At 63.4% G+C, this 56,914-nt stretch carries 51 protein-coding genes and 1 riboswitch (2 of these 52 cut by a window edge); of the genes, 15 read left to right on the forward strand and 36 right to left on the reverse strand.

All coding sequences use genetic code 11. The annotated features are described in order from the left end of the window. The 3 genes in view from dtd to tyrS are tightly spaced (at most 14 nt apart) and all read right to left on the reverse strand, a layout consistent with a single transcriptional unit that may run on beyond the window. Positions 1-252, reverse strand: the 5' portion of a protein-coding gene (dtd, locus tag B7X65_RS11120) for a D-aminoacyl-tRNA deacylase (RefSeq protein ID WP_293594360.1). 201 nt of this gene lie to the left of the window's left edge; only the first 252 of its 453 coding nucleotides appear in the window; the start codon lies at positions 250-252; its stop codon lies off the left edge, out of view. Then, positions 249-1,163 carry a cation diffusion facilitator family transporter gene (locus B7X65_RS11125; RefSeq protein ID WP_293594361.1) on the reverse strand — a complete coding sequence of 305 codons (915 nt, stop codon included), beginning with the start codon at positions 1,161-1,163 and terminating at the stop codon, positions 249-251. Before B7X65_RS11125 ends, dtd begins: the two co-directional genes overlap by 4 nt. 14 nt (positions 1,164-1,177) lie before the next feature. Further along, positions 1,178-2,410 (reverse strand): tyrosine--tRNA ligase, encoded by a 1,233-nt coding sequence (gene tyrS, locus B7X65_RS11130; protein WP_293594362.1) that lies wholly within the window; start codon positions 2,408-2,410, stop codon positions 1,178-1,180. A 209-nt stretch (positions 2,411-2,619) separates the two neighbouring features. On the opposite strand from tyrS, the gene B7X65_RS11135 reads away from it, so the two are divergent. Together B7X65_RS11135 and B7X65_RS11140 are read left to right on the forward strand one after the other, a co-directional pair. Continuing rightward, positions 2,620-3,981: a M23 family metallopeptidase gene (locus tag B7X65_RS11135; RefSeq protein ID WP_293594363.1), complete on the forward strand. Its 1,362-nt coding sequence runs from the start codon at positions 2,620-2,622 to the stop codon at positions 3,979-3,981. Positions 3,982-4,231: 250 nt separating this feature from the next. Continuing rightward, entirely contained in the window at positions 4,232-5,413 is a 1,182-nt protein-coding gene (locus B7X65_RS11140; RefSeq protein ID WP_293594364.1) for an anhydro-N-acetylmuramic acid kinase, read from the forward strand. Between the two features lie 41 nt (positions 5,414-5,454). Here the strand turns inward: B7X65_RS11140 and erpA are convergent, their stop codons facing one another. From erpA to B7X65_RS11170, 6 genes are all read right to left on the reverse strand, one after another. Next, positions 5,455-5,820 (reverse strand): iron-sulfur cluster insertion protein ErpA, encoded by a 366-nt coding sequence (gene erpA, locus B7X65_RS11145; RefSeq protein ID WP_096698577.1) that lies wholly within the window; start codon positions 5,818-5,820, stop codon positions 5,455-5,457. Positions 5,821-5,893: 73 nt separating this feature from the next. Next, a complete protein-coding gene (locus B7X65_RS11150) occupies positions 5,894-6,337 on the reverse strand; it encodes a polymer-forming cytoskeletal protein (RefSeq protein WP_293594365.1) in 444 nt (147 codons plus the stop codon). Between the two features lie 39 nt (positions 6,338-6,376). Continuing rightward, on the reverse strand, positions 6,377-7,084 hold the full coding sequence (locus B7X65_RS11155; protein ID WP_293594366.1) for a DUF6776 family protein: 708 nt from the start codon (positions 7,082-7,084) through the stop codon (positions 6,377-6,379). Positions 7,085-7,264: 180 nt separating this feature from the next. Then, complete coding sequence (gene rpsI, locus B7X65_RS11160; protein ID WP_096667344.1) at positions 7,265-7,657, reverse strand: 30S ribosomal protein S9; 393 nt, start codon at positions 7,655-7,657, stop codon at positions 7,265-7,267. A gap of 11 nt (positions 7,658-7,668) precedes the next feature. Beyond that, positions 7,669-8,049: a 50S ribosomal protein L13 gene (gene rplM / locus B7X65_RS11165; RefSeq protein ID WP_293594367.1), complete on the reverse strand. Its 381-nt coding sequence runs from the start codon at positions 8,047-8,049 to the stop codon at positions 7,669-7,671. Between the two features lie 176 nt (positions 8,050-8,225). After that, complete coding sequence (locus B7X65_RS11170) at positions 8,226-9,944, reverse strand: serine/threonine-protein kinase (protein WP_293594368.1); 1,719 nt, start codon at positions 9,942-9,944, stop codon at positions 8,226-8,228. Positions 9,945-10,145: 201 nt separating this feature from the next. On the opposite strand from B7X65_RS11170, the gene rlmJ reads away from it, so the two are divergent. The 7 genes from rlmJ to B7X65_RS11205 all read left to right on the forward strand — a co-directional run bounded on the left by rlmJ (position 10,146) and on the right by B7X65_RS11205 (position 17,122). Beyond that, complete coding sequence (gene rlmJ / locus B7X65_RS11175) at positions 10,146-11,144, forward strand: 23S rRNA (adenine(2030)-N(6))-methyltransferase RlmJ (RefSeq protein ID WP_293594369.1); 999 nt, start codon at positions 10,146-10,148, stop codon at positions 11,142-11,144. Between the two features lie 31 nt (positions 11,145-11,175). Further along, the gene (locus B7X65_RS11180; protein WP_293594370.1) at positions 11,176-13,227 is read left to right on the forward strand and encodes a protein kinase; all 2,052 of its coding nucleotides are present in this window, start codon (positions 11,176-11,178) and stop codon (positions 13,225-13,227) included. 104 nt (positions 13,228-13,331) lie between these two features. Next, positions 13,332-14,339, forward strand: coding sequence for a 1,2-phenylacetyl-CoA epoxidase subunit PaaA (paaA, locus tag B7X65_RS11185; protein WP_293594371.1), 1,008 nt, complete (start codon positions 13,332-13,334; stop codon positions 14,337-14,339). Further along, positions 14,336-14,629, forward strand: a complete 294-nt coding sequence (gene paaB / locus B7X65_RS11190; protein WP_293594372.1) for a 1,2-phenylacetyl-CoA epoxidase subunit PaaB — start codon at positions 14,336-14,338, stop codon at positions 14,627-14,629. The genes paaA and paaB overlap by 4 nt, the downstream gene beginning before the upstream one ends. Beyond that, complete coding sequence (paaC, locus tag B7X65_RS11195) at positions 14,626-15,417, forward strand: 1,2-phenylacetyl-CoA epoxidase subunit PaaC (protein WP_293594373.1); 792 nt, start codon at positions 14,626-14,628, stop codon at positions 15,415-15,417. Before paaB ends, paaC begins: the two co-directional genes overlap by 4 nt. A 68-nt stretch (positions 15,418-15,485) precedes the next feature. Next, complete coding sequence (gene paaD / locus B7X65_RS11200; protein WP_293594374.1) at positions 15,486-15,986, forward strand: 1,2-phenylacetyl-CoA epoxidase subunit PaaD; 501 nt, start codon at positions 15,486-15,488, stop codon at positions 15,984-15,986. An 11-nt stretch (positions 15,987-15,997) separates the two neighbouring features. After that, positions 15,998-17,122, forward strand: coding sequence for a 2Fe-2S iron-sulfur cluster-binding protein (locus B7X65_RS11205; protein WP_293594375.1), 1,125 nt, complete (start codon positions 15,998-16,000; stop codon positions 17,120-17,122). A 228-nt stretch (positions 17,123-17,350) separates the two neighbouring features. On the opposite strand, the gene B7X65_RS11210 is transcribed toward B7X65_RS11205, so the two are convergent. The 5 genes from B7X65_RS11210 to B7X65_RS11230 all read right to left on the reverse strand — a co-directional run bounded on the left by B7X65_RS11210 (position 17,351) and on the right by B7X65_RS11230 (position 21,578). Continuing rightward, a complete protein-coding gene (locus B7X65_RS11210) occupies positions 17,351-17,686 on the reverse strand; it encodes a hypothetical protein (protein ID WP_293594376.1) in 336 nt (111 codons plus the stop codon). Positions 17,687-17,761: 75 nt separating this feature from the next. Then, on the reverse strand, positions 17,762-18,793 hold the full coding sequence (locus B7X65_RS11215) for a cytochrome d ubiquinol oxidase subunit II (RefSeq protein WP_293594377.1): 1,032 nt from the start codon (positions 18,791-18,793) through the stop codon (positions 17,762-17,764). After that, positions 18,786-20,186, reverse strand: a complete 1,401-nt coding sequence (locus B7X65_RS11220) for a cytochrome ubiquinol oxidase subunit I (RefSeq protein ID WP_293594378.1) — start codon at positions 20,184-20,186, stop codon at positions 18,786-18,788. The genes B7X65_RS11215 and B7X65_RS11220 overlap by 8 nt, the downstream gene beginning before the upstream one ends. 2 nt (positions 20,187-20,188) lie before the next feature. After that, positions 20,189-20,818 carry a GbsR/MarR family transcriptional regulator gene (locus B7X65_RS11225; protein WP_293594379.1) on the reverse strand — a complete coding sequence of 210 codons (630 nt, stop codon included), beginning with the start codon at positions 20,816-20,818 and terminating at the stop codon, positions 20,189-20,191. Positions 20,819-21,071: 253 nt separating this feature from the next. After that, positions 21,072-21,578, reverse strand: coding sequence for a BON domain-containing protein (locus B7X65_RS11230; RefSeq protein ID WP_293594380.1), 507 nt, complete (start codon positions 21,576-21,578; stop codon positions 21,072-21,074). A 190-nt stretch (positions 21,579-21,768) separates the two neighbouring features. On the opposite strand from B7X65_RS11230, the gene B7X65_RS11235 reads away from it, so the two are divergent. Then, entirely contained in the window at positions 21,769-22,218 is a 450-nt protein-coding gene (locus B7X65_RS11235) for a GNAT family N-acetyltransferase (protein WP_293594381.1), read from the forward strand. Positions 22,219-22,301: 83 nt separating this feature from the next. Here the strand turns inward: B7X65_RS11235 and B7X65_RS11240 are convergent, their stop codons facing one another. From B7X65_RS11240 to ahcY, 4 genes are all read right to left on the reverse strand, one after another. Next, a complete protein-coding gene (locus B7X65_RS11240) occupies positions 22,302-22,925 on the reverse strand; it encodes a septal ring lytic transglycosylase RlpA family protein (RefSeq protein ID WP_293594382.1) in 624 nt (207 codons plus the stop codon). 22 nt (positions 22,926-22,947) lie between these two features. Further along, positions 22,948-23,778: a methylenetetrahydrofolate reductase [NAD(P)H] gene (metF, locus tag B7X65_RS11245; protein ID WP_293594383.1), complete on the reverse strand. Its 831-nt coding sequence runs from the start codon at positions 23,776-23,778 to the stop codon at positions 22,948-22,950. 39 nt (positions 23,779-23,817) lie between these two features. Beyond that, positions 23,818-24,816, reverse strand: coding sequence for a TlyA family RNA methyltransferase (locus B7X65_RS11250; protein WP_293594384.1), 999 nt, complete (start codon positions 24,814-24,816; stop codon positions 23,818-23,820). A gap of 149 nt (positions 24,817-24,965) precedes the next feature. After that, entirely contained in the window at positions 24,966-26,405 is a 1,440-nt protein-coding gene (ahcY, locus tag B7X65_RS11255; protein WP_293594385.1) for an adenosylhomocysteinase, read from the reverse strand. Positions 26,406-26,509: 104 nt separating this feature from the next. Beyond that, positions 26,510-26,584, reverse strand: a riboswitch (S-adenosyl-L-homocysteine riboswitch). Between the two features lie 32 nt (positions 26,585-26,616). Between ahcY and B7X65_RS11260 the strand changes: the two genes are divergently transcribed. Continuing rightward, positions 26,617-27,441: an HAD-IIB family hydrolase gene (locus B7X65_RS11260; protein ID WP_293594386.1), complete on the forward strand. Its 825-nt coding sequence runs from the start codon at positions 26,617-26,619 to the stop codon at positions 27,439-27,441. A 188-nt stretch (positions 27,442-27,629) separates the two neighbouring features. On the opposite strand, the gene uvrA is transcribed toward B7X65_RS11260, so the two are convergent. Then, positions 27,630-33,563 (reverse strand): excinuclease ABC subunit UvrA, encoded by a 5,934-nt coding sequence (gene uvrA / locus B7X65_RS11265; RefSeq protein ID WP_293594387.1) that lies wholly within the window; start codon positions 33,561-33,563, stop codon positions 27,630-27,632. Between the two features lie 180 nt (positions 33,564-33,743). On the opposite strand from uvrA, the gene B7X65_RS11270 reads away from it, so the two are divergent. Next, entirely contained in the window at positions 33,744-34,856 is a 1,113-nt protein-coding gene (locus B7X65_RS11270) for an ABC transporter substrate-binding protein (RefSeq protein WP_293594388.1), read from the forward strand. 15 nt (positions 34,857-34,871) lie between these two features. On the opposite strand, the gene B7X65_RS11275 is transcribed toward B7X65_RS11270, so the two are convergent. From B7X65_RS11275 to B7X65_RS11330, 12 genes are all read right to left on the reverse strand, one after another. Beyond that, positions 34,872-35,333, reverse strand: coding sequence for a hypothetical protein (locus B7X65_RS11275; protein ID WP_293594389.1), 462 nt, complete (start codon positions 35,331-35,333; stop codon positions 34,872-34,874). 26 nt (positions 35,334-35,359) lie between these two features. Further along, on the reverse strand, positions 35,360-35,539 hold the full coding sequence (locus tag B7X65_RS11280; protein ID WP_293594390.1) for a hypothetical protein: 180 nt from the start codon (positions 35,537-35,539) through the stop codon (positions 35,360-35,362). A 108-nt stretch (positions 35,540-35,647) separates the two neighbouring features. Further along, positions 35,648-37,306, reverse strand: a complete 1,659-nt coding sequence (locus B7X65_RS11285) for an MFS transporter (protein ID WP_293594391.1) — start codon at positions 37,304-37,306, stop codon at positions 35,648-35,650. 180 nt (positions 37,307-37,486) lie between these two features. Further along, positions 37,487-38,128, reverse strand: a complete 642-nt coding sequence (locus B7X65_RS11290) for a 2-hydroxychromene-2-carboxylate isomerase (RefSeq protein ID WP_293594392.1) — start codon at positions 38,126-38,128, stop codon at positions 37,487-37,489. Positions 38,129-38,168: 40 nt separating this feature from the next. Beyond that, on the reverse strand, positions 38,169-38,906 hold the full coding sequence (locus B7X65_RS11295) for a YbaK/EbsC family protein (RefSeq protein ID WP_293594393.1): 738 nt from the start codon (positions 38,904-38,906) through the stop codon (positions 38,169-38,171). A gap of 17 nt (positions 38,907-38,923) precedes the next feature. Further along, complete coding sequence (locus B7X65_RS11300; RefSeq protein WP_293594394.1) at positions 38,924-39,832, reverse strand: hydroxymethylglutaryl-CoA lyase; 909 nt, start codon at positions 39,830-39,832, stop codon at positions 38,924-38,926. 124 nt (positions 39,833-39,956) lie between these two features. After that, positions 39,957-40,886, reverse strand: coding sequence for a glyoxylate/hydroxypyruvate reductase A (locus tag B7X65_RS11305; protein WP_293594395.1), 930 nt, complete (start codon positions 40,884-40,886; stop codon positions 39,957-39,959). Between the two features lie 277 nt (positions 40,887-41,163). Beyond that, positions 41,164-43,155: an acetyl/propionyl/methylcrotonyl-CoA carboxylase subunit alpha gene (locus B7X65_RS11310; protein ID WP_293594396.1), complete on the reverse strand. Its 1,992-nt coding sequence runs from the start codon at positions 43,153-43,155 to the stop codon at positions 41,164-41,166. A 119-nt stretch (positions 43,156-43,274) separates the two neighbouring features. Further along, positions 43,275-43,934, reverse strand: a complete 660-nt coding sequence (locus B7X65_RS11315; protein ID WP_293594397.1) for a DUF4126 domain-containing protein — start codon at positions 43,932-43,934, stop codon at positions 43,275-43,277. Positions 43,935-44,030: 96 nt separating this feature from the next. Beyond that, positions 44,031-44,819: an enoyl-CoA hydratase/isomerase family protein gene (locus B7X65_RS11320; protein WP_293594398.1), complete on the reverse strand. Its 789-nt coding sequence runs from the start codon at positions 44,817-44,819 to the stop codon at positions 44,031-44,033. Between the two features lie 10 nt (positions 44,820-44,829). Next, positions 44,830-45,969: an acyl-CoA dehydrogenase family protein gene (locus tag B7X65_RS11325; RefSeq protein WP_293594399.1), complete on the reverse strand. Its 1,140-nt coding sequence runs from the start codon at positions 45,967-45,969 to the stop codon at positions 44,830-44,832. Between the two features lie 17 nt (positions 45,970-45,986). Next, the gene (locus tag B7X65_RS11330) at positions 45,987-47,621 is read right to left on the reverse strand and encodes a carboxyl transferase domain-containing protein (protein ID WP_293594400.1); all 1,635 of its coding nucleotides are present in this window, start codon (positions 47,619-47,621) and stop codon (positions 45,987-45,989) included. A 133-nt stretch (positions 47,622-47,754) separates the two neighbouring features. Between B7X65_RS11330 and B7X65_RS11335 the strand changes: the two genes are divergently transcribed. Beyond that, on the forward strand, positions 47,755-48,804 hold the full coding sequence (locus tag B7X65_RS11335) for an AraC family transcriptional regulator (protein ID WP_293594401.1): 1,050 nt from the start codon (positions 47,755-47,757) through the stop codon (positions 48,802-48,804). Positions 48,805-49,235: 431 nt separating this feature from the next. Further along, the gene (locus B7X65_RS11340) at positions 49,236-49,613 is read left to right on the forward strand and encodes an RNA-binding protein (protein ID WP_293594402.1); all 378 of its coding nucleotides are present in this window, start codon (positions 49,236-49,238) and stop codon (positions 49,611-49,613) included. A gap of 210 nt (positions 49,614-49,823) precedes the next feature. Here B7X65_RS11340 and B7X65_RS11345 read toward each other — a convergent pair whose 3' ends face one another. Continuing rightward, entirely contained in the window at positions 49,824-51,005 is a 1,182-nt protein-coding gene (locus B7X65_RS11345; RefSeq protein WP_293594403.1) for a zinc-binding dehydrogenase, read from the reverse strand. A 43-nt stretch (positions 51,006-51,048) separates the two neighbouring features. Continuing rightward, a complete protein-coding gene (locus B7X65_RS11350) occupies positions 51,049-52,614 on the reverse strand; it encodes an acyl-CoA synthetase (RefSeq protein ID WP_293594404.1) in 1,566 nt (521 codons plus the stop codon). A gap of 145 nt (positions 52,615-52,759) precedes the next feature. On the opposite strand from B7X65_RS11350, the gene B7X65_RS11355 reads away from it, so the two are divergent. Beyond that, the gene (locus B7X65_RS11355; RefSeq protein WP_293594405.1) at positions 52,760-53,590 is read left to right on the forward strand and encodes a hypothetical protein; all 831 of its coding nucleotides are present in this window, start codon (positions 52,760-52,762) and stop codon (positions 53,588-53,590) included. 147 nt (positions 53,591-53,737) lie between these two features. Here the strand turns inward: B7X65_RS11355 and B7X65_RS11360 are convergent, their stop codons facing one another. The 3 genes from B7X65_RS11360 to B7X65_RS11370 form a co-directional block, all read right to left on the reverse strand. Beyond that, positions 53,738-55,867, reverse strand: a complete 2,130-nt coding sequence (locus B7X65_RS11360; protein WP_293594406.1) for an SIR2 family protein — start codon at positions 55,865-55,867, stop codon at positions 53,738-53,740. 515 nt (positions 55,868-56,382) lie between these two features. Beyond that, positions 56,383-56,667, reverse strand: coding sequence for a YciI family protein (locus B7X65_RS11365; protein ID WP_293594407.1), 285 nt, complete (start codon positions 56,665-56,667; stop codon positions 56,383-56,385). 107 nt (positions 56,668-56,774) lie between these two features. After that, positions 56,775-56,914: the 3' end of a YciI family protein gene (locus B7X65_RS11370; RefSeq protein ID WP_293594408.1), read on the reverse strand. The gene runs 241 nt beyond the window's last position; the window shows 140 of its 381 coding nt (coding positions 242-381); its start codon lies off the right edge, out of view — the gene reads right to left on this strand; the stop codon is at positions 56,775-56,777.

The following is a 56,914-nucleotide window of genomic DNA, read 5'->3' on the forward strand; positions in this document are numbered from 1 at the left end:
ATCGGCGGCCAGTGTGAACTGGCTGACGACAAGCAGGCCGCCGGCCACGTCCTGCACGCTGCGGTTCATCTTGCCGGCCTCGTCTGAAAAAATACGCAGCTTGAGGATTTTTGCCAGCAGCTTGTCGGCCTGGGCATCGCTGTCGCCGCGCTCGGCGCACAGCAGCACCAGCAAGCCGGCGCTGATCTGGCCAACCACTTCACCGTCCACCACCACACGCGCCTGGCTGACGCGCTGTATCACGCTGATCAAATCAGGTCCTTTTCATAGTCAAAGTGCGTCTCCACATCGGAAGGCAGCAACTGAATGGTGGCGCGCAGGCCCGGCACGGCGCTCATCAGCGCCTGCTCGACGCTGGTGCGAACCGCAGCGGCGCGCCCGAGTGACCAGCTGGCCGGCATGTGCATGTGCATGTCCACAAAACGGCGCTGGCCCGAGCGGCGTGTGCTGATGTGATCGAAGCGGATGGTGTGGTGCTGGAACTCTTCCAGGGTCTTGTGAATGTCGGCCAGCACCTCGGGCTCCACCGCCTCGTCCATCAGCCCCTGCGACGAGCGCCACATCAGGTGAACACCTTCCCAGAGAATGTTCAGCGCCACCCCGATCGCCACCAGCGCATCGAGCCACAGCCAGCCCGTCAGCGTGACGGCAACAATGCCCACCACCACGCCCGCCGAGGTCCAGACGTCGGTGACCAGGTGCCTGGCATCGGCTTCGAGTGCAATCGAGCGGTGCGCCCTGGCGGAGCGGAACATGATCCAGGCCAGCAAACCGTTGAGACCCGAGCTGGCCACGGACAGTGCCAGACCCCAACCCACCTGTTGCAGGGGCCGCGGGTCAAACATCCGGTGGCCCGCCGCCCAGATGATGGCCAGTGCCGCGGCGATGATCAGCACCCCCTCAAACCCGGAAGAGAAATATTCGGCCTTGTGGTGGCCATAGGGGTGGTCCTCGTCAGCAGGCCGCTGCGCAATCGTGACCATGGTCAGCCCGAAGATCGCGCTGGCCAGATTGACGAAGGACTCCATGGCGTCGGCCAGCAAACCCACCGAGTCGGTGATGTACCACGCCCCGGTTTTCAGCACGATGGTGACAAGCGCCACCACCACCGAAGCCATCAGCAGGCGCTGCGGCGTCAGGGATTGCAGTGTCGGCAGCTTCATGGCCAGCCAACGATTCAGGAAAGCGTCACACGCGCGAACTTGCGTTTGCCCACCTGCACGACATAGATGCCGGCATTCAGCTTGAGCGCCTTGTCGCTGACCACGCTGGAGTCCACACGCACACCGCCACCGTCGATCAGGCGGTTGCCTTCACCGGTGGAGGCGGCCAGCCCCGCCATCTTGAGCAGTGCAGCCATGCCCAGCGGCGCGCCGCTCAACGCGATTTCGGGGATCTCGTCGGGCACGCCCCCCTTGCTGCGGTTGATGAAGTCCTGCTCGGCGGCGTCTGCCGCGGCGGCGGAATGGAAACGGGCCGTGATCTCCTTCGCAAGCATCACCTTGGCGTCTTTCGGGTTGCGCCCGCCTTCGATTTCTATCTTCAGCGCGGCGATCTCGGCCTCGGTCTTGAAGCTCAGCAGGGTGAACCACTTCCACATCAGCACGTCAGAGATCGACAGCACCTTGGCAAACATGGTGTTGGCGTCTTCGGAAATGCCGATGTAGTTGTTCTTGCTCTTGGACATCTTCTCCACGCCGTCCAGCCCTTCGAGCAGCGGCATGGTCAAAATGCATTGCGGCTCCTGACCGTATTCGACCTGCAGGTGGCGGCCCATCAGCAGGTTGAACTTCTGGTCGGTGCCGCCGAGCTCCAGGTCGGACTTGAGCGCCACCGAGTCGTACCCCTGCATCAGCGGGTAGAGGAACTCATGCACGCTGATCGGCGTGCCGGCCTTGAAACGGTCATGGAAATCGTTGCGCTCCATCATGCGCGCCACCGTGTATTTGGCAGCCAGCTCGATCATGCCGCGCGCGCCCAGCGGGTCGCTCCACTCGCTGTTGTAGCGGATCTCGGTCCGGGCCGGGTCCAGCACCAGGGAAGCCTGGCGGTAGTAGGTGTCGGCGTTGGCCTTGATCTGCTCCGGGGTCAGCGGAGGACGCGTGTTGTTGCGGCCCGACGGATCGCCGATCAGGCTGGTGAAGTCGCCGATGAGAAAGATGACTGTATGGCCCAGATCCTGGAGCTGACGCATTTTGTTCAGCACCACGGTATGTCCGACATGAATGTCAGGCGCCGTCGGGTCCAGCCCCAATTTGATGCGCAGCGGAACGCCGGTAGCCTCTGAACGCGCGAGTTTTTTCAGCCATTCGTCCTGGGGAATCAGTTCTTCACAGCCCCGCAGGGATACGGCCAAGGCCTCCCTGGCACGGTCCGTCACGGGAAAGTTTGTAACAAGCTCTTGATTCATAAGGGTTTTTCACAGGTCGGGCAGTTGTCTGACAGATATAATCGCGTTTCTGCCGTTGCGGGGCCCCAAAGCAGCTTGGCCCGCAAATTGCAAACCGATTCTAAGTTGTTGCACCGTCCGCCTTTTGCAGGGGAGTGCGCAACACCATCATCAGTCGCTATCAGGCTGCTTCTGCAGCCTGAGGCCTACAAAGGTTGGGAACACCAGTTTTGATCAAAACCGATCTCGCGTACGCGCTGCAAGCAGTCACCAACCTGCTTCGCCGCCATCCTAAAAGAATCACAGGCTCGCTGGCCGCCTTGCTGCTGGGAACCGGGGTCACCGCTTTCGGCGTTGCACCGCTCGCACCCGATGCCGCCGACCTGCCGGTCCGCCAGGTTCTGGAAGCCGTCCAGAGCCTGCCCACCGAGGCACAGACCGAAGCCCTGGACAATTTCCAGTTCAAGCTGTTTCGCAGCGAAACCACGCGCAGCACCGACACGGCCGACGCCCTGCTCAAGCGCCTGAACATTGACGACGCTGCAGCCGCTGCCTTTTTGCGCAGCGACGCCAACGGTCGCCTGACCCTGATGGGCCGCCCCGGCAAGAATGTCACGGTTGAAGCGACAGACAACAATCAGTTGCTCAAGCTGACCGTGCGCTGGGCCACCGACGACGAAGAAAAATTCACCCGGCTGGTGGTCGAACGTGCGGCAGACAACCGTTTTACGTCCCGCGTGGAAACTGCGGCCTACACCAGCTCGACCCAGTTGGCCAGCGGCACCATCCAGACCTCGCTGTTTGCCGCCACCGACAATGCGGGCATCCCTGACGCCGTGGCGATCCAGGTCGCCGAAATTTTCTCGGGCGATATCGACTTCCACCGCGCCCTGCGCAAAGGCGACCGTTTCAGCGTGGTTTACGAAACGCTGGAAGCCGACGGGGAAGCGCTGCGCACCGGCCGGGTGGTCAGCACCGAATTTGTCAACAACGGCAAGACACTGCAGGCCATGTGGTTCCGCGACCAGGCGGGCGGCGCCAGCGCAGCCAAAGGTGGCTACTACACGCTCGACGGCCAGAGCCTGCGCCGCGCCTACCTGGCCTCGCCCATGGAGTTCTCGCGTGTCAGCAGCGGCTTCAAGATGCGTTTTCATCCCATCCTGCAGACATGGCGCGCCCACCTCGGTGTCGATTACGCCGCACCAACAGGCACGGCCGTGCGCAGCATCGGCGACGGCGTGGTCGAGTTTGCCGGCGTGCAAAACGGGTTTGGTAACGTCGTGTTCATCAAACACCGCAACAACCACACCACCGTTTACGCCCATCTGAGCCGTATCAACGTACAAAGAGGCCAGAGCGTGAGCCAGGGACAGAACGTCGGCGCCGTCGGCGCGACCGGCTGGGCCACCGGGCCGCACCTGCACTTCGAGTTCCGTGTCAACGGCGCCCACCAGGACCCGATGACCCTTGCCCAGCAGAACGAAACCGTTCCCCTGTCGGCGGCAGCGCAACCCCTGTTCCGCAAACTCGCGGGAAATGTGAAGCAACAGCTGCAGGCCGCAGCGGACATCACGCAGACTCGGGCTGAATAGGCCAAGCCCCCACGCTTTTCACTTCGTGTAATGCGCTGCCCCCCGAGGGGGTGCATTTTTCCTCGGGGCGGCCCTACGGAAAAACATGGCCCCCACGTTCGCTCACTACGTGTCGCTTCCTGCCCCCCGAGGGGGCCGCTGCGCCTGCGGGCCGGCAAAGCCGGACCCGCGGCCCTGGCTGGTCTGAAGAGCTCCCACGGTCGCCCATCCACAAATCGCGCCTCCAGTCACCCTTGCGGCAAAATGACGCATGGCTGATTACTACATGGGGTTGATGTCGGGCACCTCGCTCGATGGTGCGGACGGCGTTCTGGTGGATTTCGAGCCGGCGGTGCCACGTGTCATGGCCTCTACGTCCGTCCCCTTCCCGGCCACCTTCCGGGCCGAACTGCTGGCCCTCAACACCGCCGGCCACAACGAACTGCACCGCGCGGCGCTGGCTGCCAACCAGCTGGCCGTGCTGTACGCACAGGTGGTCCATGCCCTGCTGGCGCAGGCGGGCCACCAGGGCATCACGGCGGACCAGGTGCACGCCATAGGCGCTCACGGACAGACCGTGCGCCACCGGCCGCAGGAGTTCGGGGACGACACGCTCAGCGGCGGATCAGAGGCAGGCTACACACTGCAACTGAACAACCCGGCCCTGCTGGCTGAACTCACCGGGCTGGACGTGGTCGCCGATTTCCGCACCGCCGACCTCGCGGCCGGCGGCCAGGGCGCGCCGCTGGTGCCTGCGTTTCACCACGCTGTTTTTGCGCAGCCCGAACGGGACGTTGCGGTTCTCAACATCGGCGGCATCAGCAACCTGACGCTGCTGCCGGCGCACGGCGGCCCGGTGAAAGGTTTCGACTGCGGCCCCGGCAACGCCCTGATGGACTTCTGGTGCCTGCAGCACACCGGCCAGCCGTACGACGCGTTGGGCGACTGGGCCGCGTCAGGAACCGTGCTTCCCGGCCTGCTGGCGCGCCTGCTGGCGGCGCCCTACTTTTCCAGGGTGCCGCCAAAAAGCACAGGGCGCGACCTGTTCAACCCCGAATGGCTGGCCGGGCAACTCAGCGGCCTGGAGGCCAGCGCAGCGCAGGATGTGCAGGCCACCCTCACCGCCCTGACGGCGCAGGCCTGCGCGCGCGACCTGATGCGCCACGCCCCCCGCACCTCCGAACTGCTGGTCTGCGGCGGCGGCGCCTTCAATGACGAACTGATGCGGCAACTGGCCCTGGCTCTGCCCGGGGTGAGCGTCCAGCCCACCACCACGCATGGCCTGCCGCCGCTGCAGGTGGAAGCCGCTGCTTTTGCATGGTTGGCCCGGGCCTGGCACCACCGGCAGCCAGGTAGTTTGCCAGCCGTCACGGGCGCCCGCGGCCCGCGCGTGCTGGGCGCCCGGTATTTGGCCCCCACGGTGTCGACTGCTGACATTGAGAGGCGGGCATGAAAAAAGGACCCGTAGGTCCTTTGTTTTGAGGCCGGGAAAGCTCAGGCCGAGAAGCTGGAGCCACAGCCGCAAGTGCTGGTGGCGTTGGGGTTCTTGATCACGAACTGGGCGCCTTCAAGGTCGTCCTTGTAATCAATTTCAGCGCCCACCAAGTACTGGTAACTCATGGCATCGATCAGCAGGGACACACCATTCTTGGTCATGGTGGTGTCGTCTTCATTGGTGATTTCGTCGAAGGTGAAACCGTACTGGAAGCCGGAGCAGCCACCGCCCTGCACAAACACGCGCAGTTTCAGGTCCGGATTGCCCTCTTCGGCAATCAGGTCCGCCACCTTGGCCGCTGCGCTGTCGGTAAAGACAAAGGGGGCGGGCATTTCGGTCTGGATGTTTTCAGCTACTGCACTCATGGGGAACTCCGTTTTTCAGAACTTATGTTTTTAATAGTACAGCAATTCAATCAACCATAAGGCCCGCGCTGGCTTAGAGTCGGCCGTAGCCACTGACCGGGGCTTCTTCCCGGGCTTTCTCAACGTTATTGGCGGCCAGCTTCAGCAGGGGTTTGTCGCTGACTTCGTGGTTGGTGGGCCGCAACTGTCCAAAAATGACGGCGCCCTGGTGCATTTCAAGTGCCTTGTAAGCCACATCGCCCTGGATCTTGGCCTTGGGCTGCAGCTCGAGGAGTTCCGCCGCATGCACCGGTCCCATGACGCGACCATTGATGATGACGTGGTCGGCATGGATGGCCCCGGTGACACAGGCGGACTCGCTGATCACCAGAATGCTGGGGCTGCCCTCGTTGGCACGGATGTCACCGATCACTTCGCCGTCGATGCGCAAGCCGTCGGTGAACTTCAGGTTGCCTTCTATGCAACTGCCCTGGGCAATCAGGCTTTTGATCGGGGGCTGCGATTTTTTACCAAACATGGACAAATCCTGTGAGATTCTGGATGTTGAAGCGGGGGTTCAGAGCTTGATGGTCTGGACGGAGCGGACGGCCGTTCCTTCGAGGACCTTGGCGGTCACCGTTTGTACCACGGCCAGGGGGGGCAGGTCGAGCACCCCTTCGATGCGGCGGTACTGCTTGAACTGCAGGAGCTGGGCGCCGCCCGGCAAGCCTGTTGTCCATGGCTTGCCGGCCAGGGTACCGCTGAAAGTGAGTTCCAGCTTGCCGTTGAACACCGGTGCGTCCTTGACCGGCTGGATCACCAGCACTTGCCACTTGACCTGCGTGTCGGTCAGGGCTTCGGCCTGCAGGCCGCGAATGGCGGCGTTTTCCACGCCGCCGGCAGGCAGGAGTTTTTCAAAAAAACCGAGATCGTCGCGCAGCAGCCGGTTGTCCGCTTCGAGCTGGCGGATCTGGGCCACCATCTTTTCCTGCGCGGCCTTCTCGGCAGTCAGCAGGCTGCCCGAAATGTTGGCGATCGACTGCGATTTGTCGCGCTCCGCGCGCAGTGCGGCGACCTCCTCCCGCAGCCTGGTCAGCTCCAGCTTGGCATCCTTGTCCAGCCCCGCGATGCTGACGCCGAGTTCGAAGGTCCACAGCGCGATGGCCGCAGAAAACCCCAGCATCATCGCGCCCAGCGCCCAGCGCAGCGGCCAGGGCAAGGACGTGCGAATGGCCATGCGCGGGGAGCTGATGGTCAGGCGGCGGCGAAACAGGCGGAATTTCAAAAGCGACCTTGGGTTGTCTTCCAGGAAGTGAATTGTGCACTCAGATGCAGCCTGCGCTGAGTGCTACCCGGCAGGCAGCGGCAAGGATTTGTATCGGCAGGCCCGGCACTGGCTGCGAACACCCATGAAAAAAGCCGCCAGGCGCAAACCAGGCGGCTTTTCGGAGACAGCAACAGCGGATTAACGCTTGCTGAACTGCTTGCGACGGCGTGCCGAACGGAAGCCGACTTTCTTACGCTCGACTTCACGGGCATCACGCGTGACAAACCCGGCCTGGCTCAGCGCCGGCTTGAGGGTGGTGTCATAGTCGATCAGCGCGCGGGTAATGCCGTGGCGGATCGCACCGGCCTGGCCGGACTCGCCGCCGCCGTGCACGTTGACCATGATGTCGAAGGTTTCGACATGGTTGGTCAGGTACAGGGGCTGCTTGCAGATCATGATCGAGGTTTCGCGACCGAAGAAAGTCTGGATGTCACGGTCGTTGACCGTGATCTTGCCAGTGCCTTTTTTGATGAACACACGGGCGACGCTTGATTTGCGACGGCCGGTGCCATTGTTCCATTCACCAATCATCTCAAGGCTCCTTAAATTTCCAGCACTTTAGGCTGTTGGGCGGTATGCGGATGCTCTGCACCACCGTACACCTTGAGTTTTTTGATCATGGCGTAACCAAGCGGGCCCTTGGGCAGCATGCCCTTGACGGCTTTTTCCAGGGCGCGGCCCGGGAACTTGGTTTGCATGTCGCGGAAATTCGTAGCCGAGATACCGCCGGGGTAACCCGAATGGCGATAGTAGATCTTGTCGGTCGACTTGGCGCCGGTGACACGAAGCTGGGCTGCGTTGATGATGACGATGAAGTCACCGGTATCGACGTGAGGCGTATAAATGGCCTTGTGTTTGCCGCGCAAACGGAGAGCAACTTCGCTGGCTACTCGTCCGAGGACCTTGTCGGTCGCGTCAATCACATGTTTCTCTGATGGAAACCTCTTAGGTGGGGTTCAAGCTTCGCCGCGGGGCCAGCCGATCGCTGCGAAGCCTTCCATTATACAAAATCCGGGGCTGCGTGGGCAGCTTCGCGGGTCCGCGCGGCCGGAACGCCCTGTTCTGGCCGTTCGGCGGCCAATTCCGGGGCCTTTTTGAGCTAAAACCCGTCGGCCCGCCGGCTGTTCTGCAGTCGGGCGTTGTTTTCAACACACAGGGGGAGCTTGGCCATCTCCGGCTTCTGGCACTGCCGAAAAATACACATGGGTCGGGTCACGAAGTTGCTGTCGGCACACAAGGCGAGCGGATCGGGGGGCTTCACACGCTGTGGCAGCTCCACCCGCTCCGGTGTCACGGCAACCAACGGCGGCGGCACGGGCGCCGGGCTCGTGGCATCGGCCGGCGTCGCTGTCTTTTTCGGCGTGGCGCGCTTGACGACAGGGCTTGGCCGCAGCTCTGGCGACATAGGTGCCCGGGCGGCCGCTGCGACCTGCTGCACGGGTGCGACCGACACCGGCACGGGTTCGGCCAATGTGGCGGCCGGCGGGCTGACCACCCGCTGCACGATCTCAGCAGCGGCCGGGGCAGCCTGCGCGAGCCGGGTTTCGGGCGCGCGCGCCCCCCGTCCCAGCATCAGTCCCAGCAACAGGGCAACGATGGCCACGGCCACCACGCCAGCACCCACACGCCACGAAAGGCCAGACCGGGCGGGCGCGGCCACGGCGGCGGCCGGCGCTGGTGCCGAAACAGCCGGCCGCTGGGCGGCAAGCTCCCGCCGCCGGGGCGCAGCCGCCAGGGGTTGTGTCGGGTCATTGCGGGGTGCCGGTGCAGGAGGTTGCGGCGAAGGTGGTTCCGCCCTGGCCGCCAGCCGTGAGACGGACAGGCCCGGCGGTGCCCAGATCGGGCCCAGTTCGGCACGCCAGTCGAAACGGGACATGCCATTGGGCGTTTCGAGCGCCATGAGTTGCACCAGGGCCCCCACGCTTTGCGGCCTGTCCCTGGCGTCGATCGCCAGCGCCTGGCTGATCGCCTGCACAAACGGCTGCGAATAACCGAGGCCAAACTGCTCCTGCACCGTGCGCGCCACACGGGCAAAAGGCGGCAGGCGGTCGCGCACGGCCCGGAAAGTGGCCGGCAGCGGTGGCTTGTTGCAAAGCAGGCCATGCACCACGGCGGCCAGCGCATACAGGTCGGTCCACGGCCCCTGGCGCATGTCGGGCGCGCCGGCGTGTTGCTCCAGCGGCGCGTAGCTCAGCTTGAAGGCGTCGGTCAGGTCCTGCGTCTTGCCGCCCATGGCATGGCGCGCCGCGCCCAGGTCCAGCAGCACTGGCGGGCCGATGTCCTGCAGGAAGATGTTGTCGGGCGAGACGTCGCGGTGCACCGCGCGGCCCTGGTGCAGGGTCTTGAGTGCGCCCAGCACCGCCCACAGCACCTTGCGCAGCCAGGCCTCGGTAGGCGGGCTGCGCATCTGGCTGCGCGCCGCCTGCAGCGTGATGCCGCGGTAGAGGGGCATCACCATGTAAGCCGTCTGGTGCGCTTCCCAGTAACGGAAAACCTTGACCAGCGACGGATGGTCGAACTGCGCCAGCAGCCGCGCCTCGGCGACAAAAGACTGCAGCCCGACCTGAAAGGCCGCCTGGTCGGCCGGGTCGCGAACTACCACCGCACCATCCGCGCCGCGGCAGGCCAGCGTGGCCGGCATGAACTCCTTGATGGCCACCGGCCGCTGCAGCGAGTGGTCGAACGCCTGGTAGACCATGCCAAAACCACCGACGCCCAGCAGACCCAGCACTTCAAACTCGGCCAGGCGCGTGCCCACCGGCAAGGCATCCACATGCGTCATCAGGGAAACGGGGGTCGGGCTGGGCGAGGCTGTCATGAAGGGACTGTGGCAACAGGAGAGCTGTAGATGGCAACGTGGGGCTGTCATTAGGCATGGGCGCCCTGCCGCCGTCAAGGCGCCCGGGCGGCCAGAATGCTGCGTCCGTCGGTATTGTGTTGCAGATTGCAAGCAGCCGGCCCAGCCGCCCGGCGCGGTCAAAAAAAGAGCCTGTCTGGCGGCGCCCGTTAACATAGCGACATGTTCAGTTATCGCCACGCCTTCCATGCCGGCAACCATGCCGATGTGCTCAAGCACACCACGCTGATTGCGTTGATGAAGTATTTGACCCAGAAAGACACGGCGCTGACCGTGATCGACACGCACGCCGGCGCCGGGCTGTACCGCCTCGACGGCGACTACACCGAAACCAGCGGCGAAGCGCAGGAGGGCATTTTTCGCCTGGTCTCTGCATCAAAAGCGCCCACAACCCTTTCTGCATCAGCGCCAGCAGCTACCAAAAAAGTAGCGACCTCCAAAACGCCAGGCGCAGCAAAAGCAGCGGCCGACGAACCCCTGGCCCCCGCGCTGCAGGACTATATCGACCTGCTGCGCGGCCTGAACCCGCAGTTCGCCGCAAGCGGTGATCCGGCGCACCTGAAGATTTACCCCGGCTCGCCGTTCATCGAGCAGCAATTCCTCAGCGGCCGCGACAAGCTCAAGCTGTTTGAACTGCACCCGACCGATTTCAAGTCGCTGACCGGCAACATCGCGCAACTGGGCGTGGGCCGCCAGGTCACGGTGGCGTGCGAGGACGGCTTTGAGGTGCTGAAGACCTTTTTGCCGCCGCCGGCGCGCCGTGCCATGGTGCTGTGCGATCCGAGCTACGAGATCAAGAGCGACTACGCCCGCGTCGCGGCCTGCATGGGCGATGCCGTCAAGCGTTTTGCCACCGGCACCTATGTGGTCTGGTACCCCATCATTCCGCGCCCCGAGGCCCATGACCTGCCGCGCAAGCTCAAGACGCTGGCGACCAAGGCGGGCCGCAGCTGGCTCAACGCCACGCTCACGGTCAAGTCCAGCAAGCTGACCACCGACGAGGCCGGCGACATCAAACGCCCGGGCCTGCCGGCCAGCGGCATGTTTGTGATCAACCCGCCGCACACGCTCAAGGCCGACCTGCAGGCGGCCCTGCCGCAGCTGGTGGCGCGCCTGGGACAGGACCGCAACGCCGGCTTCACGCTGGACCACGGCGGCTGACCGGAAACTGCCGCCGGCAAAGGGTCTGTCCATGCATGTGATCCTGGTTGTTGAGGACGACGACGCCATTCGCAGCAACATCGCCCGCCTGCTGACGCTGGAGGGGTTCGAGGCGGTCTCGGCCGCCGATGGCCGGTCCGGCCTCGCACACGCCAGGGCCCGCACGCCGGACCTGATCATTTCGGACGTCAACATGCCCGGCATGGATGGCTTTGAGCTGCTGGCTGCGGTACGGGCCGACCCGGCGCTGGCGACCACTCCGTTCATGCTGCTGACCGCGCTGGACGACCGCGGCAGCATGCGCCGCGGCATGACCGGCGGCGCCGACGACTACCTGTCCAAGCCTTTCACGCGCACCGAGCTGCTCGAAGCCGTCAACGCGCAGCTGCGCAAAAAAGGTCTCGTCGACACACGCATTGCGTCCAGCCTGGCGGCACTCGAGGCGCGCCTGCGCACGGCTTTCGGCAGCGACATTGGCGGCGGCCGGCCTGAAGCCTTTCCGGTGGACATGCCGGCGGACAGCGAAGACGGGCAGGCACTCGACGCCACGGTGCTGGTGTCGACGATTCGCCACTTCACCTCGCTGGCCGAAAAACTCGAGGCTGGTGAGGTTTCGGAATTGCTGACCGGCTACTTCGATCGCAGTTGCCAGCCGGTACTCAAGAATGGCGGGCGGCACCTCAAGTTCGTCGGCGACGGCCTGATGGCGGTGTTTGCCGACACGCTCAGCGGCTCGCCGCTGCCGGCGCAGCGCCGCGCCGTTTCCGCGGCGCTGGCGATGGCGCTGGCAGCCCACGAGTTCCGCGACTGGCTGGCACAGCGTTTCCCGGACCGCGGCCTGCCGCCGTTTGCCATCGGCATCGGGCTGCACAGCGGCGAGACAACGCTGTGCCGCATGGGCCCGCCGGGCAGCCAAGAGCTGATGCCGGTGGGCGATACCGTCAGCCTTGCCGCGCGCCTGGAGGCGGTCACGCGCGAGCGCGGCTGGACCGTGCTGGCCAGCCGCGCCGTGCTGGCCGGTGCCGGCCCCGGCATCCAGACCGGCGCGCAGGAGACACTGACCGTTCCCGGCAAGAACCTCACACTGGACGTGGTGGAAATCACCGGCCTGGTGACCGGGATGGACGACAAGATCCACGGCATGGCCAGCCTGACCGAGCGTGCCAACGAGATCAGCGCGGCGGTCAGGACCAACTCCGAGATCACCGCGCGGGCCGTCAAGGATGCCCTGCAGGCCAAGCTGGCCGCGCTGAAAGAGCAGCGCTTTGCGCCCGACACCGAGCCGGTGCGCCTCAAGGGCTATCGCGTCACCCGGAAAATCGGCGCCGGCGGCATGACCGAGGTTTACCTGGCCGAACGCGAAGCCGACGGCCTGCCCATCGTGCTCAAGGTGCTGGATTCGCGCGGCAAGGAAGCGTCGGAGCACCTGGTCCGGTTTATCCAGGAGTACGCGCTGCTGAGCCAGATCAAGCATCCGAATGTGATCCGCATCCACGATCAGGGCTTCAGCGACGAACACGCCTACATCGCGATGGAGTATTTCGAGCGCGGAGACCTGCGCGGCCTGTTCGGCCCCGGCATGACCCGCGAGCAGGCACTTGCGGTGGTGCAACAACTGGCGCTGGCCCTGGCGGCCATCCACAGCCACGGCATCGTGCACCGCGACATCAAGCCGGAAAACGTCATGCTGCGCAACGACGGCTCGGTGGCGCTGGCCGATTTCGGCATCGCCAAATCCACGCTGCAGGCCGAAAGCCTGGGCCTGACGCAGACCCGGCACGGTGATGTGGTCGGCACGCCCTATTACATGAGCCCCGAGCAGGTCAGCGGCAAAGCCGTGACGGCCCGCTCCGACCTGTACAGCCTGGGCGTCATGCTGTTCGAGATGCTGGCCGGACGGCGCCCTTTCATCGCGGAATCGCTGGAACTGCTGCTGGCCAGGCACCTGCATGCGGACACGCCGGTGCTGCCTGCGGCGCACGCCGCCCTGCAGCCCATCGTCAACAGACTGATGGCGAAAAACCCCGACAACCGTTATGCATCGGCCGACGCCCTGTTGGCGGACCTCGCCCGGGTGAGCTGAAAGCCCCCTGCAGCGGAGTCAACAATTAACCGACCGATCGGTCGGTTAATTCGCTATACTCCGGCTTACCACCGCCCTGCAGACCGGGTGACAGGAGACAAGACATGTACACACAATCACTCGACGTGCCCGACACGTCCGCCCCGGCCCTGGCTTCGATCCCGGCGCCCCCCGACGCGTTGCAGACACGCTTCGACGAAAAAATCGACGCCGATGAGAAGATCGAGCCGCAGGACTGGATGCCCGAGGCCTACCGCCGCACCTTGGTGCGCCAGATCAGCCAGCATGCGCACAGCGAGATCATCGGCATGCAGCCCGAAGGCAACTGGATTTCGCGTGCGCCCTCACTCAAACGCAAGGCCATCCTGCTGGCCAAGGTGCAGGACGAAGGCGGCCACGGCCTCTACCTGTATTCGGCCGCCGAAACCCTGGGCGTGGACCGCGACACGATGCTCGATGCATTGCACACCGGCAAGGCCAAGTACAGCTCCATCTTCAACTACCCGACGCTGCAGTGGGCCGATGTCGGCGTGATCGGCTGGCTGGTCGACGGCGCGGCCATCATGAACCAGGTGCCGATCTGCCGCTGCTCCTACGGACCCTATGCGCGCGCCATGGTCCGCATCTGCAAGGAAGAAAGTTTTCACCAGCGCCAGGGCTTTGAAAGCCTGATGGTGCAGATGCAGGGCACGCCCGAGCAGCGCGCCATGGTGCAGGACGCAGTGAACCGCTGGTGGTGGCCGGTGCTGGCCATGTTCGGTCCGCCCGATGCGGCCAGCGCCAACACCGCGCAAGGCATGCGCTGGGGCATCAAGCGCATTTCCAACGATGACCTGCGCCAGAAGTTTGTCGACGCCACGGTGCCGCAGGCCGCGGTGCTGGGCGTGACCTTGCCCGACCCCGACCTGAAGTGGAACGAGGAGCGCCGGCAGCACGACTACGGCGCGATCGACTGGGACGAGTTCTGGGAGGTCGTCAACGGCAACGGCCCCTGCAACAAGGAGCGCCTGGCCAACCGCGTGAAAGCCCACGAGGACGGCCAGTGGGTGCGCGATGCGGCGCAGGCCCATGCAGCCAAACAGAAAGCCCGCCAGATGAAGGAAGCAGCATGAGCAACACACACAACGACTGGCCTCTGTGGGAAGTGTTCGTACGCAGCAAACAAGGGCTGGAACACAAACACTGCGGCAGCCTGCACGCCGCCGATGCACAGCAGGCGCTGCAGATGGCGCGCGACGTTTACACACGGCGCCAGGAGGGCGTGAGCATCTGGGTGGTGCCGTCCAACACCATCACAGCCAGCGAACCCGACGACAAGGCCGCGTTTTTCGAGCCCATGGCCGACAAGATCTACCGGCACCCGACCTTTTACGAGATCCCTGACGAAGTGGGCCACATGTGAATACCGTTGAAGCCCCCGTCAGAACAGCCCCGCTGGGCTACCTGCTGCACCTGGCCGACAACGCGCTGGTGCTCGGCCAGCGCAACGCCGAGTGGTGCGGCAACGGCCCGGTGCTGGAGGAAGACATCGCGCTGGCCAACATGAGCCTGGACCTGATCGGGCAGGCGCGTTTGTTGTACCAGCATGCGGCCACGGTGGCCGGCAGTGGCGCTACTGAGGATTCACTCGCCTACTTCCGCGGCGCTGACGAGTTCCGGAACTACACGTTGCTCGAGCTGCCGCAATCCTCCGATGCTTCGGAGCGCGACTACGCGGTGACCATCGTCCGCAATTTTTTTTACAGCGCGCTGATGCTGCTGCTGTGGGAAGCCTTGCAGAAATCCAAGGACGCGCAGCTGGCCGCGATTGCGGGCAAGTCATTCAAGGAAGTGCGTTACCACTTTCGCCACTCGCGCGACTGGCTGGTACGCCTGGGCGACGGCACCACCGAATCGCACGCCCGCACGCAGGCCGCCTTGGAGCATTTAATGCCTTACACCCAGGAGTACTGGGCGCCATCAGCTATTGAAACAGTAGCAGATACGGAAGGCCGACCCATCGATGTTGCCGCACTGAAAAGCGAATGGGACGACCTCGTCAATGACGCCCTGCAGGAAGCCGGGCTGCGGCGCCCGGCGCCCGGCACCGGTCTGCCGCAGGGTAAAAACGGACAGCACAGCGACCACCTGGCGCCGCTGCTGGCCGAGATGCAAAGCCTGGCGCGCGCTCACCCGAACGCTCTATGGTGAGCGCTTCGCACCCACCACGAGCTCCGGAGAGCTGTTATGGAACACCTCCCGCAAGCGGGAAGGTGGTGGTGAACACCCTGCAGCAGGTCTGGGACGTGCTTGAAGCCGTGCCCGACCCGGAGATCCCGGTGGTGTCCATCCGCGAACTGGGCATCCTGCGCGACGTGCGCCATGTCGAGGGCGGCGTGGAAGTCATCATCACACCGACCTACAGCGGCTGTCCGGCCATGGGGCAGATCGAGGACGACATTCGCGCCGCGCTGGCGCAGCACCAGCTCAGCGCACGCATCACCACCCAGCTCGCACCCGCCTGGACCACCGACTGGATGACCGCAGCCGCCAAAACCAAACTGCGCAGCTACGGCATTGCGCCGCCGCACACCACCACGCCCGGCAGCGACAAGGTCATCCGCTTTGCGCCCCGGCACCAGGCGGCTGAGGCCGTGGCCTGCCCGCAATGCGGCTCGGTCAACACCACTGAGACCTCGCATTTCGGCGCCACCGCATGCAAGGCGCTGTACAAGTGCCTGGACTGCCTGGAACCCTTCGACTATTTCAAGCCTTATTGATTGAGCCGCCCATGTCTGTTCCGCACTTTCACCCGCTGGTCGTCACACGCGTCACCCCCGAAGCGGCCGGGGCCGTGGCCGTCAGCTTTGCGATTCCGCCCGAGCTGCGTAGCCTGTATGGCTTTACGCCGGGTCAGTTCCTCACGCTCAAGGCCACCATAGACGGCGAGCCGGTGCGCCGCAGCTACTCCATCTGCAGCAGCACCCAGCGCCTGGCCGCAGAACACGACATCGAGGTCGGCATCAAACCGGTCGAAGGCGGGGTCTTCTCCAACTGGGCCACGCAGCTGCAGCCCGGCGACACCCTGGACGTGATGCCGCCGGACGGCCGCTTCACGCCGCGCCTGAGCGGTGCGGTGCACCGCGTCGGTTGGGCCGCCGGCTCGGGCATCACGCCGCTGCTGTCCATCATCGCCAGCACGCTGGCCGGCGAGCCGCAGGCCACCTTCACGCTGGTGTACTGCAACCAGCGCACCGGCAGCATCCTGTTCAATGAAGCGCTGCAGGATCTCAAGGACCGTTATCCGTCCCGCCTGAGCCTGGTCCACCTGCTCTCGCGCCAGTCGCAGGATGTGCCGCTGTTCAACGGCCGGCTCGACGCGGCCAAGGTCAGCGAACTGCTGGCCACGCTGATTCCGCCGGCCAGCATCGACGAGACCTTTGTCTGCGGTCCGGAAGCCATGATCGAAGGCTGCCTGCAGGCCCTGCTGGCGGCCGGCGTGCCGAAGGAACGCATCCACGCCGAGCGTTTCACCAGCGCGGCGCAACCCGCCAACGCTATGAAATCAGGAGCTGCTGACGCAAAAGGGACGGGGGCTGAAGGCCAAAAAGGCTTGAAAAACGAAGGGGCCATTGGCGCCATCCGCCTGTCGGTGCAGCTCGACGGCAAGGCGCATGAGTTGCGCATGCACGCGCACGAACGTGTGCTGGACGTGGCCTTGGCCGCCGGCCTGGACCTGCCCTACAGCTGCAAGGGCGGCGTCTGCTGCACCTGCCGCGCCAAGGTGCTCGAGGGACAGGTCGCCATGGAAAAAAACTTCACGCTGGAAGACTGGGAAGTGCAAAAAGGTTTTGTGCTGAGCTGCCAGGCGCGGCCCCTGAGCGACAGCGTGTCCATCAGTTACGACGACAGATAAAGCCCCCACGGTTGCTTACTGCGTGTAGCGTCCGAGGCCTTGCAGGCCGCGGCTCGCGGGACGCTTCGCCTCTGTCGCCTGTCCAAACCTGCTCAAGCAGGTTTGGAGCCGCAGGCTCCAGCCCCTCGGCGGCGCTGCGCCTGCGGACTGGCAGAGCCAGATCCGCGGCCCCTGCTTGAAGGGGATGTTGCCCCATGCGCTTCATCCGCACGCCGGCGGATTGTGATCTCAGTGGGTTCTGGAATTCCAGACGTGGAGTTCGAAAAATGCGTCGGTCGCGGCAATTTTCATCTGGCTGAACACCGACCGGGTCGCCTCTTCCGCGGCCCTTTCCCAGCGGGCAATCGCCTGCAGTTCTTCCTCGGGAGCGCTCATGTCGGATGGATTTTCAGCGCGCAGGGAGCGGGCAGCCATCCATTCGCAATAAGCACCCCGCACCGCCGACCCGCCGCCGAAAATACGCTCCAGCCTTTCCAGGAACTTGGCTTCCGCCGCCTGCCGCTGCGCGTCCGACAAACCGGCGGCCGCAAGAAGTGATGCATGGTATTTGCTTTGCGTTCTCATGGGAGGAAGGTAGGAAGGTGGGTTAGCGGTGGAGAACCGCCGCCGATTTTACATAGTCCCTGAAGGCGGGGGACGTCAGTACTTCAGCGCCGTGCTTTTGCCCCAGAACACACGGTAGGCAAACACCGTGTAGCCGACGATCATGGGCAGCACGACCAGCGCGCCCACCAGAATCACACCCATCGCTTCGGGCGCCGTGGCCGCCTGCCAGATCGTGATCCGGTCGATGACCAGCCACGGAAACAGGCTGTAGGCCAGGCCGTAAAACGCCAGCAGGAACACGCCCACCGTCGCACCGAAGGGCACCCAGGCGCCGTATTCATTGCCCTGGCCCAGTCGCACCGGCAAGCGCTGCAGGCTGCGAAAAATAATGGCAAACAACACGGCGGTGGCCACCGGAATCGGCAGCAACAAAACGATGTTGGGAAAGGAAAACCATTTTTCGAAAATGCGCTGGCTGACCAGCGGCGTGGCGATCGAGATGGCAGCAACACCGGCCAGGGTGAACAGCAGGCTGCCGCGCGCCCAGCGCACCGCCTGCAGTTGCAGCGCGCCTTCGGACTTGATGATGAGCCAGCCGGCGCCCAGCAGGCAGTAGGCGGCCACCAGCGCCAACCCGATCACGGCGTTGAACGCCATGGTCCACCATGTGTCGGCAAAACCCGTGATCAGCGAGCCCAGCATGTAACCCTGGCTCCAGCTGGCCAGCAACGAGCCGGTGTAGAACAGGCGGTTCCACAGCGGCTTGTACGCGGCGCGCGCCTTCACGCGGAAGTCAAAGGCCACGCCGCGCAGCGTCAGCCCGATCAGCATGAAGGCCACCGGCAGATACAGCGCCCCCAGGATCACGCCATGCGCCAGCGGGAACACGGTGAGCAGGATGCCGACGCCCAGCACCAGCCAGGTTTCATTGGCGTCCCAGAAGGGGCCGATGCTGGCAATCATGGTGTCCTTGTCGTCGTCGCTGGCGCGGCGCATCAACACGCCCACGCCCAGGTCGTAACCGTCCAGGATCACGTAGGCCAGCATCGCCAGCCCCATCACCACCAGGAAAACAATGGGCATCCAGCCCGCGGCTAACGTCAGGTCAGGCGCAAGGTCAAGCATGGGGAGCTCCTTCCTGTTGCGGGTAGGTCACCGGATTGGGCGTGTCTTCGAGGCCGGTGCCAAACGGCTTGTCCGCATGTTTTCTGTGGCGCGCCAGGTAAAACACCACCGAGATGTAGGCCACGATCAGCGCTGCATACAGCGTGAGGTAGAGGGACAGTGTGAGTGCAATGCGCGGCGCCGGCACCGTGGACGCCGCCTCGGCCGCCGTCAGCACACCGGTCACCAGCCAGGGCTGGCGCCCGATCTCGGTGACATACCAGCCGGCGATCAGCGCCACCCAGCCGGCAAAAGTCATGGCCACCAGCAGCTTCGCATGCCAGGGCCGCAGCTTGCGTTCCGTCCCCTTCTTCCACGGTGCAAGTTGCCAGGTGGCGGCCCAGCTGACCAGCAGCATCAGCACACCCACGCCGACCATGATGCGGAAAGCCCAGAACACCGGCGCCACCGGCGGGTGTTTGCCTTCAAACTGGTCCAGGCCCTTGACCTCGCCATCGAGCGAATGCGTCAGGTACAGGGACGCCAGCTTCGGGATGGCGATTTCGTAGCGATTCTCCTTCGCCTTCTCGTCGGGCAAGCCAAACAGCACGGCGGGAACGCCTTTTTCCGTTTTCCATATGCCTTCCATGGCGGCCAGCTTGGCCGGCTGGTGTTCCAGCGTGTTCAGCCCGTGCAGGTCGCCCGCGATGATCTGCAGCGGAATCAGTAGCGCCGCGATGTACACCCCGGTCTTCAGGCTGGCCATGACCTCGGCGCCGCGGTCATTACGCAGCCAGCGGTAAGCCGAGATGCCGGCCACCAGAAACGCCACCGTCAGGCCGGAAGCCAGCAGCATGTGCACCATGCGGTAGGGAAACGAGGGGTTGAAGATCACCTCGAACCAGCTTGTCACATGGGCCTGGCCGTTGATCATTTCAAAGCCGGCCGGCGTCTGCATCCAGGAGTTGAGCGCCAGGATCCAGAACGCCGAGAGTGTGGTCCCGCCGGCCACCAGCAGCGTGGCCACGGTGTGCAGGGTCTCGCTCACACGTTCGCGGCCGAACAGCATCACGCCCAGCATGGTCGCCTCCAGGAAGAAAGCCGTCAGCACTTCATAGGCGAGCAGCGGCCCGGCGATGTTGCCGACCTTTTCCATGTAGCCCGGCCAGTTGGTGCCGAACTGGAAACTCATGGTGATGCCGCTGACCACACCCAGCGCAAAGGTCAGCGCAAAAATTTTCACCCAGAACTGGTAGGCATCCATCCAGTGCCGCTCGCCGGTCTTGACGAAGCGCAGCTTGAAAAACAGCAGCACCCAGGCCAGCGAAATGCTGATCGTCGGAAACAGGATGTGAAAAGTGATGTTGGCCGCAAACTGAATGCGCGCCAGCAGGAATGCGTCGAATCCGTCCATCATCAACTCCTGTTGGTTTCTTCGGGGATAGCGTCCGCCGGCAGTGCCGCCAGCTTGGGCGCAGCGGCCCGGCCTGTCAAGCCGGCCTTCACCTTGCTGCTGACCTTGTCCTTGACCTCGAGCAGCTTCTGCACCTTGGCGCCCATCTTCATCAGGCTGACCAGCGTGGCCGAGTCCATTTTCTGCACGTCGGCCAGCCAGCCGGTCATGAGCTCGATCAGGTCGTGCATCTGTTTCATGCGCGCCTGGGCGTGGATGTCGTCAGGCGCCGAAGGCTGCTCCATCAGCGCGTCGCGCAGCATGGACAGCGTGGGGTCGATCTCGCGCTTGCGCCGCTCCTCGGCCAGGGTGCGGAAAATCGCCCAAACGTCATCAGGCGCCTGGAAATACTCGCGCCTGTCGTTGGGCAGGTGCTGCAGCCGCACCAGGTTCCAGGACTGCAGCTCCTTGAGCCCCATGCTGACGTTGGAGCGCGAAAACGCCAGCGCCTCGCCAATCTCGTCGGCATTGAGCGCGCGCGGCGACACATACAGCAGCGCGTAAATCTGCCCCACGGTGCGGTTGATGCCCCAGCGGCTGCCCATTTCCCCGAAGTGAAGGACAAAACGCTGGGTCAGGGGGGCGAGGTTCATGGCAGTCCGGATTTACTGAATTTTCAGGAATTACTGAAATTCTAGTAAGTTAAAAATTTTTCTGCTGGCACCCGGATATTGGCACGGCGGGCATCCCTCTGCGCAGGTTATGAAAAGGGCGATATCCCAAAGCAAAAATATGCCATCAACCCTTGTGCAGTGGAACCAGGTAGCTATTAATAACATAGCAAAGAAAATCCGCGATGCCAGACATTGCTGCCGGGTGCGGGATACCAACAACTGAGGCCGGCGCTCACCTGGCCGGCTTGGGCTGCACCGGCACGACGCTGTATTTCGGCTTGGCGGTGGCGCCCACGCTCAGATAGTTGACCACGCCCATGACGTCATCGACCAGCATGACGGCCTGCTCCATGGCCCTGGCCTGCTCCTGCGTCTGCACGCAGCCCATCAGTGTGACCAGGCGCCGCTCGCCGAGCACCCAGACACTGGTGTTGTTGAAGCGCCCGTCCTGCTGCAGGTAGCTGACCATGCGGGGAATGATCTCCCTGTCGTAGAGATAGGAGTTGGGCAGGCGGCAACGGCCCGAGCGGAAGCAGCTGCCGCCGTGCTGGGCGCGCACATGCGCCTCTGCGCGCACCTGGTCCGGCGTGAACATCGGGCCTTCGGGCACGGGGCAGCCGGCCATGGCAGAGGTCACCTGCAGGAAAGGATCGTTGAAATGATTCTTTCGATCCTGCGCGACGGCTGCTGACGACAGCCCCGCCAGGAAGATGAACAACATCAGCTCGCCCGTCTTCATACGCGGCTCCAGTCAGAGTGTTTCAAAGGCGCCATTTTCAGGGGAAACGCCCACGCCGCCTGCGTTGCGTACGTCCCGGTCCGATTGGCTCCGTACCCGACCAGATGTCCGGAAGCCGGCCGCGCTACGTGAACGTCGTTCATTCAAGGACTGTCATCTCTTCGACACGATGCCCGGGAACAGTGGCGTCATGCTTGATGCCCTTACCCTTCGCCCGGTTCTCGAGCCGGATCTGCTGGACGTACTGCGCCTCTACGCCCAGCCTGACATTGACGACGGAGACATCCTTGCACTGGCGGATGCAAAGCGCATCTGGGCCCGCATGGCGAGTTATCCCAACTACAAGCTGTATGTCGCCGTCAAGGGCGCGCAGGTGGTCGGTACCTTTGCCCTGCTCATCATGGACAACCTCGGCCACCTCGGGGCGCCCTCGGCGGTGGTTGAAGACGTGGCGGTGGACCCGGCCTGGCAGGGCCAGGGCATCGGCAAGGCCATGATGCGCCATGCGATGGCGCTGGCCGCCGAAAGCGGTTGCTACAAGCTCACGCTGTCCTCCAGCCTGAAACGCGAAAAGGCCCATGCGTTCTACGATTCGCTGGATTTCGAGCGCCATGGCTACAGCTTTCGCGCAAGCGTTTAGGTTTTGACCTTAATTTGCTATCTATTCAGGAGCTGCTACCGAACGTGAAATAAGGGCTTGAGGCCAATTTCACATCAAAATATCTAGCGCACCCTGGGCACTGGCGCGCGCCTGGCGCCGCGCCGGGATTTTCTGACCGGTGGCGGCGGTGCGGTGGCCATGACCGGTGTGGACTCCGGGACCAGCAACACCACCTCCTTGAAGCCCAGGCCCAGCATGCCGAGTTCTGCCGCGGCAGCGCGGCTCACGTCGATGATGCGGTTGCGGCTGAAGGGGCCGCGATCGGTGATGCGCAGATCCACGTCACGGCCATTGACCAGGCTGTGAACCCGCACCATGGTACCGAACGGCAAGGTGCGGTGCGCGGCCGTGAAAGCGTTCATGTCATAACGTTCGCCGCTGGCCGTCAGCCGGCCATGAAAACCCGGGCCGTACCACGACGCAGCGCCACGCTCGAACTCGCGCGCAGGTTCACCCGCCAGCAACGCCGGTCGTGGCAGATCGCTGAAGGGCCCGATGGACAGGGGCGCCGCGTCCGCGGGTGTGCCCACAGCCTCGGGGCTGGCGGGCATGGGCGCCGGTTTGACTGTCGGCACAGGGCGGGGTGCAGAGCGGCCGGGTGGCGCTGGCGCGGTTGTCGTACAGGCTGCCAGCAGGGCCAGCAGGCCGAGGGCCATGGCCTGTGTGATGGCGCGCGGCTTCAGCATGCCGGTCAGAACAGGGATCCCTTCAAACCGGCTGCAATCGTCGGATGATCTCGGTCGTCGCGGCGGCCTGGTTCATCGTATAAAAATGAATGCCGGGCGCACCCGCGGTCTGCAGCTGGTCGCAAAGGTCGGTGATCACGTCGAGGCCGAAGCTCCTGATCGATGCCGTGTCGTCGCCGAAACCCTGCAGGCGCAGGCGGATCCAGCGTGGAATCTCGGCGCCGCAGGCATCGGAAAACCGCATCAGCTGGGTGGAGCTGGTGATCGGCATGATGCCGGGCACCACGGGCACATCGACGCCGAGCCGGCGGGTGTCCTCCACAAAGCGGAAGTAGGCATCCGCGTTGAAAAAATACTGGGTGATGGCTGAATTGGCGCCGGCCTTGACCTTGGCAGCAAAGGCCTGCAGGTCGGCATCGGCCGATTTGGCCTGCGGGTGGATCTCGGGGTAGGCCGCCACTTCGATGTGAAAGGCATTGCCCGTGAACTCACGGATGAAAGCCACCAGGTCGCTGGCGTAATGGAACTCGCCGCCGGCGCCGTAACCGCTGGGCAGATCACCGCGCAGGGCCACCAGGCGCTTGACGCCCATGGCCTGCAAGGCAGCGAGCTGCTGGCGCACCGTGGCCTTGGTCGCGCCCACGCATGAGAAATGGCAGGCAGCGTCAACGCCCTCTTTCAGGATTTCACCGACGGTGCCGAAAGTGCCTTCCTGGGTGGAGCCGCCAGCCCCAAAGGTAACGGAGCAGAACTCGGGCTGGTGCGCGTACAGCGCCCGGCGCGTCAGGCGCAGCTTGTCGGCGCCTTCCGGTGTCTTGGGGGGAAAAAATTCAAAGCTGATTGGAAGATTCATCACCAGTCTCACTTGTAGTTCAGGGCTGCGCAGTGCGGATCAGTCGTCTTTGTCGCGGCGTTTGCCGCGCGCCGGGCCGTGCTGGCCCGCGTGGGCTTCTTCAGAGTCCTCGTGCGCCTCATGCATCGCGCGTAGCTCGCTGCGCGGCGTGCGTTTGGCGGCCTTGCGCGGCGGCGCCGCCGGTAGCGGCTGGTCTTCGCCGACTGTGCTTTGGCCTTTGACCGCGTGAATGAAAAACTCGCGATTGCCGTCGCCGCCTTCAATCGGCGAGGCCAGCCAGGCTTTCACGTCCAGCCCCAACGCAGCGCAGGCATCACGCAGGCGTTTCTCGACAAATTCGAAATGCACGGCATCACGCACAATGCCACCCTTGCCGATCTGGCCGGGCTGCAACTCGAACTGGGGTTTGACCAGCATCAGCAGATGACCGCCGGCTTTCAGCAGGCGCACCACGGCGGGCAACACCAGCGTCAGGGAAATAAAGGACAGGTCGCCGGTCAGGAAATCAAAGTCGGCTTCGACGGCCTCGCCTTCGTCCACCTCGAAGTCATCACCATCGTCAAATTGACCTTCAGCCTCCGCCGTATGGACGGGACCCGCTATCAAATCAGAAGCAGTCATGGACCGCGCGTTAAGGCCTTCGATGCACACCACACGCGGGTCGCCGCGCAGGCTGGGGTGCAGCTGGCCATGGCCCACATCCACGCCCACCACCTCCACAGCACCGTGCTGCAGCAGGCAGTCGGTGAAGCCACCGGTGGATTGCCCGATGTCCAGGCAGCGCAGACCGGCCACGCTCAGGCCGGTGCTTTTGAGCGCACCTTCAAGCTTGAGCCCGCCGCGCGAGATGTACTTGGCTTCCGTGGTGTCGGGAATCTGCAGCTCGGCGCCTTCAGGAATTTCGTCGCCGTTTTTGGCGACTTTCTTCCAGGGCGCACTTTCCTCGGCGCGCCACAACACGCCCGAAGCGATCAGGCGCTGGGCCTGGGAACGGGTGGCGGCAAAGCCGTTGTCGACGAGGAAGAGGTCAGCGCGCATGGTTTTCCAACAGGTGGTTCGGCGTCCGGTGAGCACCGTTCATCAAAAAGCACAAACCGTTCGCCCTGAGCCTGTCGAAGGGCTTCGACAGGCTCAGCCCGAACGGTGAAATGCCAGAAGGCGAACGCGCATGCAGTTCGCCGAGACCATCAATACCTGTACGTATTTGCCTTGTAGGGGCCGGCCTTCGAAACACCAATATACGCAGCCTGCTCATCGCTCAGTTCCGTCAGCATCGCGCCGACCTTCTTCAGGTGCAGACGTGCGACTTTTTCGTCGAGGTGTTTCGGCAGCACATAAACCTTGCCCACTTCGTAGTCGGCCTGTTTGGTGAACAGTTCGATCTGCGCAATGGTCTGGTTGGCAAAGCTGGACGACATCACAAAGCTCGGGTGGCCGGTGCCGCAACCGAGGTTCACCAGACGGCCTTTGGCCAGCAGGATGATGCGTTTGCCATCCGGGAAAATCACGTGGTCGACTTGCGGCTTGATCTCTTCCCAGGTGCATTTTTCCAGCGCAGCAACGTCGATTTCGTTGTCGAAGTGGCCGATGTTGCAGACGATGGCCTGGTCTTTCATGGCTGCCATGTGTTCATAGGTGATGACGTTCTTGTTGCCGGTGGCGGACACGAAAATGTCTGCCTTGTCGGCAGCGTATTCCATGGTCACGACCTTGTAGCCTTCCATCGCGGCCTGCAGGGCGTTGATCGGGTCGATCTCGGTCACCCAGACCTGCGCAGACAAGGCGCGCAGGGCCTGGGCCGAACCCTTGCCCACGTCGCCGTAACCGGCCACGCAAGCCACCTTGCCGGCGACCATCACGTCGGTGGCGCGCTTGATCGCGTCAACCAGCGACTCGCGGCAACCGTACAGGTTGTCGAACTTGGACTTGGTCACCGAGTCGTTGACGTTGATGGCGCGCAGGGCCAGCGTGCCCTTGGCCGACATCTCGTTCAGGCGCAGCACGCCGGTGGTGGTTTCCTCGGTCACGCCGAGGATGTTTTTCAGGCGGCGGCTGTACCAGGTCGGGTCGATGGCCAGCTTGGCCTTGATCGAGTTGAACAGGCAGATTTCCTCTTCGCTGGTCGGCTTGGAGATCAGGCTGGCGTCCGTCTCGGCACGGGTGCCCAGATGCATCAGCAGCGTTGCGTCGCCGCCGTCGTCCAGGATCATGTTCGGGCCTTCTTCGGGCGTGCCTTTGGCGCCGCTGAATTCGAAGATGCGGTGGGTGTAGTCCCAGTAGTCGGCCAGGGTCTCGCCCTTGACTGCGAACACGGGCGTGCCGGCGGCCACAATCGCAGCGGCGGCATGATCCTGCGTCGAGAAAATGTTGCACGAGGCCCAGCGCACGTCGGCACCCAGGGCTTGCAGCGTTTCGATCAGCACGCCGGTCTGGATGGTCATGTGCAGCGAACCGGTGATGCGTGCGCCCTTCAGGGGCTGGGCTTTCGCGAACTCTTCGCGGATGGCCATCAGGCCGGGCATTTCGGTTTCTGCGATTTTCAGTTCCTTGCGGCCCCAGGCGGCAAGCGAAATGTCGGCAATCACGTAGTCAGTGGCGGTCTGGGCGGGTTTCAATACGGCGTTCATTGGGGTATCTCCAAGATCAAGGGTCCAATTGGGCAAAATAGCCACGGCCACAAGGCGACAAGTCGGCGGGGAGTCGGTTGGATCTCACCCGGCTTGAAAGCACATGCGGGTGAGCGTGGTTGCAAATGAAAGTCCTGAGCCTAGACCACATGTTGTGGGTTGCAACGCTCCTCAGGAATCGACGATTGTACAGGCATGCGACACTTTCGTCATGAAAGCCCTGAAAACCTGGCCAGCACACGACCGGCAACACATCACCGGCGTTTTTACCGACATCGACGACACCCTGACCACCGACGGCGCGATCACGCCCGATGCGCTGCAGGCCCTTGGCGACCTGAAGGCCGCCGGCCTGCATGTGATTCCCATCACCGGGCGGCCGGTCGGCTGGAGCGAGCCTTTTGCGCTGCGCTGGCCGGTGGATGCCATCGTTGCCGAAAACGGTGCCGTGGCCCTGCTTGCAAGCCAGATTGGGCATCAGCCCTCGACTGACGGGCGTGAGCCGCTATCAAAACTGTATCAGCAGGACGCACCGACACGCCTGGCCAACTACGCCCGCATGCAACAGGTGGCCCGGCGTGTGATGCAGGACGTGCCCGGCGCCGTGTTGTCCGAAGACAGCCCAGGACGCGAAACCGACATCGCCATCGACCACAGCGAGTTTGTGCACCTGCCACCGGAAAGCATCGCCCATGCCGTGCAGATCATGCAAAGCGAGGGCATGAACGCGACAGTGAGCTCCATCCACATCAACGGCTGGTTCGGCGCACACAACAAGCTGGAGGGTGCACGCTGGATCGTCCGTGAATTGTTCGGCCGCGACCTGGACAGCGAAATGGACCGCTGGGTCTATGTCGGCGACTCGACCAACGACCAGCTGATGTTCGAGGCCTTCGCGCATTCGGTCGGCGTGGCCAACATCCGCCGCTTTGAAGCGGAGTTGAGCCACAAGCCGCGTTACATCACCGAGGGGGAGCGCGGCGCAGGCTTTGCCGAAGTGGCGGCGGCGCTGCTGGCGGCGCGTGATCCCGGCTGACATGACAGACAAAATAAGGCCGTAGCCCTTATGGATCGTGCGCCAAAAGCTATAAATTCAATAGCAATGGCGCAATACCGTATCTCTGACCCTGCCAGCAGGGGCCGCAGGCCCGGCTCCGCCGGCCTGCAGGCGTCGTCCCCTGCAAGAGGAGAGGCGCTACACGCAGTGAGCGCCGACAGGGGTGTTCAATGTCTTTCCAGCACACCCTGCAAGGCCTTGCCGGTGGCCGTACCCAGCTTGACCACCTGCTCCGGCGTCGTGGCCGCGACCACCTGGCCGCCGGCGTTGCCGCCGTCCGGGCCCAGGTCGATCACCCAGTCGGCTTCGGCGATCACGTCGAGGTCGTGCTCGATCACCACCACGCTGTGGCCGCCGTTGACCAGGCGGTGCAGCACATGGATGAGTTTTTCCACGTCGGCCATGTGCAGGCCTACGGTCGGCTCGTCCAGCACATACAGGGTGTGCGGCGCCTTCTGGCCGCGCCGCGTGATGTCGTCGCGCACCCGGGACAGCTCGGTCACCAACTTGATGCGCTGCGCCTCGCCGCCCGACAGCGTCGGTGAGGGCTGGCCCAGCGTCAGGTAACCCAGCCCCACGTCTTTCAATAACTGCAGCGGGTGCGCGATGTTGGGCATGGAGGCAAAAAAGCCGACGGCCTCGTCGACTTCCATGGTCAACACGTCGCCGATATTTTTGCCGCGCCAGGTCACCGCCTGGGTTTCGGGGTTGAAACGCGCGCCGTGACAGGTCTCGCAGAGCACCTTCACGTCGGGCAGAAAACTCATGCCGATGGTGCGCACACCGGCACCCTCGCAGGTCGGGCAGCGGCCTTCGCCGGTGTTGAAACTGAAACGCCCGGCGCCGTAACCGCGCGCCCTGGCTTCCAGCGTGTCGGCGAACAGCTTGCGCACCGTGTCCCAGAAACCAATGTAGGTGGCCGGGCAGGAGCGCGGTGTCTTGCCGATGGGCGTCTGGTCGACTTCCAGCACACGGTCCACCACTTCGTAACCCTCGATGTATTCGCAGCCGGTCCAGGCCGGGTGTTTGCCGGCATCGTCCGCTTCACGCCCTGCCCGCGTCGAACGTTGCGCCACGCCGGCCTGCACATTGGCCAGCAGCACGTCGCGCGCCAGGGTGGATTTGCCCGACCCCGACACGCCCGTCACCGCCACCAGCCGGTACAGCGGGACCTGAACCGAGACGTTCTTGAGGTTGTGCAGGTCGGCGTTGACCACGCCCAGCCAGGAGGTCACCGGGTTGACGGCGGCGGGCGCGGCGTTGTGGGCAACGCTGGCGCTGGCCGCCTCTGCTTTCAGGCGGGCGGCCTTGAGCGCGGCCGCTTTGGCCTTGCTGAGTGGTTTGGGCAACGCGCCCTCACCCCCGCCCTCTCCCGGGGGGAGAGGGAGTGAACTCCCGGCATTGCTCCCTCGCCCCTGCGGGGAGAGGGTGGGGGTGAGGGGCAACTGCGTTTCGCGACGAATCTGCAGCGGATGAATCAGCGGGTTGGCCAGGTAGCGCCCGGTCAGTGAATCCGGCAGGGTGGCCAGGTGTTCGGCCGTGCCCTGCCCCACCAGCTGGCCGCCGCGTTTGCCGGCGCCAGGCCCGATGTCGATGATGTTGTCGGCGCGGCGAATCGTGTCTTCGTCATGTTCCACCACCACCAGCGTGTTGCCGCGTTCGCTGAGTTTGCCTAAAGCGCGCAGCAGGATCTGGTTGTCGCGCGGATGCAGGCCGATGGTCGGCTCGTCCAGCACGTAACAGACACCCTGCAGGTTGGAACCGAGTTGCGCGGCGAGCCGGATGCGCTGCGCCTCGCCGCCGGACAGCGTGGGCGCGCCACGGTCCAGCGTCAAATAACCCAGGCCCACGTCTTCGAGGAATTCGAGCCGGCTCTTGATTTCGGGGATCAGGTCACGCGCAATGCCGGCCTCGCGTCCGGACAGCGCGAGTTTTTCCACCCAGCGACGCACGTCGGTCACCGACAGCGCAGCGATGTCGGCAATGCCCACCCCCGCGAACTTCACGGCGCGCGCCTGCGCGTTCAGGCGGGAGCCTGCGCAGGTCGGGCAGACGGCGTCCAGCACCTCGTCCACATCGGCTTCGACAAAACTCTGCTCGCGGCCCTTGTTGTCATCGTCGCGCACCGAGTCGTCGAACACCTTGCGCTGCTCCCTGGTGAGCCTGACGCCGGTGCCCACGCAGTCCGGGCACCAGCCGTGTTTGCTGTTGTAGCTGAACAGACGCGGGTCGAGTTCGGGGTAGGAGGTGGCGCAGACCGGACAGGCCCGCTTGGTGGACGAGGCCTGCAAAGCGCCGATCTGCCGGGTGGACGTGCCGGCCAGCATCGCACCGTGCAGGCCATCCAGCGGCGCCAGCACATGCACCACACCCTTGCCGTGCTCCAGCGCGGTGGCCAGCGCCAGGCGCAGCGCGGCCTCGTTGGCGGGGGTCACGTGGATGTCGGCAATCGGCAACTCCACCGTGTGTTCCTTGAAGCGGTCGATGCGCGGAAAACCGGTGGTCGGCAGAAATTCACCGTCCACGCGCAAATGCGTGTAGCCGCGCGGCCGCGCCCAGTCGGCCAGTTCCGTGTAAACGCCTTTGCGGTTGATCACCAGCGGCGCCAGCAGCCCGATGTGCTGTCCGCGGTGCGCCTTGAGCAGTTGCGCGGCAATGCTTTCAGCACTCTGCGGCATGACGGCCGCGCCGTCTTTGGTGCAGTGCTGGATGCCGAGCTTGACGTAGAGCAGGCGCAGGAAGTGCCAGACCTCGGTGGTCGTGCCGACGGTGGACTTGCGCCCGCCGCGCGAGAGGCGCTGCTCGATCGCCACCGTCGGCGGAATGCCATAAACCGCATCGACCTCGGGCCGGCCCGCCGGCTGCACGATGCTGCGTGCATAGGCGTTGAGCGACTCCAGGTAACGCCGCTGGCCCTCGTTGAACAGGATGTCAAACGCCAGCGTGGACTTGCCGGAGCCCGACACACCGGTCACCACATTGAACTGGCCGCGCGGAATGTTGACCGACAGGCTCTTGAGGTTGTGCTCCTTGGCATTGACGATCTGGATCAGGTTGGAGAACGCCGGCCTGGTGCTCCAGGCCTTGGGCCGCGCTTCCTCGACACCATGCACCTTGCCCATGGCCTGTTCGTATTCCCGCAGCGCCAGCGCGGTGTGCGAAGTCGGGTGCTGGCGCACCTCTTCGGGTGTGCCCTGGGCCACCAGCAGGCCGCCGGCTTCGCCACCTTCGGGGCCCAGGTCGATCAGCCAGTCGGCCGAACGGATCACGTCGAGGTTGTGTTCGATGATGATCAGCGAGTGGCCCACGTCCAGCAGCTTGCGCAGCGCGCGCATGAGTTTGGCGATGTCGTCGAAGTGCAGGCCGGTGGTCGGCTCGTCGAACAGGAACAGCGTGCCGCGGTTGATGTTTTTCAGCGCCAGCGGCTGGCGGCTGTTGCTCGCCGTTTTCGATGCGCCGGCCAGGAAGCCGGCCAGCTTGAGCCGCTGCGCCTCGCCGCCCGACAGCGTCGGCACCGGCTGGCCCAGCTTCACGTATTCGAGGCCGACATCGACGATCGGTTGCAGCGCGCGAATCACCTCCCGGTCCTGAGCAAACAGCGCACAGGCCTCGCTCACGGTCAGGTCCAGCACATCGGACACGTTCATCAGTCGTGAACGCACATCACCGATCGCCTTGCGTTCAATGGTGACTTCCAGGATCTCGGGCCGGTAACGCTTGCCGTCGCAGTCGGGGCAACGCAGGTAGACGTCGCTGAGGAACTGCATCTCCACATGTTCGAAGCCCGAACCGCCACAGGTCGGGCAGCGCCCGTCGCCATTGTTGAAACTGAATTTGGACGCGGTGTAACTGCGCTGGCGGGCCATGGGCGCTTGCGCAAACAGCTCGCGCACGGCGTCCCAGGCACCGACGTAACTGGCGGGATTCGAGCGCGCCGTCTTGCCGATCGGCGACTGGTCGACAAACACCACGTCGGTCAGGTAGTCGGCGCCCATCAGCCGGTCATGCAGGCCTGGTGTTTCCGTGGCCTTGCCGAACTGGCGCAACAGTGCGGGCGCCAGGATGTCCTGCATCAGCGTGGACTTGCCGGAGCCGCTGACGCCGGTGACACACACCAGACGCTGCAGCGGAAACTCCACCGTCAGATTTTTCAGGTTGTGGTCGCGCGCACCTTCCAGGATCAGGCGCGGCGTGTTGTCCGTCACCGGGCGCTTGAAGCCCATGCCCACCTGTTTGCGCGAGCCGAGATAGGCGCCGGTCAACGTATCCGCGTGTTTGAGGTCTTCCGGTGTGCCGTCGAAAACAATCTGGCCGCCCTTCTCGCCCGGGCCAGGACCCATATCTATCATGCGGTCGGCCGCCAGCATCACGGCCGGGTCGTGCTCGACCACCACCAGCGTGTTGCCGGCATCGCGCAGGCGGTGCATGGCCTGGGTGATGCGGTTCATGTCGCGCGGGTGCAGGCCGATGGACGGTTCATCGAGCACGAACAGGGTGTTGACAAGTGAAGTGCCCAGCGCCGTCGTCAGGTTGATGCGCTGCACCTCGCCGCCCGACAGCGTGCGGCTTTGCCGGTCCAGCGTCAGGTAACCGATGCCGACATCACTGAGGTATTTGAGCCGGGTGTGGATTTCCTCGAACAGCGACTTGAGCGCCTTGAACTCGGCATCGGGCGCGCCGCCGTCCTGCAGCGCGGCCGGCGCCAGCCCGTTGAAAAATTCACGCAGCCGGTCGATCGGCAGCTGCATCAGGTCATGCAGGCTCAAGCCGGGCAATGCCTCGAGCTGCGCGCGGGTCCAGTCCACACCCACAGGCATGAAACGTTTGCCAGGCGGCAGCGCCGCATCGGCGGCTTCTTTCGAGCCCAGACGCCAGAGCAGGGCTTCGAGCTTGAGGCGCGCGCCGCCGCAGGTCTCGCAAGGCGTGTAGCTGCGGTACTTGGACAGCAGCACACGAATGTGCATCTTGTAGGCCTTGCTTTCCAGGTAGGCGAAAAAGCGCTTGATGCCATACCACTGCTTTTTCCACTGACCTTCCTTGTAGGCCGGCGTGCCGTGGATCACCCAGTGCTGCTGCGCCGGCGTGAGTTTGTACCAGGGCGTATCGCGCGGGATGCCTGCGGCTTCCGCATGGCGCATCAGGTCGTCCTGGTTTTCGGCCCAGGCCGGCGTTTGCAGGGTCTTGATCGCGCCGGAGCGCAACGTCAGCTTGTCGTTGGGAATCACCAGTTCGTAATCCACACCGATGACGCGGCCGAAACCGCGGCAGGTGTCACAGGCGCCCATGGCCGAGTTGAAGGAAAACAGCGAGGGGGTCGGATCGGCGTAGCGCAGGTCGCTTTCGGGGCAATGCAGGCCGGTCGAAAAGCGCCACATCTCCTCCACGGCGCCCTCCTGCGCCGGCTGCACATAGACATTGAGGCGACCACCGCGTTTGAGCGCCAGCTCGATGGCTTCGATCACCCGCGCCTTCTCGGCCGTCTGCACACGGAAGCGGTCGGCCACCACATCGAGCAATTTATGCGGCCCGGCCGGAGTCGCCACGTCGCGCTCCGCATGCACACGCGTGAAGCCGCTGGCCGACAGCCACTGCGTGACCTCGTCGGCGCTGGTGTTGCCCGGCAGTTCCACCGGGAAGGTCATGACCACTCTTGAATCGCTGCCCGCGGTGCGCGCCATCAACTCGGCATAAATCGACTCCGGCGTGTCATGGCGTACGGCCTGCGCGGTCTTCTTGTCGAATAGCTGCGCGGCGCGTGCATACAAAAGTTTTAAATGATCGTTGAGCTCCGTCATGGTGCCCACGGTGGAGCGCGAGCTGCGGACCGGGTTGGTCTGGTCGATCGCAATCGCCGGTGGCACCCCTTCCACCTTGTCTACCGCGGGTTTGTCCATGCGGTCCAGGAACTGCCGCGCATAGGCCGAAAAGGTTTCCACATAACGGCGCTGGCCTTCGGCAAAAAGCGTGTCAAACACCAGCGAGGACTTGCCGGACCCGCTGGGCCCGGTGACCACCGTCATCTCCCCGGTGCGGATATCAAGATCCAGGTTTTTGAGGTTGTGCTGTCGCGCGCCGCGAATGCGGATGGTTCCCTGGGTCATGGGTGGGGGGCTTTCCTTGTAGGTCAAACATTCTAGACAGCGCCCGGGTTGACAGTCGGCGTAGGGTTAAACCGCCCGCCGGGCCTGTGCGCTGGCCTGTATTCTGGTTATCCCGCGCGTAGTTTCCACACCGAACGGTCACGGTGGCAGCGTAAACTCGATCGCCGAAGGAGATAAGACATGAAAAAGCTGAATTTCTGGTGCGCTGCACTTTTGCTCGCGACCATGAGCCACGCCAGCCAGGCACAAATCCTGATCGGGCAGACCGCGGGCTTTACCGGCCCTGTGGGTGCCGGCGTAAAGGAAACCACGGCAGGTGCGAAGCTCTACATCGACGCCGTCAATGCCAAAGGCGGCGTCAACGGGCAGAAGATCGAGCTGGTCTCGCTCGACGACAAGTTCGACCCCAAGCTGGCCGGTGAAAATGCCCGCAAGCTGATCGAGGAACAGAACGTGGCCGCCATGTTCCTGACCCGCGGCACGCCCCACACGGAAGCCATTCTTCCTCTCCTCGAAAAATACGGTGTGCCGCTGATCGGCCCCTCCACTGGCGCCATGGTCCTGCACCAGCCGGTCAAGAAACATGTGTTCAACGTGCGCGCCACCTACCAGCGTGAGGCCGAAAAAGCCGTCAGCCACCTGCACTCAATGGGCATCACCCGCATCGGCCTGGTTTATGCCGACGACAGTTTTGGCGCCGACGGCGTGGCCGGCGCGCAGAAAGGCTTCACTGCCGCCAAGCTGCAGCCTGCGGTGCTGGAAAAATTCAACCGCAGCAAGCCCGACTTCGGGCCGATCGCGCCCAAGGTTGTCCAGTCCAACGCGCAGGCCATCATCATGGTGGCCTCCGGTCAGGCCGTGGTCGACGGCATGAAGGCCTTCCGCGCCGCCGGCTCCGCGGCGCAGATCGTAACGCTGTCCAACAATGCATCAACCGGCTTCATCAAAAGCCTGGGCGAGAATGCGCGCGGCGTGATCGTGACCCAGGTCTTTCCTTATGAACGATCCATCGCCTACGGCATGGTCAAGGAAGCCCAGGAGTTGTCCAAGGCCAAAGGCGCTGGCGACATCAGCCCGGCCATGCTAGAAGGGTTTGCCGCTGCCAAGGTTCTGGTCGAAGGGCTGAAACGGGCCGGCGCCAAACCGACGCGTGAAAAAATCCAGGCCGCCCTGGAAAGCATACGCAAGTTCGACATTGGCGGGCTGGAAGTGAACTACTCCCTCGACGACCACACCGGACTCGATTTCGCCGACCTGTCCATCATCGGCACAGACGGGAAATTCAGGCGCTAGAACGCCCAGGGGCCCTCAGCCCTTGAGGGCCTGTTCCAGCTCGCTGCACTTGTCGGCCCCGACGGCTTCCCTGATTTTCGGAAGCAACGCAAGCAGGGCATCGACATCTACCGCACCTTCGACGGCTAGGTTCAACCGGAAACCCCTGAGCCCCAACGCCCCCGTCAACTGCGCAGCGATGGGGTAGGCCTTCTTGTAGCGGTCATTGCTGGCATCGCTGTCCTCCTGCCGGGCCACCACGGCGGCCGCGTTCGCGGCAGCAGCCTTGTCGACGGACTGCTGGCTGGGCGTGAGAAAACCCAGCTCCACCAGTTGCACCAGCTCCTCCGACGTGACACCGAGGCCGGCTGTCGCCCCCAGCACTTGAGAAACGGAACGCTTGCCGTCAAACAGGATGAAGGCCGAGCGCTGTCGGGGCGAGAGCAGGGACCTGTCTTTCAAGGACTGCTGTCCGGTCTCGGTCTTCGCATAAATCATGGTGCGGGTCCGGGGCGGAGGGCGAGCTAACGCGCAGGCGCGGACGCGGCAGACGCGGCGGCTGAAGCGGCCGATGCCGGTGGCGGGGCTTCATGCGTGACCTCGATGCCATGCTTTTCGCCCCCCATGTCAATGTCTCCGCCCTTGCTCAGGATGAAGATGGCCAGACCGGCAAAGACCACGAATGCGAGTGCAATTTTCCACATGTTATTTCTCCAGAAAAAAACCCCCGGCGACGCGGGGGTTTGTAAAAAACTTGTTCGGTGGTTCTGCCCGGGAATCAGGCAGAACCACAGGGCTGACATTCCCGGGGATCAGTCGTCAGCGTAGATGTCGACGTCCTTGGTTTCCTTGATGAACAAGGTGCCAATCACGACGGTCATGCCGGCAATGATGATCGGATACCACAAGCCGTTGTACATGTTGCCGGTCTGCGCCACGATGGCAAAGGCCGTGGTGGGCAGCAAGCCGCCAAACCAGCCATTGCCAATGTGGTACGGCAGGCTCATGGAGGTGTAGCGGATGCGCGTGGGGAACAGCTCCACCAGCATGGCCGCAATCGGGCCGTAGACCATGGTCACGAGCAGCACCAGGTAAGTCAGGATGGCAATCACCATGAACTTGTCCACCTTGGCCGGATCGGCCTTGGTCGGGTAACCGGCAGCCTTCAGGTCGTCAGCCACCAGCTTCTTGAACGCGGCGTCCTTTTTCCTGGCTTCATCCGCAGGAAGGCCCTTGGAGGAATAGCTGGGGATGACCGTCTCGCCAATCTTGATGGTGGCAGGTTCGCCAGCGGCGCCGGGTGCGTTCTCATAACTCACCGATGCGCCGGCGAGCACCTGCTTGGCGATGTCGCAGGAGCTGGTGAATTTCGCCGTGCCGGTCGGGTTGAACTGGAACGAACACTCGCTCGCGTCAGCCGTCACGACGACCTTGTTCTTTGCCTGTGCGGCAGCAAGATCAGGGTTGGCGGCTTTGGTCAGCGCGGTGAACACCGGGAAGTAGGTCAGCGCGGCCAGCAGGCAGCCGGCCATGATGATGGGCTTGCGGCCGATCTTGTCCGACAGCGAGCCGAACACGACGAAGAAGGGCGTGCCGATCAGCAGCGAAACAGCGACAAAAATATTGGCTGTGGCGCCGTCCACCTTGAGGGATTGTGTCAGGAAGAACAGCGCATAGAACTGGCCCGAATACCAGACCACCGCTTGACCAGCGGTCAGGCCGATCAGCGCCAGGATGACGATCTTCAGGTTTTTCCATTGACCGAAGGATTCGGACAAAGGTGCCTTGGAGGTCTTGCCTTCGGCCTTCATTTTGGTGAAGGCGGGCGACTCATTCATGCTCAGACGGATGTACACCGACACGCCCAGCAGCAGGATGGACACCAGGAAAGGAACGCGCCAGCCCCAGTCGGCAAAGGTCGCTTCGCCGAGCACGGTACGCGTGCCGAGAATCACCATCAGCGACAGGAACAGGCCCAGCGTGGCGGTGGTCTGGATCCACGAGGTATACGCACCGCGCTTGCCGTGGGGCGAGTGCTCTGCCACATACACGGCGGCACCACCGTATTCGCCACCGAGAGCCAGGCCCTGCAGCATGCGCAGCGCAATCAGGATCACGGGCGCCGCGACGCCGATGGTTGCGTAGTTGGGCAGCAGGCCGACGATGAAGGTCGACAGGCCCATGATCAGGATGGTGATCAGGAAGGTGTATTTGCGGCCGATCATGTCGCCGAGACGACCGAACACCAGTGCGCCGAACGGACGCACGATGAAACCGGCCGCAAACGCGAGCAGGGCAAAAATGAAGGCCGAGCCTTCATCGAGTCCGCTGAAGAACTGCTTGGCAATGATGGCTGCCAGCGAACCGTAGAGGTAAAAGTCATACCATTCGAAAACAGTGCCTAATGACGAGGCGAAGATGACTTTCTTCTCCTCGGCGCTCATCGGCCTGGGGGCGGCTGCAGTTGCCATGATCTTGTCTCCAAAAATAAAAGACCCTCGACATGAGGGCTTGCGCAATTATTTTTGGAGTGACTGACCCAGCTCTGACGTGAAACCAACAGGAGCTTGCGCCAAACTTATCGCCCCCTGACAAGTCAAGGGAAAACCCCCGGAGAAATTTTCGGCATGCGGAGAATGCCGGGCGGCAGGCTATTTCCGGCGCAGGGCACCCGTCGCAAGCTGACTGGCCGCGTCCCAGTCCGGGCCGTCAAACCAGGCGTCGCCGAGCAGAAAGGCGCGCAGCATGGGCAGCGCATCCAGACCCCAGAACAGCTTGCCGTCCACCGCCAGCGCGGGCACGCCAAACACACCCAGCGCGATGGCCTCGTCGCTGTGCGCCTTCAACTGCGCTTTCACGTCTGCGCCGTCGATGTCGCGTTGCGGCGCCAGCTGCGCCGTCAACAGCGCGAGCCGCTCCGGATCGGCCGCCTCCAGCCCGGCCTGCCACACATGACGAAACAGGGTCTCGCAGACATAACGGTTGGGCGTGCCGTGTGCATCGCAGGCCACGGCCAGGCGCAGCAGGCCCAGCGGGTTGAACGGATGACTGGCAGGCAGTTGCAGCTTGATGCCGTGCTGGTGGGCCAGCCACAACACCTGGCGGTAGGTCCACTCGCGCTTGCCGGGAATTTCTGCGGGGCCGGCCTGGCCGTGGTGTTTGAGCAGTCCGGCAAACAGCAGCGGCTTGTAGGTCACGCTGTAGCTGAGACCCTTCAGGGCCTCGGGCAGCTTCTCGAAAGCCAGCCAGGCGTAGGGCGAGATGAAGTCGAGGTAGAAGGTGATGTGTTTCATGGCACGCTCGCCGGGATGGATGTAGGGAGGACGGTGCCCGTCAGGCCTGCAGCGCGGCCATGCGCTGCTCGATCAGGGTCCAGACCGCCCGTTTGCCCGCATCCGTCGCCCCGCTCCAGCCGGCAATTTCGTCGCGGGTGCGAAAGCACCCCTCACACCAGCCGCGGACCGCGTCCATGCGGCATACCGAGATGCAGGGTGAAGGAAGGTTTTCGGTCTCGCCCCTTATTTCACGGGCGCGGGCAGCTACCAGAAAGATAGCGCGTTGCTGCGCGACCTGCTCCTGCACCGGGTCCACCGCCACGTCGGCCACAGGCGCGCCGGTGAGAGTGACGAGCTCCTGCGGGCTCAGTCTGAACACGCCATGCGGGTGGCCGGCCGCGGCCCAGACCTCTTCAAACCGGAACAGGCTCTGGTCGATCAGCGTAACGGGCGGTGTGGCATGCGCCAGCGGCGAGACACCACCGATGGAAAAACCGGTGCGGGTTTTGACAAACTCCGCATCCGCACGGCCCAGACGTTTGCCATCGGGGCAAACCAGGGCTTCGACCTTGCGCTCGTCGACCCGCTGGTCACCGGCCGTGATGACCAGCACCGCCGCGTCATCGGACTTGCGGCGAAAGATGATGCTTTTGGCGATCTGGCCCAGGGCGATGCCCAGGGCATCAGCCGCCTGCTGCGCGGTGCGTGCCGCGCCGTCCAGCATCACCGGCGAATGCGGGTGGCCCTTGGCCTGCAGCTCAGCGGCAACGCGCTGAACGCCTTCAGGCAAAGACACCAGCTCGGCACCACACATCAGCCGGCCCTCTTGTTCAGCAGCGCGGTGGCCGCACGCGAATTGGGTTTGCGCTCCAGGTAGTCGCTGATGAACTTGCCGGCATCAATCAGCTTGTCGAGGTCGATGCCGGTGTCTATGCCCATGCCCTGCAGCATGTAAACCACGTCCTCGGTGGCCACATTGCCGGTTGCACCCTTGGCATACGGGCAGCCGCCCAGGCCGGCCGACGAGGTGTCGTAGTTCCAGATGCCCATTTCGAGGCAGATCAGCGTGTTGCCCAGAGCCTGGCCATAGGTGTCGTGGAAATGGCCCGACACGTCGTCGATGGCGTAGTGTTTCAGCGCGGCTTCCATCGCGCGCTGAACCTTGAGCGGCGTGCCCACGCCAATCGTGTCGGCCACACCCATGTGCTGCACACCGATGCCTTTGAGCAAACGCGCGACCATCTCAACACGCTCCGGCGCCACTTCGCCCTCGTAAGGGCAGCCCACGGCGCAAGAGATGGCGCCACGCACACGAATGCCCTGCGACAGGGCGGCTTCTGTGACCGGGCGGAAGCGTTCAATACTTTCTTCAATCGAGCAATTGATGTTGCGCTGGCTGAAGGCTTCGCTGGCTGCGGCAAACACGACGATCTCATCCGGTTTGGACAACACGGCGGCCTCGAAACCCTTCATGTTGGGCGTCAGCACCGAATAACGCACGCCAGGCTTGCGCGTGATGCCGGCCATGACCTCGGCAGCGTCCGCCATCTGCGGCACCCACTTGGGGGACACAAAACTGGTGACTTCAATTTCAGTGAGGCCGGCGTCCTGCAGGCGGTGCACCAGCTCGATCTTGACGGCGGCAGGCACCTGCGCCTTTTCGTTCTGCAGGCCGTCGCGCGGACCGACATCGACGATTTTGACTTTGGAGGGGAGGTTCATAAATATGCTTTCACGAAATAGGGGCAGGGAGCCATGCGCGGTGGGTGACCGTGATCTCTCAAATCAAGCAGGGGCCCCTCGGGGGCCAGGGAGTTACGCGAAGCGAACGACCGTGGGGGCAACATCAGTATCCCTTTTTCGGGTCAACCACACCGGCAAGGCTGGAAATCGGATGCCCCGCCTGAAGCGCCGCGATCTTGCCCGCAATCTGCGCAATGCTTTCCTCGCGCAGGGTACGCGCCGAGGTGTGCGGCGTGACGGTGATGAGCGGGTGTTTCCAGAAGGGATGGGCGGCCGGCAGCGGTTCGGTGCGAAAGACATCCAGCGTCGCGCCGGCCAGATGGCCGCTGTCGAGCAGCGTGATCAGGTCCTCGTCCACCAGGTGCGTGCCGCGCGCCACATTGATGACGTAACCGCCGGGCCGCAGCCTGGACAGCGTTTGCCGGTTCATGATGCCCTGCGTGTCAGGGGTCAGCGGCAACAGGCACACCAGCACGCGTGTGCCCGACAGGAAATCATCCAGCCCGGCCTGCCCTGAAAAACACTGCACACCCGCTATCGTCTTGGCGGATCGGCTCCAGCCCAGTACCGGGTAGTCAAACTGCGCCAGCGCCCGGGCCACGCGTTCGCCGAGCACGCCCAGACCCATCACGCCGACCGGGAAGTCCTTGCGCAGCCGAGGTTTGCGGTAGGACCATGTGCCCTGCTTCACATCGGCCTCGTAGCCATCGAACTCGCGAAAATGCCTGATCACCGCATGGCATACATACTCGGCCATCTGCACCGACATGCCGGCATCGTCCAGCCGAACCACGGCCGCCTGTGGCGGCAGACGCAGCTTCATCAGCGCATCCACGCCCGCCCCGATATTGAACAGGGCCTTGAGCTGAGGCTGCTCGTCCAGAAACTGCGGCGGCGGCGCCCAGACCACCGCATAGTCCGCCGGCGCGGCGCCCGGCGCCCACTGTTCCACATTCGCATCCGGAAAAGCGGCGCGCAAGCCGGCCAGCCAGGGCTCGGCCTTGGTATCGGTACAACAAAAGGAAATTCTCATGGCCTGATTGTGCCGCGGTCGGGCGCGCGCCGCGCAGGGCCGCCAGCCCTTTGCCTGTCATTGCGGGCCTGACCCGCAATCCATGCCGGCACACTCATGTCAGTGGTCAATCAAGCATGGATCCCGAATCAGGTCCGGGATGACACCCCAGGGCAGCGACGACAACTCAGTGTGGAGCGTGGGGGGCATACGCTCCACCGCCGGGCCGCCCCAAGGTGGAGCAGCCCCCTCGGGGGGCAGGGAGCTACACGCAGTGAGCGAGCGTGGGGGCAAAACCCTATGCAACCATCTTCAGGAGTTCCGCCCCTTCGGTGACCTGGTCGCCGGGGGCGTACAGCACCTCCTGCACCACACCATCGGCCGGGGCGGCAATCGTGTGCTCCATCTTCATGGCTTCCATCACGGCCAGCGCCTGGCCCTTGCTGACTTTGTCACCGGCTTTCACCGCAAACGACACGACCTTGCCTGGCATGGGGGCGGTCAGGCGGCCGGCTTCGCCATGGGCCTCGCCGGCATGCGCGAGCTGGTCGATCACCGTGATCTGCGTGGCGCCCTGCCGGGCGAACACAAACACGGTTTCGCCGCGGCGATAGATGTGCGCGCCGAGCCGCTGCCCGCCAAATCGGATGTCCACCGCGCCGCCGCTGCCGGTGAACACCAGCACCTCGTCCACATCGCCGACGGCCAGGCGCAGTGCTCCGTCATGCAGATAAGTCAGTTCGGCTTTCGCCGGCTCGCCGTGAAACTCGAACTCAAAACGCCGCAGCGCCACCCCGTGCGAACGCCAGCCATCGCGCTTGCTGAATGGGTCGGCCGTCTCCTGCGCCTTTTCTTCCAGCAGGCTCAGGGCCACGGCAGCGGCCGCCGCCAGGGGCAGGCCGAGCTTTTCCTGCTTGAACAGCACGGCCTCCTCACGCGGGATCAGCGCGGTGTCCAGGTCGGCCTGGGCAAACGAGCGGCTTTGCACCACATGGCGCAAGAACTGCACATTGGTGCTCAGGCCCACGATATGCAATTGCGCCAGCGCTTCGTCCAGACGTGCCAGCGCCTGTTCGCGGTTGTCACCATGCACAATCAGCTTGGCGATCATCGAGTCGTAATACGGCGAGATCGCGTCGCCTTCGCGCACGCCGGCATCCACCCGCACCAGTCCGCGCTCGAACGAGACCGACGGCGGCAGGCCGTAGACATGCAGCGTGCCGGTAGCGGGCAGGAAGTTGTTGTCGGGACTTTCGGCGCAGATGCGCGCCTCGATCGCATGCCCGTGGATGCGCAGCTGGTCCTGCGCCAGCGGCAGCTTCTCACCCGAAGCCACGCGCAGCTGCCACTCCACCAGGTCCAGCCCGGTGATCGCTTCGGTCACCGGATGCTCCACCTGCAGGCGGGTGTTCATTTCCATGAAGAAGAAGTTCATCGTGCCGTCGGGGCGCTGCTCGACAATGAACTCCACCGTGCCGGCGCCGACGTAGTTGACTGCACGTGCCGCAGCTACGGCAGCCTCACCCATCTCGCGACGCATTGCTTCGGTCATGCCGGGCGCCGGTGCTTCTTCCAGCACTTTCTGGTGCCGGCGCTGCACCGAGCAGTCGCGTTCGAACAGGTACACATAGTTGCCGTGGGTGTCGCCAAACACCTGGATCTCGATGTGGCGCGGGCGCTGCGCGTATTTCTCCACCAGAACCGCGTCGTCGCCAAAACTGCTGATGGCTTCGCGCTTGCAGGACGCCAGCGCGGCCTCGAAGTCTTCCGACTTCTCGACCGCACGCATACCCTTGCCGCCGCCGCCGGCGCTGGCCTTGATCAGCACCGGGTAACCGATGCTGTCGGCTTCACGCTTGAGCAGCGCCGGGTCCTGGTCGCTGCCGTGGTAACCGGGCACCAGCGGCACGCCGGCTTTTTCCATCAGCTGTTTGGACTCGGCCTTCAGGCCCATGGCCTTGATGGCCGAGGCGGGCGGGCCGATGAAGACCAGGCCGGCGTCGCCGCAGGCCTGGGCAAACTCCTCGTTTTCGCTGAGGAAACCGTAACCCGGGTGAATCGCCTCGGCACCGGTGGCTTTCGCCGCAGCGATGATTTTTTCCCAGCGCAGATAACTGTCCTTGGGCGCGCTGCCGCCAATGTGGATGGCCTCGTCGCACACGCTCACATGTTTGGCGCCGGCATCCGCGTCGGAATACACGGCGACGGTCTGGATCGCCATGCGTCGCGCGGTGGCAGCAACCCTGCAGGCGATTTCACCGCGGTTGGCGATCAGTATTTTCTTAAACATGGTGGGCTCCCGCGGTGAAATCGCCTGCGCACGCTTCGCGTGCCATGCAATGTAGCTTCGCTGCTGCGCCGCCTTGCGGCTGGTCACCTCTATTCGCAATCAGTATTTTTTTAAACATGTCAGTCGTTCTTTGAAAAAGGAGATTTGAAGGTGAAGGCAGGAGGCGGCCCGGTATCGGGCTTGCCGCTGAAAATGCGGGCCACACGGGCAAACAGCTGCGTCAGGAAGCGCCAGCAAAGGCGGATCAGGCACACGCTGGCCACCAGCACGAGCAGCAGCACGACCACAAACACCAGCGGGTGCGCAATCGCCAGCCACAGGCCCAACGGCACCATGCCGTCTTCGAGCAGGGACGCGCCCACGTTGCTGAAGGGTTCGGGCGAGGTGTTGATGGCCGCGCGGGCCGTCGCCTTGGCAGCGTGGCTGGTGGCCGCCAGTGTGCCGCCCGCCAGCGCCGCGAGCAGCGCCATCAGCCCGCTGTCGGCGCCGAACACGCCGGCCGCCAAGGCCGCGCCCGCGGGGATGCGGATCATGGTGTGCACCACGTCCCACAGCGAATCCAGGCCCGGAATCTTGTCGGCTAAAAATTCGACGAACACCATGAAGCCGCTGGCGCCCAGCACCACCGGATGCGCCAGCAAATGCAGGCCGGGCGGCAGCGTGATCCAGCCCATGAAGCCGGCCAGGCCGGTCAGCAGCACCACCAGGTACAGCCGCACACCGCTGGCCCAGCCGAGCGCGCCGGCGAGAGCTATCAGCTGTGCGGTGTCCATAGTCATGCGGCCCCCACGCTCGGCACTGGCGTGTCCTCGCTGCCCCCCGCGGGGGCGCGAGCTTGCTTGGGGCGGCCCTGCGCGGCGATCATTGCATTCTCTTCACGATTGACCGGACAGCCAATTGGGTTTGCGTTTTTGCAGAAAGGACTGCACACCTTCGCGGCCTTCCGGGCTGACGCGGATGTCGGCAATGCCTTCCACCGTCATCTGCACCAGCGCCGGGGTGATGGCCTGCTCCGCCACGTCCTGCACCAGCTTTTTGCACAACCGCACCGCCTGCGGGCCGGCGTTGACCAGCGTTTTCACCAGCTCGGCCACCTTGGCGTCGAGCTCGTCAGCATTCACGACCTCATGCACAAACCCGATGCGCAGGGCCTCCGCGGCACTGAAACGTTCGGCGGTCAGGAAGTAGCGGTGCGACGCCCGCGCGCCCATGGCGCGAATCACATACGGGCTGATGGTCGCGGGAATCAGGCCCAGCTTCACTTCACTCAGGCAATAACCGGCCGTGTCCACCGACACGGCGATGTCGCAGGCCGCCACCAGGCCGGTGCCGCCCGCATACACGTCGCCCTGCACACGCGCGATGGTCGGTTTGGGGCAGGCATAGATCACGCGCAGCATCTCGGCCAGCGCACCGGCATCGGCGAGGTTTTCCTCGCGCGAATAGGTGGCCATGCGTTTCATCCAGTTCAGGTCGGCGCCGGCGCAAAACGCCGTGCCGTTGGCCGCCAGCACGATGCAGCGCACGTCGTCACGAAAACCGAGGTCCTGGAAACACGCGGTCATCTCGGCGATGACCTCGTCGTTGAACGCGTTGCGAACGTCGGGGCGATTGAGGGTGACGGTGGCCACGCCGCCGTCGCAGGCCAGTTGCAGATGTTCCATCATTTCTTCCTCAATACCTTTTGGCCACTTCTTCCAGCATCACTTCGGTGGCGCCGCCGCCGATGGCCAGCACGCGGGCGTCGCGCCACAGGCGCTCGATCGCGGTCTCGCGGATGAAACCCATGCCGCCGTGGAACTGCTGGCAGGTCTGCACCACCTCGTTGACCAGCTCCCCGGTCAGGGCTTTCAGCATGGAGACGTCCTGCACGATGTCGTGGCCCTGCGTGACGCGCCAGGCGCAGTGGTACATGAAGGCGCGTGCGGCACGCGTCTTCGCGTCCAGCATGGCCAGGCGCTGGCGGATCACCTGCTGGTCCCACAGCGGCCCGCCGAAGGCCTGGCGCTGGCGCACATAGTCGATCGTGAGCTTGAGCGCCTGCTGGCAATGGCCGACCGCCATCGCGCCCAGCGCAATGCGTTCGGTCTGGAAGTTCTTCATCACCGAATAAAAGCCCTTGCCCTCCTCGCCCAGCAGGTTCCAGGCGGGGATGCGCACGTTGTCGAAGATCAGCTCGGCGGTGTCCGACGACAGCCAGCCGGTTTTCTTCAGCGCGCGGCCGACGGTGAAGCCCGGCGTGCCTTTTTCGACGATGAACATCGAGATGTCGCGCTTGCCCGGGCCGGTCTTGGCCGCCACAAAGTACAGGTCGGCATGGACACCGTTGGTGATGAACATCTTGGTGCCGTTGATGACCCAGTCGTCGCCATCGCGCTTCGCCGTGGAACGTATGCCCGCTACGTCCGAGCCGGCGCCCGGCTCGGTGATGCCGACGGCGGTGATCAGCTCGCCGGCGATCACCTTCTTCATGTACTTTTCTTTTTGCGCCGGATTGCCGGCATGGTGCAAATGCGGGCTGGCCATGTCGGTGTGGACCAGCACGGTGATGATGAAGCCGGCAAAGGTGGACTGCGACAGCGCCTCGGCAAACACCAGGTTGGTCATCGCATCGCTGTCGGCACCGCCGTATTTTTCTTCGTACATCAGGCCGAACAGGCCGGCGGCGCCCATGCGTTTGAGGACGTCGCGCGGCACAAAGCCCTGCTCTTCCCAGGCGGCGGCGTGCGGCTCGACCTCCTTGGCGATAAAGCGGGCGATCTGGTCGCGCAGGGACTCGTACTCGGGCGTGTCGTAAATGGAGGCGTTGGACATTTTTCGTACCGGTGGCGTTACATGCGGAAAACGCCGAACTTCGGCTCGGGAATCGGTGCGTTCAGGCTGGCGCGCAGGCCCAGCGCCAGCACGCGGCGCGTGTCGGCCGGGTCGATCACGCCGTCGTCCCACAGGCGGGCACTGGAGTAATACGGATGCGACTGGTGCTCGAACTGGTCCAGCATCGGCTGCTTGAAGGCTTTTTCCTCCTCGGCGCTCCAGCTGCCGCCCTTGGCCTCGATCGCGTCGCGCCGCACGCTGGCCAGCACGGAAGAAGCCTGTTCGCCGCCCATGACGCAGATACGTGCGTTCGGCCACATCCACAAGAAGCGCGGGCTGTAGGCGCGGCCGCACATGCCGTAGTTGCCGGCGCCGAAGCTGCCGCCGATGATGATGGTGAACTTGGGCACCTGGGCGGTGGCCACGGCCATCACCATCTTGGCGCCGTGGCGCGCAATGCCTTCGGCTTCGTACTTGCGGCCGACCATGAAGCCGGTGATGTTCTGCAAAAACACCAGCGGGATCTTGCGCTGGCAACACAGCTCGATGAAGTGCGCGCCTTTTTGCGCCGACTCGCTGAACAGGATGCCGTTGTTGGCAATGATGCCGACCGGCATGCCTTCGATGTGGGCGAAGCCGGTGACCAGCGTGGCGCCGAAACGCGCCTTGAACTCATCGAACTCGCTGCCGTCCACGATGCGGGCGATGATCTCGCGCACGTCGTAAGGCTTGCGCGTGTCGGTGGGCACCACGCCGTAAACCTCGTCTGCTGCATATTCAGGAGCACGTGGCGCACGACTGGCAAGGACTTCAGGCACTTTTCTATTGAAATTTGCGTTCAGGTTGGCAACCGCAGCCCGCGCCAGCGCCAGCGCGTGCGCGTCGTTCTGCGCCAGGTAGTCGGCCACGCCCGACAGGCGGGTGTGCACGTCGCCGCCGCCCAGGTCTTCGGCGGTGACGATCTCGCCGGTGGCAGCTTTCACCAGCGGCGGGCCGCCCAGAAAAATGGTGCCCTGGTTCTTCACGATGATGGTTTCGTCGCTCATGGCCGGCACGTAGGCGCCGCCGGCCGTGCAACTGCCCATGACCACCGCGATCTGCGCAATGCCCTGCGCGCTCATGTTGGCCTGGTTGTAGAAGATGCGGCCGAAATGGTCGCGGTCGGGAAACACCTCGTCCTGGTTCGGCAAATTGGCACCGCCCGAGTCCACCAGGTAAATGCAGGGCAGGCGGTTTTGCTGCGCCACTTCCTGCGCGCGCAAATGTTTCTTGACCGTCATCGGGTAGTAGGTGCCGCCCTTCACCGTCGCGTCGTTGCAGACGATCATGCAGTCCACACCGTTGACGCGGCCTATGCCGGTGATCACGCCGGCGCAGGGCGCGCTGTCGCTGCCGTCGCGGTCGGGGTACATGGCCAGCGCCGCCAGCGGGGCCAGCTCGAGGAAGGGTGTGCCGGGGTCCAGCAGCATCTGCACCCGCTCGCGCGGCGGCAGCTTGCCGCGTGCCACGTGTTTGGCCCGGGCCGCTTCACCGCCGCCGGCAGCGGCCTTGGCCACCTGCAGCTTCAGGTCGTCCACCAGCGCGCGCATGGCGGCGGCATTGGCCTGAAAGTCGGCCGAGCGGGCGTTGAGTTTTGTCTCCAGAACAGGCATAGATTCCTCACAGCGGCGCCGGCGGCCGCGCATGGACCACACCTTAACGCCAATACCGCAGCTTAGGCGCAAATGCCGCCAGACGGCCGCCACACAGGTTGCAAATCGTGCCAGCTTGCGCCAAACTCGGCCCATGTCCGCCCGCCTCCCGACCGCTACCCCGGCCCAGCCGGCTGCCGCCACCCCCATGGCCTTTGCACGGGTGATGGCGGCGGCCTACGAACTTTACGGTCGTAGCCCCGCCAACGCCTTGAAGCTGGCACAGATCACGCCAGCCCGGCTGCAGCAGCTCGAGGCCCGCATCACCGCACGCCAGATGGAAGTGTTGTCCGGCACGGCCATGCAGGAGCTTGACGATGAAGCCCTGGGCGCCTTCTCGAGAAAACTGCCCTGGGGCAGCTACGGCATGCTGGCCCGGGCCTCGCTCAGCGCGCCCGATCTCGGCGTGGCCCTCAAACGCTGGTGCCGCCACCACGCCCTGCTGGCGGGCGACATTGCCCTCAAGCTGGTCGTCACCGGCGACAGCGCCGCCATCACGATTGAAGAGCGCACCGACCTGGCCCGGCATGGCCAAGGCGCGCGCGAGTTCTGCCTGGTGCACGTGCTCCGCAACATCCACGGCCTGGCCTGCTGGTACATCGACTCCCGCATTCCGCTGCAGGGTGCGCGCTTCCCGTTTGCCGCACCGCCGCATGCCGACGCCTACGGGCTGATGTTTCCCGGCCCGATACGTTTTGATGCTGCGCAGGCCGAGATCCGCTTCGATGCGCGTTACCTCGCCCTGCCCCTGCGCCGCGACGAAAAAGCCCTGCAGCACATGCTGCAGCGCGCCCTGCCGCTGACGGTGCTGCAATACCGCCGCGACCGGCTGCTGGTGCAGCAGGTACGGCAGGTGCTGACCGCCCACCCGGACCAGGCGCACAACGCCGACGGCGTGGCGGCGCTGCTGAACATCTCGGCGCGCACGCTGCACCGGCAATTGAAGGAAGAAGGCGCGAACCTGCAGCAGCTGAAAGACGAGGTGCGCTGCGAGCGCGCAAAAGACCTGCTGTACCGCAGCGACAAACCGGTCAAGCAGGTGGCGGCAGCGGTGGGTTTTTTGAACGAGAAGAGTTTTACGCGGGCGTTTCGCGCATGGACGGGCACGAGTCCGGGGGAGTTTCGCAAGGGCTTTCCGGGGTGAGCAGCGTGCCGTCCAACGGCGCAGGCAACCCGACGGTTTAAGGCCTGGCTCAGGGCCTGTAAACGCCATTTACCCAAACAGGGGTAAAATACCCCAGTTGCTGCAATTTAGCTTCCTTTGCAGTAAATCCAGTCTGACACGGTCTGCGGCACTTCATACCTGCCCCTCCGCACCTTTTGGCCGATAGTTCCGGCCCTCCCGGTCGTCAAACTCCCCCAGCGGCGAGCTTCACCCCGGTCTCTTTTCCTCCCTTTGACCGAATTTTTGACCTGAATCAGTTACCGGATTGATCTTCGGTTATTGGCGCTCAGTCCTACAGAACGCTGCCCTCGGGCATGCGATTATTTCGTTGACCGGTTTTCTAACCAGAACCGTCATACCCGCTTCGCTCATTTGATTCAAACGTGCAAGCTTTTTTGAAAGGTCCCAAAATGGGCAAGAAACTTTACGTCGGCAACCTCTCCTACTCGGTGAACGACGACTCCCTGCAACAACACTTCTCTGAATTTGGCGCGATCACTTCCGCCAAAGTCATGATGGACCGCGACAGCGGCCGTTCCAAAGGCTTCGGCTTTGTGGAAATGTCCAGCGACGCAGAAGCCCAGGCAGCCATCAGCGGCATGAACGGCAAGTCCGTTGATGGCCGTGACATGGTGGTCAATGAGGCCCGTCCGATGGAGCCACGTACCGGCGGCTTCGGCGGCGGCGGTGGCGGTCGTCGTGAAGGCGGCGGCGGCGGTGGCGGCGGCTACGGTGGTGGCGGCGGCGGCGGTTACGGCGGCGGTGGCGGCGGCCGCGGCGGCTACTAAGCTCTGCTTCTCCAATGAAAAAAACCGGCTCCAGGGCCGGTTTTTTTTCGCCTGTACCTGGCGCCGGATCAGCCCGCTAGTGCTGCAACCTGGAAGTATCGGAACAAGATGAAAGTGATGGATTCGTGCCCAGGGCAAGGCGCAAGCCGCAGTGAAGGCTGTGCGCCTTCGCAAGGGTTGCAACGCCGCCATGGGTGCGAAGACGCGCTTTCATGTTTCGATATTTTCGGGTTGGAGTACCAGACCCTTGTTCGGGTTGAGCAGGTACTTGGTGCCGGTGGCGCGCTGGCCGTACACCGCAATTTCTGCGGGTTGCAGCGCCTCGGTCAGCGAGATCTCTTTCGAATAGCTGCTGGCAAACGTGGTTTTCAGCTCGTCGGCCACCCGCTGGCGCAGGGCTTGCGCAGCCACCGGGCCGATGCGCTGCAGGAAGGGAAACAGCAGCCAGCCGCCCATGCCCCAGGCCATGCCGAAGTTGCGGTTGAACTCGGTGGGGCCGGTGTCCAGGCCGCCGTAGACGTAAACCTGCTTGTGGGTGGTGGAGCCGTAGCGGCTGTACTCCTTGGCCGTGCGGTTCAGCGCCGCCTCCATGCAGCCGAGAATCTGCCCCGCCAGCTTGCCGCCGCCGGTCGCGTCGAAGGCCAGGGTGGCGCCGGTGGCCACCAGCGCCTGGGTCAGGTCCTCGATAAAGGTGGGCGACGAGGCGTCACATACATGCACGGCGCCCTGCGACTTCAGCAGCGCCGCCTGCTCCGGCTTGCGCACGATGTTCACCAAGCCGATGCCGTCTTTCAGGCAGATCCGGTTGAGCATCTGCCCCAGGTTGGACGCCGCGGCGGTGTGCACCAGAGCCGTGTGGCCCTCGCGGCGCATGGTCTCCACCATGCCCAGCGCCGTCAGCGGGTTCACAAAACAGGAAGCACCCTCGGCCGGCGTGGTGCCTTCGGGCAGCGGCAGGCATTGCTCGGCCTTGACGCAGCGGTATTGCGCATACATCGCGCCGCCCAGCGTGGCCACCGTTTTGCCCAGCAGCGCCTGCGCGGCTGGCGCACTGCCGGCCGCCACCACCACGCCCGCGCCTTCGTTGCCCACGGGCAGCGCCTGGCCCAGTCGGCCGGCCATGGCTTTCATGGCCGCCGGGGGAATCTGCATCGTGACCACCGGGTGCGTGGCAGAGCCGCCCAGCGTGGCCGTGCGGATATCGCCCGCGCCGAACAGCAGGCCGATGTCCGACGGGTTGATGGGTGTGGCTTCGATGCGCACCACCACTTCATCGGCGGCAGGGGTGGGCGTGGGCACGCTGACCAGCGAGATCTCCAGCAGACCCTCGGGTTTGACGAGGGATTGCAGTTGCAGGCCGGTGGGGGTGGGGGGTGTTGTTTTCGTCGTCATGGTTATCTCCGTTGATTCATATCCAAATACATCTCTATCTTTATCAGCTGCCGGCAAACACGTCCTGGTAAAGCGCCCGCAGATCCCGCTTCAGCAGCTTGCCGCTGGGGTTTTTCGGCAGCGCCTCGGTGAACACAATCGCCTTGGGCGCCTTGAAGTTGGCAATGTGCTCGCTGCAGTGCACCAGCACCTGCTGCTCGGTCAGCGTCTGGCCGGCCTTGACCACAATCACCGCCACCACGGCCTCCACCCACTTGGGGTGCGGCACGCCGACCACCGCCACTTCCGACACGGCGCCCAGGCGGTAAATCATTTCTTCCACCTCGCGGCTGGCCACGTTTTCGCCGCCGGTCTTGATCATGTCCTTCTTGCGGTCCACCACGGTGATGAAGCCTTCGTCGTCGATGGTGGCCAGGTCGCCGGAATGGAACCAGCCGCCCTGGAAGGCGGCCTTTGTTTTCTCTTCGTCGCGAAAGTAGCCCAGCATCAGGTGCGGCGAGCGGTGCACGATTTCGCCGACCTCGCCGCTTGCTACGTCGTTCATGGCGTCGTCCACCACGCGCGTTTCCACATTGAGCACGGCGCGCCCGCAGGAGCCGGGCTTGCGCAGCTGGTCGTTGGGGCCCAGCATGGTCGCCAGCGGGGCAATCTCGGTCTGGCCGTAGAGGTTCCAGAAGCCGACGTCGGGCAGGCGCCGCGCCAGCTCGCGCAGCACCTCCACCGGCATGATGGACGCGCCGTAATAACCCTTGCGCAGGGTGGACAGGTCGGTGCCATCGAACAGCGGCGAACGCAGCAGCGCGATCCACACCGTGGGCGGTGCAAAGAAGGAGGTGATGTGGTGCTGCGCCATCAGCGGAAGCAGGTTGTCCGGTGTCGGCTTGGCGGTGATGATGCTGGTGGCCCCCACATAAATGGCCGGGCCAAAAAACACGTCGAGCTGCGCGCAGTGGTACAGCGGCAGCGCGTGCAGCATCACGTCGCCATGTGCAATGCTGGCGTCCACCGCGCAGCTGGCGTATTGCGAGATCACCGCGTCGTGCGTCAGCATCGCACCCTTGGGCATGGACTCGGTGCCGCTGGTGTAGACGATCTGCGCCAGGTCGGTGCTGCCCAGCGCCACCTCGGGCGGCATGCCCCGGTTGGCGGCCAGGTCGTCGAACGAAACCATGCCCGCCACCGGCTGCGTGGCGTCTTCCGACGGCAGCCAGACAAACTGCGTGACGGCCGTGTCCAGCGCCGCGGCGCTGCGGGCCAGCTCGGCCAGCCCCGAGTCGGTGGCCAGCATCTGCGCCTCGGCATGGCGCAGGATGAAGGCCACCTCTTCAGCCTTGAGCATGAAGTTGATGGGCACCAGCACCGCGCCCAGCCGCGCCAGCGCAAACCGCATGGCCGCAAACCCGTGCGAGTTGCGCGCCAGCACCGCCACCCGGCTCGCGTGGCCCACACCCAGGCCAGCGAGCCCGGCCGCCACGCGGTCGACCACCGCATCAAACTCGGCAAAGGTCCAGCGCGTGTCGCCGCAGATCAGGCCGGTCTTGCCCGGGTAACGTTTGGCGGTGCGGTGCAGCAGGTCGGCAATCGTCTGCCGGCGGATGGCGGGATTCATGGGGTCTCCTTTTTTATTTGGTCCAGGCCCAAGTATCCGTCCATACAGGCCTTGCCTGCAGCGGCCCGGGCTTGCGGAGAAAGGGCATGACGGGGCGCCGCAAGTCCACTAGACTCGCCAAACATAAAAAACCAAGGAGACAACCATGCGCCACCTCTTGCCCACCTCGCTCTTCAAACCCCTGCTGTCCGCCGCCCTCGGCCTCGCCATCCTGTTCAGCGCCGCCACCGGCGCGCTGGCCCAGACCAAACCCAGGGTGCTGGACGCAGGCGACAAACCCGCCTCGGCCATCTACATCGGCAACAGCTTCTTCTATTACAACAACAGCCTGCACAACCATGTGGGGCAACTGATCCGGGAAGGCCAGCCCGGCTTTAGGCACCGCGCCAGCTCGGCCACCATCAGCGGCTCGGGCATGAACTGGCACGACGTGGAAAGCTACTTCCGCCCCAACGCCGTCGGCTCGTATTCGTTTGGCGCCAACAACACCGTCAGCTTCAACAAGCTGGACCGGCTGTTCGACCTCGCCATCATGATGGACTGCAGCCAGTGCCCGCTGCACCCACAGCTCAAGCCCCTGTTCCATGAATACGCGAAAAAACATGCCGACACCGTGCGCAAGCATGGCGCCAAGCCGGTGTTCTTCATGTCGTGGGCTTACAAGGACGTGCCGTCCATGACCGCCGAACTGGCCGAGGCCTACACCCAGGCCGGCAACGACAACAACGCACTCGTCATTCCCGCGGGCCTGGCCTTCGGCAAATCGGTTGCGAAAATGCCTGAGTTGAATCTGTACGTGGCCGACCTGCGCCACCCCAGCGTGGCCGGCAGCTACCTGGCCGCCTGCACCACGTATGCGACGCTGTTCAAGGCCTCACCGGTGGACCTGAAGTACACGGCCGGCCTGGACCCGGCGATTGCGAAACATCTGCAGACGGTGGCTTGGGATACGGTGCAGGAGTATTTCAAGCCTTGAGGACAACCTCATCTCGACGTTGTCAGACTATGCCCGCCACACGTTGCAAATGCGGGACAACCGCTTCAAACTGAAGGCCGCCGGCGGCAGCATCGAGATCGAGGAGCCCGCCAGTCTGTGCCGACCGGAGGATAACTTGGAGGCGCATTAGCTATCGCTAAGGGCCTCAAGACAGCAAAACTTCAATTGTTCACCTGAGCCACAGGGACATGCCGAATATGGATTCCAATTGTGTTTCCGTATTTCTTCCTGCAGCATTGAACGGCTGCGTTCGCGCCATTTGGCAATCCGGGCTTCTCCATTTTGCAAATCGCCCCAAACAGCAGGCAGCATGCTACCAACCTGCTCGGACGTAAACAATCCCGAAAATTGATTCCTTGCCTGCTCAAGCACCGAGGGGGTCAGAGCGGTTTTAAGTCCAGCGTTTACTGCAGCGGCAACCTGAGCACCTCGATCGGACTGAAGAATTGAAAAAATTTCACCCCTGAAGACTTCCCCTTGTTGAGAAAATCTAAATTCCAACAGCCGTGCGAGCAAAGTGGGATTCTTGAAAACTATCGAGCCCACATCGGAATTGAATTTCCCCGTTAGGACATAGCTCGCCGCGTCATCCGCCCACGTCTTTCCAGCAGCGGAAGAAAACGCGGCGGTAGCCAATCGTTCCGACCCCCAAATCATACGAGCTGCAGAAGCGTCTATTGCTTGGCAGACTGCGCCTATGCTCATCAGTCTTGCTAGTCTCAGCATAGGAAAGGCCAGCCAACGAGGTACCACACCGTGCGGTGTTCCGCGGCTTACGCCGAGAAGTTTGCGTATTGAAGGATTGATGAGTGCCAGACGAGCTTGGTCAGAGAAGCCAGTTTTCAGGTTAGCGGAGGCTATTTGAAAAGCTGACTTGGCAAGAAACTCAAACTGCTCTTCTGCCGCATCCTCCTGCCCCGGTGCAGGCTGTATGTATTTCCGGATTACGGTATCGATGCTCATGGGTACCATCGGGGAATCGGCGTCCCGCTGCTTGGCGGGGTCACCTATAGTGATGTCAGCCAAAGTACCAGTAATGGCATCCACTTCTGAAAACAGGACTACCGATTGCTCTCGAATATCTACTACCTGAAGCGCTTCCAATCGCAACAGCTGCCAGAAGATCTGAGACCCGAGAAGTGTATGCACCACCCCAAGACGACTAGTATCAAAGCAGACAGTATCAAAGCACAGCAGCCCCACTATAAGGTCATGCAGGGCTGAGTAGTTTGTAATTTGAATTTCACTTGACACATACCCATCGCCACTAATCATTTGACCGAAAAAGGTGCCATCAATATTGGCAATAGTTGACGATTGCGAAGTAGTAAGAGTGCCGACTGAAGGGAGCAAGTCAGCGAGGTAGTAAATGCTTTTTGCTACTTGCGATGACTCAACCTTGAATTGACTGGAATCAGTTTTCTTTGTGTCTGAATACCTAGTCTCTGCTATGAGCTCCAGCACCAACAACGCATCGCGATGATCCGCATGCTCAGCGACGTACTTAATCTGCCTAACCGCTTCGGGTAACTTAAGGTCATCGCTCGAGGTCACAACATAGTGTGGCCCCATTCCGAAAAGTGGTCGATCATTGTCTGCGCGAGATAGTAGATTCAAGAGGTATTGATCTCGAAGCCCATATCCAATGAAGACAACAGTCGCAATTGAAAACACTTCCTTCAATACGTCCAAATAAGATGAATTTGCGGTTAACACTTCGTAGTCTGAACTCGCAAATACCATGCTTTTCACAGAGCTGGAAGTGCCATGCAATTTACAAACAAATGATTCACGCTGATGAAGTAGTCGTGCTACTCGCTCAATGTCAGAGCCCTGAATAGTACTAGTGGATTGCAAATTTTTCTCAAGTGCTTCGTCCACATTTGTTGTGAGGATGTGCAATGGTTTCATTTTCGCCAGTGATCGCAGCATGCGGGAGTAAACGGGGCTCGAATCAATCGGCTTAAAAATATCGGCGAGTTCGCTGAAATACAGCTGTTGATTTCCCTGTTTCATTAATTCAAATACGGCAGGGAAATTTGAAGTGGCTAACTCTTCAAGTGCACGTTGTTTTTCATACCGAGAGGACGACCGTGCAAATTTTGTATGCATGCGCGAGGCCAAGCCCTGCCACAAAGGGAAACCCGCCCACGTGCTAACGCCCGCACCCAACCATAGGACTAAAGGTCGTTGATCGTGCTCGTTACCAATTAGCTCTTGAATAGCTGCATAGCTACTTTTTTCACTTGAAAGCATGCCGATTTCCTCAGGAGTGGGGGATCATGAGCGCAGTCTAAAGCCTTACAGCAAATTGCTAACAGACTGTACGTCCATGCTTGGGCAGGTATTGAGTCAGAGGTAAGACCAGACCTAAAGCCGAAAAGCGTGAAATCTTTTGGGCATTGGTTGGACCTGCAAGGTACCGTTCAGCGCAGCACCAGCTCTAATCGGGCTAAGTGCATCCTTCATACCTTTGATGAATCTGCTTGGTGTTTCCAAAGCGACCAAATCGCGAGACCATCTCCGGTGTGATTGGCTAGCGTAGAACGAAACAGAATCGCGGGCCAGCAACAATCTCAGTCAGCCGTTCCCGAAACTCTGTCGGTCAAGCGTATCTAGTCAGTTGACCGGCATTGCGGTCCGTCTGGTGCCACTTCTCCAGTCCGAACAATCCCCACAGAAGTGCATGAATCCTCCGTCCCTTGTCGCATTGCAGTGCTAAGCCGGAGGCGATATGCAACACCATCTGAATCGCCGACGATCGCATGAGTCTAAGTTTCTGCTGCTTGCTCAAAAAACCCAATCGGGTGCACCTCAATCCCCCACCACACACGCTCCCCCAGCGTCGCCGCCGGATGCAGCGAAGCCACCCACACCGCTTCGTCCCGATCTGCCGCTTCAATGATGAAGAAGCCGCCGACCAGCTCCCTGGCTTCGGCATAAGGCCCGTCGGTCACGGCAGGCTTGCCGTTGCGAGGGAGCAGGGCGAAGACGAGTTGCCACTGCCCTTGCCTTTGCCTTTGACGCGCCGAACTACGGGCGGGGACGCGGGGCATGGATCCCGGATCAGGTCCGGGATGACATACGGGGCCAGGATGACCTGCAGCGGCCGGGGTGAAATGCGGCAGACTGGCGCCGCCACAAGAGCAGAAGCCTGCGCCCGCTACTTTTGGATATTCACCGAACACACCCCGATCGGGTGCACCTCGATCCCCCAGCCTATGCTTTCACCCAGCGTGGCCGCGGGATGCAGCGAGGCGATGCGTATGGCTTCCTCCTTGTTGGGCGCTTCGATGAGGATGA

It is taken from the genome of Polaromonas sp. 39-63-25 (assembly GCF_002278925.1).
Lineage (GTDB): Bacteria > Pseudomonadota > Gammaproteobacteria > Burkholderiales > Burkholderiaceae_C > Polaromonas.

Excerpts from the sequence above, each read along its gene's own strand:
- B7X65_RS11125 (WP_293594361.1), bottom strand. The coding sequence starts at position 1,163 with ATGAAGCTGCCGACACTGCAATCCCTGACGCCGCAGCGCCTGCTGATG.
- tyrS (WP_293594362.1), bottom strand. The coding sequence starts at position 2,410 with ATGAATCAAGAGCTTGTTACAAACTTTCCCGTGACGGACCGTGCCAGG.
- B7X65_RS11140 (WP_293594364.1), top strand. The coding sequence starts at position 4,232 with ATGGCTGATTACTACATGGGGTTGATGTCGGGCACCTCGCTCGATGGT.
- erpA (WP_096698577.1), bottom strand. The coding sequence starts at position 5,820 with ATGAGTGCAGTAGCTGAAAACATCCAGACCGAAATGCCCGCCCCCTTT.
- B7X65_RS11150 (WP_293594365.1), bottom strand. The coding sequence starts at position 6,337 with ATGTTTGGTAAAAAATCGCAGCCCCCGATCAAAAGCCTGATTGCCCAG.
- rpsI (WP_096667344.1), bottom strand. The coding sequence starts at position 7,657 with ATGATTGGTGAATGGAACAATGGCACCGGCCGTCGCAAATCAAGCGTC.
- B7X65_RS11170 (WP_293594368.1), bottom strand. The coding sequence starts at position 9,944 with ATGACAGCCTCGCCCAGCCCGACCCCCGTTTCCCTGATGACGCATGTG.
- rlmJ (WP_293594369.1), top strand. The coding sequence starts at position 10,146 with ATGTTCAGTTATCGCCACGCCTTCCATGCCGGCAACCATGCCGATGTG.
- B7X65_RS11180 (WP_293594370.1), top strand. The coding sequence starts at position 11,176 with ATGCATGTGATCCTGGTTGTTGAGGACGACGACGCCATTCGCAGCAAC.
- paaA (WP_293594371.1), top strand. The coding sequence starts at position 13,332 with ATGTACACACAATCACTCGACGTGCCCGACACGTCCGCCCCGGCCCTG.
- paaB (WP_293594372.1), top strand. The coding sequence starts at position 14,336 with ATGAGCAACACACACAACGACTGGCCTCTGTGGGAAGTGTTCGTACGC.
- B7X65_RS11205 (WP_293594375.1), top strand. The coding sequence starts at position 15,998 with ATGTCTGTTCCGCACTTTCACCCGCTGGTCGTCACACGCGTCACCCCC.
- B7X65_RS11210 (WP_293594376.1), bottom strand. The coding sequence starts at position 17,686 with ATGAGAACGCAAAGCAAATACCATGCATCACTTCTTGCGGCCGCCGGT.
- B7X65_RS11215 (WP_293594377.1), bottom strand. The coding sequence starts at position 18,793 with ATGCTTGACCTTGCGCCTGACCTGACGTTAGCCGCGGGCTGGATGCCC.
- B7X65_RS11220 (WP_293594378.1), bottom strand. The coding sequence starts at position 20,186 with ATGGACGGATTCGACGCATTCCTGCTGGCGCGCATTCAGTTTGCGGCC.
- B7X65_RS11225 (WP_293594379.1), bottom strand. The coding sequence starts at position 20,818 with ATGAACCTCGCCCCCCTGACCCAGCGTTTTGTCCTTCACTTCGGGGAA.
- B7X65_RS11230 (WP_293594380.1), bottom strand. The coding sequence starts at position 21,578 with ATGAAGACGGGCGAGCTGATGTTGTTCATCTTCCTGGCGGGGCTGTCG.
- B7X65_RS11235 (WP_293594381.1), top strand. The coding sequence starts at position 21,769 with ATGCTTGATGCCCTTACCCTTCGCCCGGTTCTCGAGCCGGATCTGCTG.
- B7X65_RS11240 (WP_293594382.1), bottom strand. The coding sequence starts at position 22,925 with ATGCTGAAGCCGCGCGCCATCACACAGGCCATGGCCCTCGGCCTGCTG.
- metF (WP_293594383.1), bottom strand. The coding sequence starts at position 23,778 with ATGAATCTTCCAATCAGCTTTGAATTTTTTCCCCCCAAGACACCGGAA.
- B7X65_RS11250 (WP_293594384.1), bottom strand. The coding sequence starts at position 24,816 with ATGCGCGCTGACCTCTTCCTCGTCGACAACGGCTTTGCCGCCACCCGT.
- ahcY (WP_293594385.1), bottom strand. The coding sequence starts at position 26,405 with ATGAACGCCGTATTGAAACCCGCCCAGACCGCCACTGACTACGTGATT.
- B7X65_RS11260 (WP_293594386.1), top strand. The coding sequence starts at position 26,617 with ATGAAAGCCCTGAAAACCTGGCCAGCACACGACCGGCAACACATCACC.
- uvrA (WP_293594387.1), bottom strand. The coding sequence starts at position 33,563 with ATGACCCAGGGAACCATCCGCATTCGCGGCGCGCGACAGCACAACCTC.
- B7X65_RS11270 (WP_293594388.1), top strand. The coding sequence starts at position 33,744 with ATGAAAAAGCTGAATTTCTGGTGCGCTGCACTTTTGCTCGCGACCATG.
- B7X65_RS11275 (WP_293594389.1), bottom strand. The coding sequence starts at position 35,333 with ATGATTTATGCGAAGACCGAGACCGGACAGCAGTCCTTGAAAGACAGG.
- B7X65_RS11280 (WP_293594390.1), bottom strand. The coding sequence starts at position 35,539 with ATGTGGAAAATTGCACTCGCATTCGTGGTCTTTGCCGGTCTGGCCATC.
- B7X65_RS11285 (WP_293594391.1), bottom strand. The coding sequence starts at position 37,306 with ATGGCAACTGCAGCCGCCCCCAGGCCGATGAGCGCCGAGGAGAAGAAA.
- B7X65_RS11290 (WP_293594392.1), bottom strand. The coding sequence starts at position 38,128 with ATGAAACACATCACCTTCTACCTCGACTTCATCTCGCCCTACGCCTGG.
- B7X65_RS11300 (WP_293594394.1), bottom strand. The coding sequence starts at position 39,832 with ATGAACCTCCCCTCCAAAGTCAAAATCGTCGATGTCGGTCCGCGCGAC.
- B7X65_RS11305 (WP_293594395.1), bottom strand. The coding sequence starts at position 40,886 with ATGAGAATTTCCTTTTGTTGTACCGATACCAAGGCCGAGCCCTGGCTG.
- B7X65_RS11310 (WP_293594396.1), bottom strand. The coding sequence starts at position 43,155 with ATGTTTAAGAAAATACTGATCGCCAACCGCGGTGAAATCGCCTGCAGG.
- B7X65_RS11315 (WP_293594397.1), bottom strand. The coding sequence starts at position 43,934 with ATGACTATGGACACCGCACAGCTGATAGCTCTCGCCGGCGCGCTCGGC.
- B7X65_RS11320 (WP_293594398.1), bottom strand. The coding sequence starts at position 44,819 with ATGGAACATCTGCAACTGGCCTGCGACGGCGGCGTGGCCACCGTCACC.
- B7X65_RS11325 (WP_293594399.1), bottom strand. The coding sequence starts at position 45,969 with ATGTCCAACGCCTCCATTTACGACACGCCCGAGTACGAGTCCCTGCGC.
- B7X65_RS11330 (WP_293594400.1), bottom strand. The coding sequence starts at position 47,621 with ATGCCTGTTCTGGAGACAAAACTCAACGCCCGCTCGGCCGACTTTCAG.
- B7X65_RS11335 (WP_293594401.1), top strand. The coding sequence starts at position 47,755 with ATGTCCGCCCGCCTCCCGACCGCTACCCCGGCCCAGCCGGCTGCCGCC.
- B7X65_RS11340 (WP_293594402.1), top strand. The coding sequence starts at position 49,236 with ATGGGCAAGAAACTTTACGTCGGCAACCTCTCCTACTCGGTGAACGAC.
- B7X65_RS11345 (WP_293594403.1), bottom strand. The coding sequence starts at position 51,005 with ATGACGACGAAAACAACACCCCCCACCCCCACCGGCCTGCAACTGCAA.
- B7X65_RS11350 (WP_293594404.1), bottom strand. The coding sequence starts at position 52,614 with ATGAATCCCGCCATCCGCCGGCAGACGATTGCCGACCTGCTGCACCGC.
- B7X65_RS11355 (WP_293594405.1), top strand. The coding sequence starts at position 52,760 with ATGCGCCACCTCTTGCCCACCTCGCTCTTCAAACCCCTGCTGTCCGCC.
- B7X65_RS11360 (WP_293594406.1), bottom strand. The coding sequence starts at position 55,867 with ATGCTTTCAAGTGAAAAAAGTAGCTATGCAGCTATTCAAGAGCTAATT.
- B7X65_RS11365 (WP_293594407.1), bottom strand. The coding sequence starts at position 56,667 with ATGCCCCGCGTCCCCGCCCGTAGTTCGGCGCGTCAAAGGCAAAGGCAA.